The sequence below is a fragment of the Rhodanobacter glycinis genome (assembly GCF_900114325.1).
GTDB classification, from domain to species: domain Bacteria; phylum Pseudomonadota; class Gammaproteobacteria; order Xanthomonadales; family Rhodanobacteraceae; genus Rhodanobacter_A; species Rhodanobacter_A glycinis.
In genome coordinates, this window is the sequence record NZ_FOSR01000016.1 from 1 (window position 1) to 57671 (window position 57671).

The window sequence follows — 57671 nt, forward strand, 5'->3', positions numbered from 1 at the left end:
AAAACACGCTCTTCGCCAAATCCACGCCGATGGTTATAGTGCTCATGGAGACTTCCTCTTCGTAGTGACGGTTGTGTCGCAACACCATCATGGCCCTCGAGGCCGAAAGGGAGGGGAAGTCTCTTTTTACTCGTTCAAGGCGGACGGCTGCGCCGCCGCTCAATTCCAGCGTTAGGCTTGCAAGAGAACATCGCGTATCGTGATGTCGTTTTAACAACAGGAGACATGCCATGGTCAAAGTAGCCTTGTTTGTTCGCCTTGAAGCGAAACCCGGAAAAGAGAAAGAGGTTGAGAGCTTCCTTGTGAGTGGCCTTCCCATCGTCAATGAGGAGCCTGCCACCACTGCGTGGTTTGGCATTCGTCTTGGACCAAGCACTTTCGGAATCTTTGATGCTTTCCCGGATGAAGCGGGTCGGCAGGCCCATCTCTCCGGCAAGGTCGCAGCCGCGTTGATGGCAAAGGCAGGTGAGTTGTTCTCCGAGCCCCCGTCCATCGAAAACGTTGATGTACTTGCGGCAAAGCTACCTGGCTAGCAAGCCTAACAATTCATTCAAGCCGACGCCGCTTCGCGGCGCGGCTTAATTCAGGCGTTAGGCTTTTGATCGGAGGATCGCTCCATGGACAATGAACAGCCAGATGCCGACCGTATGGCCAAATTTGCACAAGTCGGGCAAAAGCAAGCTCGCCAGCTGGCATTTGCGCCTTACTCGGCGAACGCCCGCCATGGCGCTTGGTTCACTATCTGCGGTTTGGCGTTAGGTGCAGCAATTGCTCTACTCGCAGGTCTCGGCATGTTTATTGGCGCTGCATGCGGTGCAATGGTTGGCTCATATACGAGCTGGCTTTTCTTGTGGCTTCGCAAAAAGTCGCACGCCGCCTAACCACTCATTCGAGGCGGACGGCTTCGCCGCCGCTCAATTCCAGCGTTAGGCCTCAATGACCACCGTCATCATTGCCAGTCTCACATTAGCGTTCGCCGTCTACTTCTGCATCGCAGCGTTTATGGCTCACCGATCGTGGAAGGGGTTTTGGCTCAACTTCAGCATTGGCCTGCTTGTGCTATTAGGGCTGGCCGCGTCTCACACCGACCACGACACGCCAGCGGATGGTTTGATAGAGGTGCTCATTGCTGCTCTATTCGCAGCCTTCTTTGTTCTTACTGGCTTGGCTTGCCTTTGTTCTTGGGTGGTTCTCCGGGGGTCTCGCTACTGGCGCAAGGCCTAACATCTCGTTCAAGGCGGACGGCTTCGCCGCCGCTTAACTCCAGCGTTATAAGTCAAAGCCATGAAGAAGGTTGAGACAATTCCATGCCCGGCCTGCGGCGTAAGCATAAGAACAACTAGGCTTGATGGTCACCTACGGCGTGTTCACAACCCAGACGCCGAAACGCGTAGACGTGAACGGGAACAAGAGCAAGAGGAAAAACGGGTTGCGGCTGCGAAAGCCAAGGATGAACTCATTGTGTGCGAAGTGTGCAACGAGCAAGTAAGGCGCAGGGACATGAATTCGCATAAGGCCACGAAGCACAAGATTTTCGCCAAGCTCAAAGTGGGTAGCACCGAATGTTTGCGTGGCCGAGTGACCCGAAGTTGCATGAGTTGCGGCAAACCAACAGCTCGCCCATGGATTTACGGGCTATCAAGCAAACAACCCGTGTATCTTTGTTCAAAGTGCAAGCCGGTTGTCCTAAACCGCAGTTTCAGTCGAAACGCAAGGCTAAACAGCAGAATGATTTCTAGTGGTTTCGAGACAAGCCGGCGAAAACATTGACTTATAACAGTTCGCTGCAACCGACCGCCATCCCGCTACGCGGGCTGTCGGCGGCTGAGCTCAAGCGTTAGGCGTTAAAAGCATGCGTGTTTGGCTAATCGTGCGGTGGGCACTCATTGTTGCGTCAGCGGTTGGCACATTCTTCGTGCCCCTTGGTCCTCAGGCATCGCCACCCATGGGGTGGGGCGCGTTACTGGCCATCTTCGCTTTCTGCCCAATTGGTCTGCTGCTCGTTCTCGGGCTTCAAGTCATCAACCCACGCTCGGCAAAGGCGTGGTTTCGTCCTTCATGGCATCTCAACCCGTTCAACTTTCGGCAGCCTCTTCAATTCTTCCATCTGGGCGCTTACGTCTGCTTGGCACAGGCGCTTGTGGTTTTAGCTCGTCTAGCCGTCTCACCAGTTTCGTTCTATGTTGAGGCTCTGGTACCTCTGGTCATGGCTACCGGCATTCTCCTTGGCCTTCAACTAGTCACGTTGGTGTTCGGCGCAAAAATCGAGCATCGCGCCTAACATCTCGTTCAAGGCGGACGGCTTCGCCGCCGCTTAACTCCAGCGTTAGATTACACAGGGAGTCTTATCGTGCGTGTAGCTCTCTTCAAAGACAGCCAGGGCTCGTTCACTGAGGCGCTCGAAGACGCCGGCATTCCGTACGAGGAGTTGCGGCCGGTTCCCGGGCAGGTCATGGCTGCGGGGACATTAATCACCATTGCACTAACGACAGCTATTACTGGTCCGATCGCCACGGTACTCGTTGCTTGGCTCAGAGCTCGCGCAAGCCGCAAGGTGATGCTGACCCTTCGCGACAAAACAATCGTTCACCTTGAGGGTTACTCCGTAGAGCAGGTTCAGCAGGTACTTGAGCTTGTCGAGTACGCCACTGTCATAGACACGAAGCCGGCGGAGTAATCTAACAGTTCGTTCAAGGCGGACGGCTTTGCCGCCGCTTAACTCCAGCGTTAGGCCTTACAAGCGGGGGCAATATGGCTCTAATTCAATGTCCAGAATGCGGTCGAGAGATTTCCGACAAAGCTGCAGCCTGCCCCGGCTGTGGTGCGCCCACTCCGGCGACGGCCGGTGGGCTGCCGAGGGTCGAGCCGTCTCCCAGCCACATTACTTATGACGCACAGACCGACACCTTTGTTGGCACCATGACTACAGTGGTCAAACTCGCCATGCGGGCGATTCAGCACTTAGACTGGAAGTTGGACAGCGCTAACGAAAACCTGGGTTTGGTTACGTTCCAGACCGGAATAAGTTTCGGCTCGTGGAGCGGTATCTCAGGCTCCCTCAACATCGAGGAGATCGAGGATGGCCATTTCAAAGTCTCGGGCACGGGTAAGCAAAACCTTCGTGGCGGTCAACTAATCGCATTGAATATTGCCGGTGAGGCACAGGGCAAAGCACACAAAGCAATAGAAGTGATGAAACAGCTTATAAGCGTCATTCCGGATAATGAGGCGCGATACGCATCAGAAGAAAGAGCGAAGCATGAGCGTCATTTGCAAGCGCGCGACTTATGTTATGAGCTTAAACAAAAGCCTATAGACCTGCGATCGTACATGTTGTTAGCAGAGCAAGCTGGCGGCTATATTGAAGCGAGAGGCCTTTTTACTGAAAATTACGTTTATATAAAGAATGGCAAGCTTACGAAGCTAGGTAAGCTTGAACAATTAAGGCCTTGGTTCATTGAGAACATCCTTCCCGTGATTGAGAATGGTGTCTAACAGTTCGTTCGAGGTGGACGGCTCCGCCGCCTATCAAATCCAGCGTTAGGCCGCACTATGTCCGAAGGATACCAACTCGATCGGCACCCAATCCCTGACGGCTTTCAGATATTTGAAGAGCGCCTGGATGTTGCTGGACTGCAGTTTCGAAGAGAAGACGCTGAGGCATTTATTCTTCGAGGAGGCCAACGGCTAGAACTGGAGCTCGATCCGGGAAATGAGCATGATCCAAACGCTATCAAAGTGATTGGTTGCAACGGCACTTCATATAGTACTTGCAGGTACTTCATAGGTTTTGTTCCAAAGAACGTCGCACGGGCTGTCGTTAAAAAAGGTTTCTGGGGCTCGGTCCAACCTCGCCTGTTAAAGACTTACGTCAGCCCAAGCGGCTTCGTTGAGATCTTGTTCCAGTTGCTTGGTCCCAAAGGTCGTAAAAAAGAATACACCGGTAGCCGGCGTTCACGGGCCTAACATCTCATCCAAGCGGACGGGACAGTTCCTACGCTTTAGTGGATACCGTGCCGCACTGATGGGGAACGAAGCGATGCCGGGAAAGTTTTGGACTCATATCGCGATTCAGCGTTCCGCGCGTTCGAATGCCGAGACAAGATAGTCGATGAATACCCGCAGCCTCATCGGTATCCGTCGTCCTGATGGATAAACAAGGTGGATGGGAACGCGCTCCGGTTGTAACTCGGGAAGCAGCACCTGGACTACGCCGGAGCGGATTTCGTCTGCCACCAGCCAGTAGGGTGCCTGGGCGATGCCGAGGCCGCAAAGAACTGCCGCACGAATCTGTTCGGCGTCGCCGGTTATCAGTGAGCCGCGCGGAACGTAGGAAACCTTTTCCCGCTTGACCTTGAGCGACCAAGGGTAACGCTCGCGGTCTTTTGCAAAGGCAATGCATGCGTGCCTGTCCAGATCCGCAAGCCGGGTCGGCAGTCCTTTCGCGGCAAGGTAGCCCGGGCTCGCCACCAGTACGAAATCCATCTCGGACAACTTCCTTGCGGTGAGCGTGGAATCCACCAGCCGACCGTGGCGGATAGCCAGGTCGATGCCGTCTCCCACCAGGTCGACGTGCCGCTCCGATACCGACAGTTCGATCGCGACATCGGGATAGCGTCGAAAGAATCCGGGGAGTAACGGCGTGATGCATAGCCGGCCATGGGCCGGCGCGGTATTGATCCTGAGCATGCCTCGCGGCGACTGCTGACGCTCGCCCACGGAAGATTCGAGCGCGTCGAAGCCATCCACGAGCTGCTTGGCCGTCGCGTAGAACGTTTGCCCCGCTTCGGTGATGGTGATTTGGCGCGAGGTGCGCAAGACGAGCTGGGCGCCGAGGTACCGCTCCAGCGCCAGGATTTGCTTGCTTACGGCCGGTTGTCCGATGCCTTCCTCGCGTCCCACGGCGGAAAAGCTGCCGCATTCGACGAGGCGCACGAACAGGCGAATCGCATTCAGGCGATCCATGGCCACCACCTCATTCATTCCGAATTGGCATGGATGGTATGCCCACGAGCGGTGTTCCGGCAATGGATGGCATTGCTTATGGTGCGGGCTGTGCCATCACCGATATCCAGAACGAAGGAACCTGCTGATGAAAGCGATTTGCGTGACACCAGAGCGGGAGTTGGAGGTTTGCGCCATCCCGACCCCGAGCGAGCCGGCAGCAGGCCATGTCCTCGTCGACATGGATGCCTCGGCGATCAACCATGGCGACAAGGCGTTCCTGAAAATGCCGGGGACGGCCGGCAACGCGCTCGCCGCCAGCCAGCACGACGTATGGGGTGCATCGGGATCGGGACGGGTGTTGGCCGTGGGGGCAGGCGTCCCCGCGGACTATGCCGGCAAGCAGGTGGCCATCTATCGTTCACTCGGCAGAAGCCCGGAGACGATCGGGCTGTGGTGCGAAAGGGTGCAGGTGCCCTGGACGAGTTGCCTGATCCTGCCGGATCACGTGCGCGCCGCGGACTACAGCGGGTCATTGGTCAACGTCATGACGGCATACGCCTTTCTCGAAGAAATCGCCGAGGCGGGACACCAGGGGGTCATAGTCACGGCCGGAAATTCGGCCACGGGCCACGCCATGGTTTCACTCGCGCGCCGCAGGAAGCTGCCCGCGATTTTCCTGGTGCGCAGCGAGGCGGCGCGGGAGACGCTCCGTGGCTTGGGTGCGGAGCATGTCATCGTGACCCACGAAGGCTTCACCGATACGCTCGCCGCGTTGTCCGCCGAACTGGGTGCGACGGCGGTCTTCGATGGCGTCGGCGGCGATTTGCCGGGGCGGCTGGCTCCCAGTTTACCGATGAATTCAACGATTTATCTGTACGGTTTCCTGGGTGGTGCCACGCCGTTCGCCATCCCGTCCGTGGTTTTCATGATGAAGAACCTGACGGTACGCCGGTTCAGCAATTTCGAGAGCAGGACCGTGAAGGAGCCGGAAAAACTCGCTTCGGCGCTGAGAGCGTTGGAGGGGGTGATTGATGATCCGGTGTTCACTACCCGGATCGGGAAGACGTTTCGCTACGACCAGATCGAAATGGCCATGGCCTACGAGGCGCTGGCGGGTGCCAAAGCCGTGCTGGTTGCATAGTTGTTCCGATTCCCGGCACGTCAAACAGAGAATTACTCCTCGTCCGCCGGCAACGCTGGCACGGCGCCTTGGTCGACGGCGAGCTGGCTGGCGAGCAGGGCGACCTGGGTGCGGTTGTTCACGCCGAGCTTGCGCATGATTGCGGTCATGTGCGCTTTCACGGTGGCTTCGGAAACGCCGAGGTCCCAGGCGATCTGCTTGTTGAGCAGGCCTTCGGCGATCATGGTGAGCACGCGGAATTGCTGCGGCGTCAGTGCGGCGATGCGCGCGGCGGCGTCGGCTTCGTCCGGTTGCAGCGGGGCGTGGCCGCCAAGCAGTTGCGGCGGCAGCCAGGTGTCGCCGTCGAGCACGCGGCGGATGGCTTCGGCGATGGTGCTGCCGTCGGTGGATTTGGGAATGTAGGCGGCCGCGCCGTGGGCCAGCGCGCGGCGGGCCACGGTGGCTTCCTCGTGGCCGGATACCACGATGATCGGCAGCCCCGGGTACTGGCCGCGGATGTGCGCCAGCGCGGAATAGCCACGGGCACCGGGCATGTGCAGATCCAGCAACAGCAGATCGGCGTCGGGATACTGTTCGATCAGCCCCATCAGGTTGTGCACGTCGTCGGCGCAGTGCACCCGCGCCTGCGGCAGCGCGCCGAGCACGGCGCGTTGCAGGGCATCGCGGAACAGCGGGTGATCGTCGGCAATCAGTACGTCGGACATGGTTTTCGCCAAAACTGCAGGAGCGCACCCTGTGCGCGATGCTCTTTTCTGCATCATTGGGCACAAGCATCGCGCACAGGGTGCGCTCCTACACGGTTACCTTATTTGATGAGTCGCTCGTCCACCAGGTTCTTCACTACGCTGGGGTCGGCCAGGGTGGTGATGTCGCCGAGCTGGTCGGGCTGGTTTTCGCCGATCTTGCGCAGGATGCGGCGCATGATCTTGCCCGAGCGCGTCTTCGGCAGGCCGGGAGCCCACTGGATGTAATCCGGCGTGGCGATCGGGCCGATTTCCTTGCGTACCCAGGCGATCAGTTCCTTGCGCAGTTCCTCGCTGCCGGTTTCGCCGGCGACCAGGGTGACATAGGCGTAGATGCCCTGGCCCTTGATCTCGTGCGGGCAGCCGACCACGGCGGCCTCGGCCACTTTCGGATGCGCCACCAGCGCGCTTTCCACTTCGGCGGTGCCGAGGCGATGGCCGGAGACGTTGATCACGTCGTCGACGCGGCCGGTGATCCAGTAGTAGCCGTCTTCGTCGCGACGCGCGCCGTCGCCCGAGAAGTAGTTGCCGGGGTAGGCGCTGAAGTAGGTATCGATGAAACGCTGGTGGTCACCGTAGATGGTGCGCACCTGGCCGGGCCAGGAATCGGTGATCAAGAGATTGCCCTCGCAGGCGCCCTGCTGCACTTCGCCGTTGGTATCGACGATGGCCGGCTTGATGCCGAAGAACGGCAGCGTGGCCGAGCCGGGTTTGGTAGCGATGGCGCCGGGCAGCGGCGAGATCATGATGCCGCCGGTTTCGGTCTGCCACCAGGTGTCGACGATCGGGCAACGGCCTTCGCCGACCACGCGGTGGTACCACTCCCACGCTTCCGGGTTGATCGGTTCGCCGACCGAGCCGAGCAGGCGCAGGCTGGCGCGCGAGGTCTTCTTCACCGGTTCCTCGCCTTCGCGCATCAGTGCGCGGATCGCGGTGGGCGCGGTGTAGAACAGGGTGACCTTGTGCTTGTCGACCACCTGCCAGAAGCGGCTGAAGTCGGGGTAGTTCGGCACGCCTTCGAACATCACCGTGGTGGCGCCGTTGGCCAGCGGGCCGTAGACCACGTAGCTGTGGCCGGTGACCCAGCCGACGTCGGCGGTGCACCAGTAGACGTCGTCCTCGCGCAGGTCGAATACCTGTTCGTGGGTGTAGCTGGTGAACACCAGGTAGCCGCCGGTGCTGTGCTGCACGCCCTTGGGCTTGCCGGTGGAACCGGAGGTGTACAGCACGAACAGCGGGTGCTCGGCCTCGACCGGGGTGGGCGGGCAATCCGCGCTCTGGCCTTCCATCAGGGTGTGGTACCAGCGGTCGCGCGGCGACTGCATCTCGATGGTGCCGCCGGTATGGCGCACCACCACCACGGTTTCCACGCTGTTGGTGCCCGGGCGCTTCAGCGCCTCGTCCACGTTGACCTTGAGCGCGATGCGCTTGCCGGCGCGCAGGCCTTCGTCGGCGGTGATCACCACCTTGGCCTGCGAATCGACGATGCGACCGGCCAGCGAATCCGGCGAGAAGCCGCCGAACACCACCGAGTGGATCGCGCCCAGCCGCGCGCAGGCCAGCATGGCCACCGCGGCCTCGGGGATCATCGGCATGTAGATGGCGATGCGATCGCCCTTGACCACGCCCAGGTGCTTCAGCGTGTTGGCGAACTTGCACACTTCCTCGTGCAGTTCGCGATAGGTGATGTTGCGCGAGTTCTTCGGGTCGTCGCCCTCGAACACGATGGCCACCTTGTCGCCGCGCTTTTCCAGCTGGCGGTCGAGGCAGTTGGCCGACACGTTCAGTTCGCCGTCTTCGTACCAGCGGATGTGCAGGTCGTTGCGGTCGAACGAGACGTTCTTGATCTTCGTCGGCGGCTTGATCCAGTCCAGTCGCTGGCTCACGCGGGCCCAGAACCCTTCCGGGTCTTTCACGGACTCGGCGTACAGCCGTTCGTAGTCGTCCTTGCGGGTCAGCGCCTTGGCGGCGAACTCGGGGGGAACCGGATGGATCGTGGACATGCTTGCCTCCTGCTGGCGGAATGATGGGCAGAGCGCAGCGGCAGCGCGAGGCGTCGCGCACGGCGCGGAGATACATGGTCGTCGATCGAGTGTAGCGGTTGGCCGATGGGGTGGGCACTGGTGGCTGTTCGACTTTGGTCGAGTCTCGACCAATGGCCAATAGGCGCGTGCAAGCCGGCGCGCCCATGCTCGGACCGCATTTGACCCGGGGAGACAACCAGCTCATGAATTCGCCCAGCCCACGCCGTCGCGTTCGCGCGCTCGCCTTCGGCATCGCCTGTGCCCTGAGCCTGCCGCTTGCCGCACAGGCGCAGACATCCGGTAGCACCAGCGGCAACGTCAGCGCGCGCGAACAACAACTCGAACAGCGCGTCGATCAGCTGGAACAGGAGCTGGCCCAGCTCAAGGGCATGATCCAGGCACAGAAGACGGCGCAACCGGCGCCCGCCGCCGCGCCGGCCGCCCAGGCACAGAACGTGGCGGCAGCGCCCGCTTCGGCCAAGCCGGTGTTCACCAGCGCGCCGGGCGTGTCGGTGGCGCTGCACGGGTTTATCAACGCCAGCGCCTTCAGCCAGAACAAGAGCTTCACCTACGGCAACGGCCAGAACGCCTTGTTCCCGGTGCCGGGTTCGCAAGGCTCGCTCAGCGGCGTGGACGTACGCAACACGCGCTTCTGGCTCGACTTCAGCGGCGCCAAGTTTGCCGGTGACTGGGTCGGCGGTGGCCGCATCGAGATGGACTTCTTCGGCGGCTTCAACGGTACCGGGGCCTACAGCCGGCAGCAGATCACCCCTCGTCTGCGCCAGGCCTACATGGACCTGACCAACCCGCTCACCGGCACCACCATCCGCATCGGCCAGCAGTGGGACCTGATGTTCCCGCTGAACTCGCCGACCTCGCTGGCGCATATCGCGTTCCCGCTGGGCTTTGCCAGCGGCTATGGCGGCTGGCGCTTCCCCGGCATCGTGTGGATGCAGGATCTCAACCATGGTTCCAGCGGACCGGCCTGGCGCCTGGACCTGGGCGCGTTTGACGGTTCGTGGAGCGGTCCGGGCAACAACGTCAATTACCTGTCCGCCGGCAACGCCGGGTTCCGTCCGCAGGTGGAAGCGCGGCTGAGCGTGAAGGACAAGAACTGGCTGGTCTATGGCGCCGGGCATTACAGCCGGATCGATCTGAGAGGCGTGGGTGGTGATGCGCCGACACCGATCAAGTCCGACCTGAAGAGCACCGGCTACGAGATTGGCGGCAGCTGGAAGCCCGGTCCGTGGGACTTCAAGGGCGTGGCCTATACCGGCCGTGCGCTGGGCGAGATCTTCGGCGCCATGTCGCAGTTCGGCGATATCCAGGAAAGCGGCGGCTTCGTGCAGGGTGGTTACCACTTCACGCCGAACTGGAGCCTGTACGCGTTCTACGCCTACGCCAGCCCGGACAACAACGACGTGATCCGCTGGCTCGGCCATGGTTCCACCGGTCTGCTGAAAAACCGCCAGGCCGCGTTGAGCCTGCAATACGCCGCCGGTGCCTACGAACTGGGCGTGGAGCTGCTGCACGACAAGCTCGACTCCACCAGCAACGGCATCGATCGCAAGACCACCACCGGCAACCAGGTCAGCCTGAACGCGCTGTACCACTTCTGAGCCTGACGGCGGCGCTTCGGCGCCGCTGTCCATTCCACTTGAAGCAGCGGGCCTGCCCGCGATGACACGAGCCGAGCGCGGCGCGTGGATGGCTCGCCGCGCGCGCTGGAGACGGCTTCCATACCGCCATCCGACCACCTGGGGACACCACGATGAGCGATGCAACCTCGCAAGTGAAGTTTTCCAATCCGGCGCCCCTGGGGCTGGCCGGGTTCGCACTGACCACCTGGCTGCTCAGCATGATCAATGCCGGCTGGTTCAGCGGTGAATCGATGGGCCTGGTGCTGGCCGTGGCGCTGGCCTACGGCGGCACCGCGCAGGCCATTGCCGGCATCATGGAACTGCCGCGCGGCAACACCTTCGGCGCTACCGCCTTCCTCAGTTACGGCGCCTTCTGGTGGTCGTTCGCGCTGTTCGTGCTGTTCCTGCACGGCAAGGTGCCGGAGGTTTTCGTCGGCTGGTACCTGTTCCTGTGGGGCGTGTTCACCTTCTACATGTGGCTGGCCTCGCTTCGTGCGGCGCGCGCGCTGCAGCTGATCTTCCTGGCGTTGTGGATCACCTTCTTCCTGCTCGCGGCGGGTGAATGGACGGGCATCGCCGGGGTGCACCAGGCCGGTGGTTACATGGGTCTGCTGACGGCGGTGCTGGCGTTCTATCTGTCGGCGGCGGAAGTCATCAACGAGTCGCACCAGCGTACGGTGTTGCCGGTAGGGGCACCGCGCTCGGCGTGACCGCTTCCCGGCCTCCCCCTGCGACCGAAGGAAGTCCCTTGGGGCAAGCAAGGGGAGGCGCAACACGGACGCCCTCCCCTGTTCCGCAGGGGAGGGTTGGGGTGGGGTAAAACACGTTGCTTCAAGGTGTCGCCCATCCTGAGACAAGCCCGTTGCACACTGGCGGAATGAACGGGTTTCCCCACGCACACAAGGGTCGCGGCGCGGCTTCCAATCCGGAGGGGCGCTTCGAGTCGATTCGGCATCATGCCGAGGATGACGGCTGGCAGAGCCTGCTGCTCGACGAGGACGCGCCGCGGCCACGTACCGAAGTGACCGACGAGCGCGCGAAGAGCGTCATCACCCGCAACGACTCGCCCGACATCGCCTTCGACCAGGCGCTGAATCCGTATCGCGGTTGCGAGCACGGCTGCATTTATTGTTTCGCGCGGCCATCGCACAGCTATCTCAATCTTTCGCCCGGGCTGGATTTCGAGACGAAGATCCGCGCCAAGGGCAACCTCGCCGAGGTGCTGCGTGCCGAACTGGCGAAGCCGGGCTACGTGCCGAAACCGATCAACATCGGCAGCAATACCGATCCGTACCAGCCGATCGAAAAACAGTGGCGGCTGACTCGCGCCGCGCTGGAAGTGCTGGCCGAGTGCAAGCACCCGTGCACCATCGTCACCAAGAATGCGCTGGTCGAACGCGATCTCGACATCCTCGCTCCGATGGCGCGCGACAAGCTGGTGCAGGTCTTCGTTTCGGTGAATTCGCTGGACAACCATCTCGCCGCGAAACTGGAACCGCGCGCCAGCGCACCGCACCGGCGCATCAAGGCGATTCGCACGTTGACCGACGCAGGTGTGCCGGTCGGCGTGCTGGTGGCGCCGATCATCCCCGCGCTCAACGACAAGGACATGGAAGCGGTGCTGGAACGCGCCGCCGACGCCGGTGCGCGCAGTGCCGGCTACACCACGCTGCGGCTTCCATGGGAATTGAAAGCACTATTCCGCGAATGGCTGGCGCTGCACGCGCCGCAGCGCGCGGAGCACGTGATGAGCCTGGTGCAGCAGATGAACGGTGGTCGCGACTACGACAGCGACTTCCGCACCCGCATGCACGGCCAGGGCGTCTTCGCCGATCTGCTGCGCAAACGCTTCGAGGTCGCCTGCCGCCGCCACGGTTTCGCCCGCGCCCGCGAGTCGCGGCTGGATACCTCGCACTTCGTACCGCCGCGCAAACCGTCGCCGCAGGGCGAGTTGTTCTGATGTGATGCCTCGTGCCCGGGACACTCAGCCTTGGAAATTGTTCTGACGCAGGTATTGCTCGGCGGCTTGGCCGATTTGCAATCTGATCGTGGTGAAGAATCCGGGCCAAGGACGTTGGAGGTAGCTCTTTGCGAGATTGGCCAAGCCTTGTTGAGCGTTGAACCCTTTGTCGCGCTGCTGCTTCTTGGCTCTCTCGATAGCGCGTACCACCACAAGGCGAGCGCGCATGAGTCGATTGCAGTTGAGGTTGAGCATGTCGATGGTGTGCTTGACCAAATCGAACGTGCTGGCGTGATGATTGTCCGGCGCCGGTGGTGCATTGCCACAGGCAACGTCATCTGGTTCGATCGAGCCGTCCGATGCGTTTACTTTGAAGAGGCACGGGAAGGCAAAAATCTGCTGCGGGTCGAGGATCCATCCGGCGCAGTCGGCGGTGAGCGCACCAGACTGGACTTGCCTGTCTTTGTAGGCATCACAGCTGAGGTTTTCAGGGAGCGGTTTCAGGAAGTATGTCGGATCGCTAAGCGCTGATTGGCTGCCGCCACTGCAGACGGCAAGCATGTTGCCCCAGTCCAACGCCCAGTTGTGTGCGGCATTCACATCCGACTTGGGATGAAAGTGCTCGATGCGACACTTCAACGGATCGTAGCCGCCGATGTCGATTTCGCAGTACGCGCAGAGACCACCTTGATCAGTGAGCACCCTGTCACGGCAATCGGTGTATGCCATCTGGCCGCCCCAGTGTGCGTCATTACGCATGGCTTCCCACGTGCCTGCCGGCACGGCGTTTCGATATGTGGCCAAAGATGCGGGCTCTTGTCCCTTGCGGACCCGCTTCACGCTTGTTGCTCCCACTCCTTGTTTTCGATCAGAAGGTCGGCTTCGAGCAGTGCGGGCTCTTCGCCTTGATAGCGCTGATCGAGCCTCTTTCGCAGACCCAGCGCTTCATCGGTCTTCCACTGGCCGTCATCTACCAGTTTCAAGTACCGGCGCAATTCTTTCGTAGCGAGGTTGTGCTCTGGCCGTGGATCAACGCCGAATACGCTTTCAAGAAGGCGTCCGGCCTCCGCGCCTTCCGTGCCTGCGGGAGCTGCCATCACGCCATCGCTGGTCAGGATGCGCAAGGACTCTGCCGGAACGGTCGTAGCCACTTGGGGGCTGTGTGTGGTGACAATGAACTGGATGCACGGAAACGCCTCGCGCAACGACCCCAACACAGTTTGTTGCCATGACGGATGGAGGTGCATGTCCACTTCGTCGATCAGTACGATGCCATTGGTCCGGCTTGTGGCATATGGGCCGAGATTGGGGTTGAGCTTGACCATGCGGAAGGCAATGTCAGCCACGAGCGTCAGCATGCTGCGGATGCCGTCGCTGAGCATGCCCACGGGAAGCTCGCCATGATCGGGGTGGCTGGCTACCAGTTCCTGCAGATCAAGACTGAAGTCGAGATGGCTCCAGCCCGAGGGTTTCAGGCAGCAGTCGGTTGCCTTGCGCACGGCTTCGATGGCGTCATCGGCACTGGATGGCAAAGCTTCGCGCAGGCCTTGCAACACCTTCTGCTGGTGCTCCAGCGCACTGATGCTCCAGTAGCGAAACCAGTCCGCCATCAAGCGGAAGTCCGAACCGGATTCCAGACAGTGCGTGTAGCCAACCATGCGCGAGGTCCGTGGAAGCTTCTTGTAGGGAAGTCGACGGAGATTCCACAGTCGATCCGTGGGGTAGTAGGCAACCAGTGGCAGGCAGGTGCCAGTGGCTTGTGTCTCGGCCTCCTGTCGCACCTGGTCTTGTAGCGCTTTGCCCCATGCTGTGAGCGCAAGAGCGTCCTTGCGCGTGGTGCGTGCCTTACGGCCGGCAAGTTGGCGACTCCAAGTCGCGGGCTGGAAATCCACCACACCATTGGCTGTCAGCACGACGCCCCCTTTGGCCCATTCCATGGTATTGCCGATCCCGGTGGGTAGCTTGCGGACGTCGTCTTGCGCAAAAGCGTGGTCTACACCTTCGTCAAATGCACTGACAAAAGGCCCCAACGCCGTGGCCACGGCATTCAAGACGGCCGTCTTGCCTTGGCCGTTATTGGCTACGAGTACTGTCAGCTGCGGGTGAAACGGCACGTTGAGTTTGGCAAAGCAGCGATAATTGGTAAGCCTGAGCGTGTCAATACGCAAGCTTGCGTTTGGTGGTGGTGTGGTGGACTGCATGGCGGTCTGCTTGCCTTGGCCGGCGAATGGACTTGTTGAATCCTAAGGCTTTCGGTTATTGATTGTTGAGCCTTTCGACAGGTTGATTTTAGAGGCATTGCACAAATGGTCAGAGTTTGGCATCCAAGATCATCGCTTCGGGCCAGCGTTCGTCGTGGTATTGGGTGCCTGGTAACGAGTGGTGAGGTGATCGAATCGAGTTACAAATCGATCCGCGCGCCGATCTCGATCAACCGGCGCGGCGGGATGCCGTAATACGTGGTCGCCGGGGTGGCGTTGCGGGCCATGTAGGCGAACAGCCGGGCGCGCCAGCGGGCCATGTGGTACGACTTGTCATCGTCGGCTTTCACCTCGTCGTGGCCTATGAACCACACCACCTTGTCCGCTTCCAGCGTGGGGTCGAGCTTGAGCTGGCGCAGGCGCGCAGGTACGTCGATGGATTCGGCGAAGCCGAAGCGCAGCGTCACCCGCCAGAAACCGTGCGCCAGTTCCTCCAGCTCGCTGCGTTCGTCGCCGCGGGTGCGCGGCTGGTCCAGGCCATCGACGGTGAGCACCACGTTGCGTTCGTGCAGCACATGGTTGTGCTCCACGTTGTGGCGCAGCGCCTGCGGCACCCATTGGCCGTCACCGGTAAGGAAGACCGCGGTGCCGGGTGCCTGCAGCGGCGGGTCGTCCTGCTGGTGGTCGATGAAATCTTCCAGCTTCTCGCCCTCGGCATGCAGCTGGCGCTCCATCAGATGACGACCGCGCCGCCATACCGTCATCACCACCATCATCACGATGGCCAGGGTGATCGGGAACCAGCCGCCGTTGGCGAGCTTCAGCGTATTGGCGCCGAAGAAGCTCGCATCGATGAACACGTAGACGATGCCGAAGGCCAGCAGGCGCGCCCAGCCCCATTGCCAGCGCATGCGCGCCACCACCAGCAGCAGCAAGGTGGTCAGCAGCATGGTGCCGCTCACCGCAATGCCGTAGGCACCGGCCAGTTTGTCCGAGCTGCGAAAGCCAAGTACCGCGATCATCACCGCCACGAACAGCAGGAAGTTCACCGTGGGCAGATAGATCTGACCTTCCATGTCGCCGGAGGTGTGTTCCACCCGCGAGCGCGGCAGATAGCCCAGCTGGATGCCCTGGCGCACCATCGAGAAGGTGCCGGAGATCACCGCCTGCGAGGCGATCACGGTGGCCGCGGTGGCCAGCACGATCATCGGATACAGCAACACGTGCGGCACCAGCGAAAAGAACGGGTGTTGCGCGCCGGACGAATCTTGCAGCAGCTCCGCGCCCTGTCCGGCGTAGTTCAGCAGCAGTGCCGGTAGCGCCAGGCCAAACCACGACAGCCGGATCGGGAAACTGCCGAAGTGGCCGATGTCGGCATACAACGCCTCGCCGCCGGTCATCACCAGCACCACCGCGCCGAGCGACGCGAAACCCTTGAAGCCGTTGTGCGCCATGTATTCCACGGCCCAGCGTGGATTGGCCGCGGCCACCACTTCCGGATGACGCAGCAGGCTGTACACGCCCAGCGCCGCCACACTCAGCAGCCATAGCGTCATCACCGGCCCGAACAGCGAGCCGACCAGGCTGCTGCCGCGTTTCTGCAGCGCGAACAACAACACGATGATGGTGGCGCCGATCGGCAGCACCCATTGGCCGAAGGCCGGCGAGGCCAGTTTCAGGCCCTCCACCGCCGAGAGTACCGAGATGGCCGGAGTGATCACGCTGTCGCCGAAGAACAGGGCCGCGCCGGCCAGCCCCAGCATCACCACCCACCAGCAGGCACGCGAATTTTTGCGTACCGCGTTCCGCGCCAGCGCGGTCAACGCCATCATGCCGCCTTCGCCGTGGTTGTCCGCGCGCATCACGAACACCACGTACTTGATGCTCACCACCAGCACCAGCGCCCAGAACACCAGCGACAGCAGGCCGAGGATATTGTCGTGTCGCGGCGCGATGCCGCCCTTGCTGAAAGCCTGCTGCATGGAATACAGCGGGCTGGTGGCAATGTCGCCGAACACCACGCCGATCGCGCCCAGCAGAAGTTTCGGCAGCGCCGGCTTTTCGTCGGAACCGCTGCCGTCGTCTTCTTTGGGCTTTTCCGCTTCCATCGATGGCGGCCTCGTGGCGAGTGGATGCATGCATCCGTGCGACGGCAAGCGCTGCACGCGAATGCAAAACATGTGGCGGCCGGCGTGACCGGCGTGTGATTGCGGCCGTCGATGCGTCCCGGCGGCGGGTTTGCGGCCGGTTCAAAACCCGTCCTTTGTATAGGCGCAACGGTAGGAGCCAGCTCGCGGGCGATGCTGTTGTTTTCCGTTCGGGGAGCGAGAGCCAAAGCATCGCCCGCCAGCGGGCTCCTTTGGAATGGTGGGGTTCTGGCGGGCTCCAGACAAAGCGCTTACGCGATTTCGCGCCAGCGGTAGTACTTGCGCTGCGCCATTGCCAGCATGGCTTCGTCTTCATGCGTATCGCCGTAGGCATAGCATTGCGCGAAAGCATCGAGGCGGTGGCGTTCGCGTATGCGACACGCCTTCTCCTCACCCACGCATTGCGCACCGTGGAAGCGCCCGGTAAGGCGGTTGCCCTCGGTTTCCAGTGTCGAGCAGATCAGTTCCAGACCATGTTGCCGGCACCATGGCGACAGATAAGCATCAAGGCCACCAGAGACGAGCACCACCCGATCACCTTGGCGCTGGTGCCAGGCAATGCGTTGCATGGCCTCGGGCCGTAGCACGCCAGGCAGGCACTCGCTGGCGAAACGCTCCCCTGCCTTGTGGACGTGCTCTGCGGGGATACCGCGAAAACCGAATGCGACCACCGCTGCGCGAATGCTTGAGCCGGAAACCATGCCGAGTTTGTAGCCTGCCAGCATTGGCGCAAACAGCGGTGCACCCAGTGCGCGTCGTCGTGAAGTGACCGCAAAGCGCATGAAGTCACCGAAGGTTTCGCGGGTGGTGATGGTGCCGTCGAAGTCGAACAGGGCCAGATTCACGGGGTGTCGTCATCCATGTCGAAGCGCCGGCGCAGCCGGCTCAGTGTCATCTGGTTGGCTTCGGCGATGCGACGGAAGTCGTCGCTGATCGCCTGATGATGCGCCACGCGTTGCCAGTAGTTTTCCGCCCACGCCGCGGCCTGTCGCCAGCTCGACAAGGTAGCCGGCAGCGGCGGTGGCGGTTCGAAGCTGCGCGGTACCACGGCGCCGTTGCTGGCGGGGCGATACAACATTGGCAGCATGTCGTAACTGGGCGCGAGTTGCAGCGGCAGCGCCTCGTCCAGATAAACGCCGAGGTTGCCGAAATGCATGTCGGTATTGCCGATCAGGCGGCCGAACCACCAGCGCAGTCGTACCTGTTCCAGTGCATCGGCGTGCAGCCAGCCATCCCGCGCCATGCGTGCGGCGGTGGCGGCCCAGTCGTCGCGTTCGCCGTCGTGCGCATCGCTCCATGCCGCCAGTGTCACGAAGCCGCGTCGCCCATGTTCGCCGATGCGGTCGAAGCGGGTGGATTCCAGGCAGGCGCGCCCCTGTGACCAGACCAGCTCGGTGTGCGCACAGGCATGGCCGTGCTCGGTCAACAATTCGGCGGCCAGGTGTTCGCCGATCAGCAGGTCGGCCCAGCGGCGCGCGGTGGGGCTGGTGTCCAGCGGTTCGCTGAACTTCACGATGACGTGGCGCAGGTTGCCGTCGGCATCGGTTACACAGGCGGTGAACTTGGGCTGTTCGCCCGCAGCCGAGGGGGCCATCCGCTCGCCGGCAAGCGCAGCCTGCGCCCATTTGGCGTAGCGCTGTTCGCGTGTCGCGACAGGGATCGCGGTGGGCGTGGCGCGCAGGGCGATGTCCAGCGCGGCTTCGCCCAGCACGAAATTGCCGGGGCCATCGTCGCCATGCAGCAACAGCGCGGCGAGCACGGCGTCCTCGTTCCAGCGCAGGATGTCCGCGGGCAGTCCCAGCTCGCGCGCCCAGTGCTGGGCGAACTGGCGGCCGAGAAAACCTTGCGGGCGCTGGTCGTCGAGGAACCAGGGCAGGCCGGGGAACAGGCCATCGGCGAATTCGCCTTGCAGCCAGTCAGTGGGCGTGGTGGTGGTGACCAGGCAGCGGTCGCCATGCAGGGCGGTCAACTGGCCGAATGCGTGGGGCTGGCCATGGGTGTCGATGCGATACAGCGGCCAGTGCGAGCCCAGTCCGCGCACGTCGCGCACGCTGGCGTAGCGACGGCGCCGCGCCTGGCCGATGGGGGTTACACGTGAGCCGGCCGTTGCCAGTGCCCGCGAAATGCTGGGCTGGCTGAGGCCCAATGTCTCGCTCAGCTCGCGTGCGCTGGCGACCCCGCGCAGGCGCAAGGCGTCGAGCAGGCGCTCGGTCGGGGTGAGTTCGTCAGCCATGAAATGAATAGATACATGAATAGATACTTCGCATCAAATAAAAGTATATTCAGTGAGTTATCGAATTCATCAGGCCGTTCTTGAATAGATTCTGGAATGGCTGACCGGCCTCCCGTCATCGGCGAGGCCGGCCATGCTTCTTACTTCGAGGCCGGCAGGTACTTGGCGAACCAGTCCAGCGAGCGCTGCAGCACGTCACGCACGTGCTTGGGGTTGGCGAAATGGTGACCTTCGTTCGGGTACACCACCAACTGCGTGGGCACGCCCAGGGTTTTCAGTGCGTGCCAGTATTCGAACGACTGCGGCGCGGGGCATTCCTCGTCGCGGTCGCCGACCACGATCAGGGTGGGCGTCTTCGCCTGCTTGACGAAGTTGATCGCCGAGCTCTTGGCATACACGGCCGGGTCGTCGTACAGCGAGGCGCCGAAGAACGGGATCATCCACTGATCGATGCGGTTTTCGCCGTAGTAGCTCTGCCAGTCGGACAGGCCGGCGCCGGCCACGGCCGCGCGGAAGCGCTGCGTCTGGGTGGGCGTGAACATGGTCATGAAGCCGCCGTAGCTCCAGCCGGTGAGGCCGAGGCGGTGGTCGTCGACCGGCACCATCTTCTCCACGGCATCGACGCCAGCGAGGATGTCGCGCAGGTCGCCGTAGCCGAAGTCGCGACGGTTGGCCTGCACGAAGGCTTCGCCCTGGCCGTAGCTGCCGCGCGGGTTGGGCATGAACTCGAAGTAGCCGGTGGCGGCGTACATCGCGCCGGTGCCGGGCCAGCTCGACAGCACGCCCCAGGCCGGGCCGCCGTGCACGCTGACGATCATCGGATAGGTCTTGTGCGGGTCGTAGTTGGCCGGGTACAGCAGCCAGCCCTGCACGTGGCGGCCTTCATTGGTCCACTCCACCGAGACGGCCTTGCCCCAGCTTGGCTTCAGTGCGGCGTTGAACGCGGTGACGGCTGGCGGCGGCGTATGGCCGAGCGGGCCGGCGTGCACTTCCGGCGCATGCTCGAACGAGCTCTGCGAGAAGGCGACCATGCGATGGTCGGCCGACAGCGACACGCCCAGCACGGCGCGACCGTTGCCGATCATCGCCGGCACGGTGAAGTACGGCGTCTGCGCCTTGGCGCGATCACCGGACACCGTATAGGCGGCCAATTGCACCTTGCCTTTGGCGTTCTGGCTGACCAGCAGCGACTGCGGGCCGGTCCAGCTGAACCACGACAGCGTGACGTCCACGCCCGGGGTGAGGTTGCTCAGCGCGCCGCCGTTGGCCGGCACGCTGTAGATGTCGCCGCCGGTGGCGCCCTGGTCGCTCATCAGGCCGCCGATGAAGGCCACGCGCGAGCCGTCCGGTGACCAGCGCGGCAAGGCCATCTGCAGGCCGTGCAGCGAGCCCTTCACCGTGGACGGATCGACCACCACGCGCGGCGTGGCACCGGGCTTGGCGTCCTGCACATAGAGCTTGTTGATCCACCAGTTGTTGTCGCCCGGCGGCGGTGCCGCGGTATAGGCGATGCGCGCGCCATCCGGCGACCAGTTGAATTCATACGCGTACAGCGAGGCCGGAGTCAGCTCGTGCAGCGTGCCGCTAGCCACGTCGAGGCTGGCCACGTGCTGCACTTCGATGCCTTCCTCGCCGATTACGCCCACTTGTTCCTTGCCTGCCGCGGTGGCGCTGGCATGGCGGGTGGCGCCGGGCACGAACAGGAAGCCCAGCGACTTGCCGTTGTTCGTCCACGCCATCGCACGGGCGTAGCCGGTCAGGCTCGCCACTTCGCGTGGTGCGGCCTTGCCGCCGACGTCGGCGAGATAGACGTCGTTATGCATCGGCTGGGTATTGGTCAGGTCGTGGCTGCAATCGGCGATGAAGGCGAGCTGGCGCGAGTCCGGCGACCAGGCGATGTCGCGCTTGCTGCATTCGGCAAGCTTGGCGCCCACATCCAGCACATGCGCGTTGCGACCGTTGGCATCGGCCAGTTCGATCACCGGCTTGTCCTTCACCGACATTGTCCAGGCCAGCTGACGACCGTCGGGCGAGATCGCCACGTCGCCGATGTGCTGCACCTGATCGAGCTGCTTCAGCAGGTGTTCGATGCGCGGATCGGTGGCCGGCGTTGGCGAGGTATCGGCAAACGCCGTGGGAACGAATGCGGCTGCCAACAGCGGCAACAGCAGGTGGACAGGCTTGAGCATGACGACCGTCTCGGTGCGTGGGGAAGCCGCCACCTAAACGCATGGCATGGCTTCCGTGCAAGTGCGGCAAGGCATGCCCGTTGGGGGCGGTGGCGGGAGAAGCACCCCACCCCGACCCTCCCCTGCGTCGCAGGGGAGGGAGAAAAGCCGGCGTCCCGCGGAGGAGATGCCAGCGACGTGGGCGGTTGACGCCTCCCCCTGCATGCAGGGGGAGGCCGGGAGGGGGTCAGCCCTTCGGTGTGGGCCCCTTTACCGCGGTGACAAACGCGTCGGTGCGGATGTGTTTCGCATAGGCCTGCTGCACGTCCTTGGCGGTGAGCTTCAGGTAGTGCTCGCCGGCGACGGTCATCGCGTCCAGCGGCTTGCCTTGCTGCGACAGCGTGAGCAACTGGTGGCCGATGGCACCGAAGCTGGATTCGCGCAGCGGCAGCTGGCGCAGCAGGATGCCCTTGGCGCGCTTCAGGTCGCTGGCGGAGACCGGCGTGGCCTGCATCTGCTTCAGGTCACGCAGCACCATGGCGCGGGCGGCGGCGACCTTGTCCGGATCGCAGCCATAGCTCACGTTGTAGGTACCACGGTGCTTGTCCAGGTCGAAATGGCTGCTGACGGTGTAGACCAGCCCGGCCTTGTCGCGCAGGTCGTGGTAGAAGCGCGAGGCGTAGAAGCCGCCACCCAGCACCTGGTTGCCCAGATTGAGTGCGAAGCGCGCGGGGTCATCGCGGGTGACGTTGACGGTCTGCGCCAGGGTCACGCTGTCCTGCACCGCGCTGCTGTCGGGCACATGCAACTGGCCGACCTTGTTCGGCGGCACCGCGGCGTAGTCCACGTCCGGCTTCGGGCCGCTGGCCTTCCAGCCGCCGAAGGCCTGTTCCACCGCCTGCTTCGCCTGTGCCGGGTCGACCTTGCCGACCACCACGATCGTGGTCATGTCGGGACGGAAGGCCTGTGCGTAGTACTGCTTCACCTTGTCCAGGCTCAGCCCCATCACGCTCTGCGGCGTGGGATGGCGCAGGTCCGGATCGTGGGCCGGGAACAGCGCCTTGGCCAGCCCCAGCTGCAGCAGGGTGCCGGGCGATTGCAGCTCGCCGGCCACGCCGGCGGCGGTCTGGTGCTGGACCACGGCGAAGGCTTGCGCGGGCAACGCCGGATGCAGCTCGCCAGCGGCCAGCAGCTTGATGCCCTCATCGAAGTGCGCCGAAGGCACCGCCAGCGAGAAGCTGGAACCGTTGCTGACATGCGCGCTGATCTGGTCCAGCGCCTGCTGGAACTGCAAGCGGTTCATGTCGGTGGTGCCGAACGGGAACAGGCCGTCGAGCACGTCGGCGACGCCTTCCTCGCCCTTGGGCGCCTGCAGGTCCTGGTTGGTGTTGATGTTGCCGAACACTTCCACCGTGTCGCTGACCGATTCCGGTTGCACGATCAGCTTCAAGCCGTTGGGCAAGGTGTAGCTCACCGGCTTCAGCGCGGAACGCGGCACCTCAAGCTTGGCGAAGGCGTTGGCGGCCCAGCCCGGCAGGGTCACCGGCTTGTCCGGGCTGGACGCGAAGCTTTCCGCGCCGCCGAAACCCTTGCCGGCCACCGGCTTGCCGGAGCTTTGCGGCGTGAGGATGGCGGTGATCGCATGGGCGGGATCGAAGGTGGCCTTGGCCAGCGCGTTCACCTGCGCCGGGGTCACCGCCTCGATCGCCTGCTTGATCTCGTCGGGCGATTCCGCGCCCTGCATCGCCAGCGCGCTCGACCAGGCGTTGGCCAGGCCGTCCACCGAATTCTTCTTGAACTCCAGTGCGGCGATGGCCTTGCGCTTGGCCGCCTCCACCAGTGCCGGGTCGACACCTTTGCTCGCCGCTTCGGCCAGGATCGACTGCATGCGCTTGAGGATAGGCTGCGGGTTGCCGCCGCGAGGGAAGATGCCGATGGCGTAGTCGACGCCGGCATGCGGCAGCGCCTGGCCCATGAAACCGCCGAACAGCGCGGTACCGTCAAAGCGCATGCCGGCCAGCGCGGCGCGCTGCGAACCCAGCGCCTGGCTCAGCACCAGCGAGGTGGCGTAATCCTTCGAGGTCAGGCCCGGTGTGCGATAGGCGATGGCCACCGTGCCGTACGGCGTGTCGGTGGGCAGGCTGACCGTCTTCGCCTGCACCGGCTTGAAGTCGAACGCGGGCTTGGCCGGAACCATGCGGCGCGCGATGCCGCCGAACTCGGCCTTCACCTTGGCCAGCGTGGCGCTCGGGTCGACGTCGCCGGCGATCACCAGGATCGCGTTGTTCGGCGCGTACCAGGTGTCGTGGAATTTTTTCAGCATCGCCGCGGTGGTCTTGTCGAACGACTCGCGCGTGCCCAGCGGGGTATGCGCGTACGGCGTGCCGGCGAACATCTGCGCCATCAGCTGGGAGCGGAACTTGAACGACGGCGAGGACAGGTCGCGCGAGACTTCCTGCTCGATCGCGCCGCGTTCCTTCGCCCATGCCGCCGGCGCCATGTCCACGCCGCGCATGCGCAGGCTTTGCACGTGCAGCGCCACGTCCAGATCCTGCGCGGGCGCCACGAAGTAATACTGCGTCACGCCCTGCGTGGTGTCGGCGTTGAACGCGCCGCCCATGTTCGCGGCCACCGCGGCAAGCTGGTCCTTGGAAAGCCCGGGGCTGCCGCGGAACATCATGTGTTCCACCGCGTGCGCCGTGCCGGGGAAACCGGCCGGCACTTCGTCCGAACCGGCCAGGTAATTCATCTCGGTGGTTACCACCGGCGCCAGCGTGTCGCGCACGATCACCACGCGCATGCCGTTGTCGAGAGTGGCGCGGGTGACGTTGGCGTCATGCGCGGCGGCCATCGCGCCAGTGGCTGCCAGGCCCAGTGAAATGGCCGCGCTCAGGCGTAGTACTCGTTGCTTCATCGTGCTGTCCTTGTGTGAATGGCGAAAACGGACGCGTGTCTCGCGTCCCGAGGTGAAGTCATGCGACGGGTTTGTTCCTGGCGCTGGCACGCCATGCGCGTGCGGCGGCGAGGATGGGCTCGCGGGAATCGTGCTGGATCAGATACAGCTGCAGGAAGACCAGCACCAGGCCCACGAACCAGCATGCCGCGCTGATGGCTTTTGGCCAGTGCAGATCGAAGATGCCGGAGGATGCCGACGCCAGCACACAGATCGTGGCCACCAGCCACAGGGCTCGATGGCGTCGGGATGCCGCGCTGCGGTGTTCGTTGATCAGCATGGACGCCTTGAGAATCGGCAGGCCGAACTCTCGCTGCAAATATCTGACGGTGACGAGTGCCATGCGCATTTCCCTTGTTTGGCATCAATTCGCAAGGAACGGATGCGGCCGTGCCAGCAAGCCGCGCCAACCACGCCGTGCCAGCCACAGCAGCGCCGCCACCAGCACGACCCAGCACGCCAGCAAGCCGTGCTCCAGGGGCGCGAGGCCATCCCATGGATGGTTGTCCGTACCCAGCAATGGAACGAAAGTGCTCAGGCAGAACAACACCGTAAGTACAACGTAAATCGGCGCCAAAACCCCCATGTGCAACTGGCGACCACCCAGCGTGCACAGCACCTGGGCCGCCATCGCACCGATGGCGGCGAACTGGGCCAGCGCTACCAGCAGGATGGCGAGCGGTGGCAAGTGCATGACGATGGCGGCTGCCAGCACACAGGCCAGCAACAACAGCTGGGCCTTGACCGGCGCGCCGAAGGCGGCATGCAGCAGTGCATGCCGGCAAGCGCGGGCATCGCCCAAACCCGGCAGCAGCGCCAGCAGTGGCAGTTCCGCATTCACGCGCTTCCAGCGTTGGTGGATCACCAGTGCAGCCATCGCGGCCAACATAAGGCCGCCGAACACGCCCAGCCAACCCACCACGCCGATACCGATCGACAGCAGTACGGATCGCACGGCATGGCCGTGGCGGGCTTCGCCGGCCTGCATGAATGCCATCACCGGGATGTATAGCAGGATCGGCAACAGCACCGGCGCCGTCGCGCGCAGATGGCCCGCCAGTGTCTTCGGCATGTACCAGCCGCCCAGCGCCACGCGCAATGCGCGTACCGGCGACTGAGGTCCCACCTTGCCGAGATTGGCGCGCGGCTGCATCCAGTCCGGGCGCTGGCGGATCAATTGGCCGCCGTCGAGTTGTTGCAAACCGTTCCATCCGCCAGTCCCGCCCTGGCGGCGGAGTTGCAGCAGCATCGAGCTGGTAAAACCCAGTTCCTTGTCGGCATCGCTGCGCAGCAATTGACGCCAGCGCAGCGCGTCGATCAGCAGCAACACGAGCAGCGCCGCCATGCCCCAAACCAGCCAGCGCGGATCGGACCACGGCGGCAGATGCGCCAGGCGATGCAGCCCGCTACCCAATGCTGGCGCGAAGCCGATCACCATGGCGCACCAGCGCGGCAACAGCACGAAGGCCATGCCACCGGCCATCGCCAGGGCCACCAGTTCGGCCACGTAGCGCATGTCCGCACCGCAGGCGCCCAGCACCAACACCGGCAGCAGCAGGCTCGGCAACGCGTACAGCCACAAGCCGAGCGCCGCCGCCCGCTGCATGCCCGGCAGGCGCAGGCGGCGGGCGTCGATCGCCAACAGCAACATGGTGGGCATCCAGAACGCCCATGCGAACCCCACGCTGAAGCAGTAGACCATCGTGCTGGCCAGCCACCAGTGCGGCTTCGACGAATACACGCCGATGGCCATCGCACCCAGGCTGCAACCCAGCATGAGGAACAGCATCAGCCAGTGCAGCGAACGGCGGCTCGAGCGCCACGGCGCGAGCAGGGCGCTGCCGAGGGCGATGCGCGGTGAGTCAGAAGCGTTCATGTCCATCGATCAGTCCTGCGGCAGGAAGGAATGCGGGCATGCATGCACGGCCATGCCACTCGTTGGAGATTCACTCGGCGATCTCCACGAACAGGTCTTCCAGTCCCAGTGCGTCGATGCGCGCGCCGGGCAATTTCGCGGCTTCCGGCCACTGGCCGTAGGCGTCGCGTTCCACCACCAGGCTCAGGCTGCCGTCTTCGTGGCGGCGTCGGCTGAGTGAGTTGTCGGGCGCGGCGGCGCTCATTTTTGCCGGCAGCCACAGGCGGGCGTAGCGTTCCTTGGTTTCGTCCACGCCACAGCGCAGCAGCAGGCGGCCTTCGTGCAGGAAAGCGATTTCCGAGGCCACGCGCTCCAGGTCGGACACGATATGCGTGGAGAACAGCACGGTGGTGCCGGATTCGCCTGCGCGCAGCGCCACTTCGCGCAACAGCTCGCGACGCGCGACCGGGTCGAGTGCGGCGGCGGGCTCGTCGAGCACCAGCAGTTCCGGCTGCGAGGCCAGCGCGCGAATCAGGTCCACACGCTGGCGCTCGCCCGGCGACAGCTTGGCCAGCAGCTTGTTCGGCGCGATCTTCCAGCGCTCCAGCGTCTTGCGCGCAAACGTGGCATCCCAGCGCGGGTAGAAGCGGCCCACGTAGTCGAGCATCTGCTGCGCGGTGAGCCAGGCCAGCGCTTCGGGTTGCTGCGGCACGTAGGCGAGGCGGGCCTTGCTGTCGTCGGACAGTTTCAGCGCCGGCTCACCGAACACGAAAGCCTCACCGGCCAGTGGTTCGAGCAGGCCGAGCATGGCGCGGATCAGCGTGGACTTGCCCGCCCCGTTGCGTCCGATCAAGCCCAGCACGCTGCCCGGTTCCAGCACCAAGTCCACGCCGGCCAGCACGCTGCTGCCCTCGTAACAATGCGCCAGGCCACGCACGGCAAGCGGTGCGGTGGTGTGTACGGTGTCCTTCAGTACGGCATTCATTGGTCCTTCCCCCAATCTCGGTCAACGGTCGTCGCGATGGTGCGGCGAATGGCATGGTGAGTGATGGCCGATGCCCCTACGCCGGCCTGTGCGAAGCCTTATGGCGGCGGGTGTGCGCCAGCAAATGGGACGTCAGCCGGCACGCGCACCAGCATGGCGCGCAGGTCGATCAGCACGTGCAGCAGCATCGGCAGCAGCAGACTGCCGGTGGCCCAGTACAACCAGGCGAACAGACCACCGAGCGCGGCGGTGGCCAGCACGCCCGTCCAGCCCTGGTAGAGGTGCGCCCAGCCGAACGCCAGCGCAGCCAGCACGATCGGCACGGCGATCGGCGCGTGCGGCAGCAGCGCGAACAGCAGGCCGAGGCCGAAACCGCGCCAGATCACTTCCTCGGTGATGCCGGCCGTCACGGCCAGCGCGGCGAAGCTCCAGCGTTCGGCGCGGGTACGCGGAAGCATGCGCAACAGCTTGTCGCCGCCGGCGACACGGGGCGAATGCGTGGGCGTCGCATCCTTGCGTCGGCGCGCCAGCGCCAGCCCGATCACGATGCCGCCCACCGCGGCCAGCGCCGTACCGACCGCGAACCCGGCGATCAGGCTGCTGCCAGCCGCACCGGATGGCAAACCCGTCGGCCAATGCGGTACGCGCAGGCCGAGTTGCGCCGGAGTCCATCCGGCCACGCCCAGGGTCACGAACAATGTGACCAGCAGCAAGATCCAGCCCTGCCATGTCCATTGACGGTAGAAGCGTCGCCGCGCGCCCGGTGCGTCCGCATCCAGCGCGGCCAGCAACTGGCGATGCGCATGGCGGCCCAACAGCGGTTCGGCGGTCAGCAGGTAAAGCGCGAGTACGGCGATGGCGAGCGAGGCAAGCATCTCAATCCCCCAGCAGCTTGGTCAGGCGACGCAAGACGGGTTCGGCGGGCAGCTCCAGTTCGCGCACGTGCCGCGCCAGTTCCAGCAACTGCGGTTCCAGCAAGGCCAGCCGCTGGTGCTGGGTGTGCGAAGCCTTTTGCGTGGCCGCCACCGCCATGCCCTTGCCGCGCAGGCGTTCCAGCAGGCCCTCGCCTTCGGCGATGCCGTAGGCGCGCGACACCGTCATCGGGTTCACCGCGTGGAAACCCGCCATTTCGCGCACCGACGGAAGCAACTCACCCGGCGCGATCTGCCCACCGGCAATCAATCGGCGCAACTGTTCCACGAGCTGGCGGTAAATCGGCTCGGGCGCGGCGGGTTGAATGGTGAACAGCGATGCATCCATGTGTATCAATACAACAATACACTTGAGTGGGTGTCAAGCGTGACTTGTGGCAGGAAGCGTTCGTCAAGAAGCTGTTGGACAAATAGCGAAGACGTGACTGCGCCGAGTTGGCACAAGGAGAGCGGGCCTGACCAGCGCGTCATGCCGCACATGATCGTGCGTATTCATGGCCCTCCTTGAAAACGCCCATCCGTGCTCTGGTTCAAGGCTTTGCCAAGACTGAGTCTAGGCGTCTGGCACTGCGCCTGCGTTTGCATATCCGCATCAGGCTGGCCGCACGATGAGCGGCGATGCCTGCACCCCAAGCCAGCAAGCCATATGCGACGCCAGCCGATGCACTGTCGTCGTTGACGCCCTTCGCAAACAGCAACGCGGCACCGAGGCAGATCACCGGCAGAGGGATCGTGATCATGTCGAGTATGGAACGCCGCAGACTGAACGAGGCGGCTGCTCTGGTAGAAAAAACAAGTCTTGCAAATTCAGCCTCGCCTCCTGCGTGGCGGACCAAGGGGGCCATCTGCATGTTTGAAAAGGCCATCACGCAGGACATTGTCCCAACCACGATCCCGAGAAAGGGCGAGGCAAACGCGAACAGTGCCAGAAGAACCGACGCCAAGACATATTTCCAGCCGAACCGGTGTGCCAGCCAGTTGCCTTCCAGCCGGAGCGTGGGGGTAACCAGGAATGTCGACGTCACGTCCAGCACCCTCCCTGCCAATGCAAATCCGAACGCGTACCAAATGTCTATAGCGCTTGTTGTCGCCATGCCACACCCCTGACTCGACTGGGAGGAATCTTGCACCGAGCACGACAGACATATCCACTGGAAGGGCCGGCCATCGTCCAGTCGCAACCGATGACGTCGTTACGGGACTTTTATCTGATTAGCTTCTCAATCCCATGTCGAGGCAGGTGTTCGTTTCGACCGTTGCCGTTGCCGGGTACCAAAAAGGGCGCGCATCGGCACCGATTGTGGCGCATCGATGCACGGCGTGAGTCGGCTTGCTGATGTTGTGCGCGGGATGCGCCGGAGGGACATGTCGTCCATGTACCCTTGCGGTGTGGAAGGGTGCGGAGGTCCGCGCCGTTGGTTCACTGGATCGGGGGAACACGGAAGATGAGCACGCTGCAACGTTGCATGATCCTCGCCGCCACCTGCGTGCTGGCGTTCATCCAGACCGGCGCTGCGCGCGCCGCCGATGGCGACTTGCAGGTGCGTCGCATCTCGCCGTCGGGCACGAACGTGCAGCCGGGGCAGGAGGCGGTGATTCAGTTCGATCGGGCGATGGTGCCGCTGGGCCACATGGGCCGCGACAGCGCCACGCTGCCGGTGCATATCAAGCCCGATCCGGGTTGCCAGTGGCGCTGGCTGGATACCAGCGAACTAGCTTGCCGCCTGGCCGGGCAGCAACGTTTCAGTCCGGCCACGCGCTACACCATCACCGTCGGCACCGCGCTCAAGGCGATGGACGGCAGCCACTTGGCCGCGCCGGTCACGCAGGATTTCACTACCTGGCGTCCGCAGGTGTTGTGGAGCGAGTTCCGGCACTGGCTGTCGCCGGTGATGCCGCAATACCTGTTGCGCTTCAACATGCGCGTCACCGCCGCCGAAGTGGCGCGACATATCGGTTTCGATGACGGTCACGGCCACGTGGTGGCAGCGAAGGTGACACCGTTCACCAGGAAACGGCAGGGCCCACTGTGGCTGCCGGTGCCGGGTGCGCCGGGCGCCGTGGTCGAGGTGGATGCGCCCAGCCCGGATACCCCGCTGGATGCTCACGCCGACGCCACGCAGGGTCGGCGGGTGTGGCTGGTCAAGCCGGCGCATGCGCTGGCGCCGGCGCAGCATTACACGTTGCTCGCGCAGCCGGGCATGCGCTCGCCGCTGGGCCCGTTGCCGAGCAAGCAGACCGATCTCGATGGCGATACCGGCATCACCACCTACGGCGCCTTCGCCTTCGCCGGCATCGGGTGTCGCGACAGCGGCGACCGTGCACAGATGCAGGCGCCCGGCGATGCCGTCGGTTCGCGTTGTCGCCCGAACAGCCTCAATCTGCTGTTCAGTTCGCCGGTGCCGCGCGCGACGCTGGCGGCGATTCGCTGGAAGCCGTTGCCGATGCCGCGCGATCGGCTGGCGGCGATCTGGCGTGATTACCCGCAATGGTTCCTGCGCGAGCCGCGCAGCCCGACCGATGCCGAGCAGCCTGACCGCTTCCCGTTGACCTTCAAGCTCGATCCGATGCGCGACTACGCCGTGACCGTGCCGGCCGGGGTGAAGGATCGCTTTGGCCGCACGCTGGCCAAACCGGTGACGCTCACATTCCAGACCGGCCATCGGGTGCCGTTCATCAATCCGCCACCCAGCGAAGCCGTGCTGGAAGCTGGCCAGGCCACCATCGCGCCACTGAGTTTCACCAACCTCGACCGTCTCGATTTCAACTATCGCCGCCTGTTCGCCGGTGATCTGGCTACGGGCACGTCGCCCGCGCCGGCACAGGATGCGGATCTGCTCAAACGGCCCGACCTGGCGGTGGCGCCGGATCGGCTGGTGCGTGGCCGGCTCGGCGTGCGCAAACTGCTCGATGGCCGTTCCGGCGTGCTCTGGGGCACGCTGGATTGGTCGCCGAACCATCCCTGGCAGCCCTATGACTTCATGGGCGAAGTGACGCCGTACCAGGTGCTGGCCAAGGTCGGTCATTTCGACACCCTGGTCTGGGTCAGCCGCCTGGACACGGGGGCGCCGGTAGCCGGCATGCGCGTGGGCATGTACGTCGGGCAGGACAATGCACTGGACCCGCTGGCCCTCGTCGCCGGCAAGCCGGTGTCCACCGACGCCCATGGCGTGGCCGTGTTGCCGGGTGCCGCGACCTTGCCCACGTCCTGGTTCGAGCCGTGGAAGACGCACAAGCATTTCTACATCGGTGCCACCCGCGCCGACACGCTGGCGCTGCTGCCGCTGGACTGGTCGTTCAAGCGCTCCGTCGGCGACGCCAGCCATTACGCCTTCAGCGCCAGCAACGCGCCGGCGCACGGCCACATGCGCGTGTGGGCGGTGACCGAGCAGGGCATCTACAAGCCCGGCAGCGACGTGCGTTTCATCGCCTTCGTGCGTGATGAAGGCCGCGCCACCCTGGTCGCGCCGCCGGCGCTGGATTACACGCTCCAGATCACCGACCCGACCGGCAACACGGTGCTGGAGAAGAAGCACGCCAAGCTGTCGTCATTTGGCGGTATGGACGGCCAATTGCACATACCGGCTACCGCTGCCACTGGAAGCTACAGCATCTCGCTGAGCTGGCCGACCGCCACCGGCACGATCAGCCGGCAGGCCGGGCAGTTCATGGTCACCGACTTCGTGCCCGCAACGTTCCAGGTGCGCACGCTGTTGCAGGGCACGCGTTTTGGCCCCGGCGAAAAAGTGGATGTACGGGCCACCGCCGCGCTGCACGCCGGTGGCCCGTACACCGACGCCAAGGTGCGCTTCACCACGCAACTGATCCCGCGCGCCTTTGCACCGGATACACCGGTGGCTGCAGGTTTCGACTTCAACGACGACGAGGCGACCTACGTCGGCCCGACCACCGTGGCACAGACCGAAGGCATGCTCGGCCACGACGGCGCGGCCGCCACGCAGGTGGTGTTGCCGAAGGACAGCCCGGTGCTCTACGGCGATATCGCGGTGGAAGCCGCGGTGGAATCGGCCCGCGCCACCTGGGTGGCCAACAGCGCGCATGCCGTCTACGCCGCGCGCGACCGTTTCGTCGGCGTGCGCACCAGCGACTGGATGCAGACCGCCGGCAAGCCGTTCGACGTGCAGTATCTGGTGGTCGATGCGGCGGGCCAGCCGCAGGCCGGCAGCCCGGTACGGATCGAACTGCAGCGCCAGGTGATCAGCAGCGTGCGGGTGAAGAACGGCGCCGGCGATTTCACGCCCGACCAGAAAGTCGACTGGAAGACCGAGGCCGAATGCAAGGCCAGCTCCGGCAAGGCTCCGGCGAAGTGCGCGTTGACGGCGAAACAAGCTGGCAGCTATCGCATCGTCGCCCACGTCACCGACACCCGCGGCCGCGTGCAGCGCAGCACCCTGTCGACCTGGGTCACCGGTGCCGGTGGCGTGGTCTGGCCGCAAGGCAAGGGCGTCACCCTGGTGCCGGACAAGTCCAGCTACCACGTCGGCGACATCGCCCACGTGCTGGTGCAGAACCCGTATCCGGGCGCCCGCGCGCTGATTACAGTGGAACGCTACGGCGTGCTGTGGAAGAAACTGGTGACGCTGAAGGGCGGCGCGCCGGTGATCGACGTGCCGATCGGCGCGGACTGCTTCCCCGGCGCCTATCTGTCGGTGGCGATCTTCTCGCCGCGGGTCAGCCCGCCGGCGGATCCCGATCTCGGTCGTCCCGAGCTGGCGCTGGGTTACATGGCGCTGAAGGTGAGTGGCAAGGGCAGCGCGTTGAAGGTCGACGTGAAACCCGCAGCGGCGCAGTACAAGCCGCGCCAGACCGTGCAGGTGGACGTCGACGTGCACGGCCAGGATGGCCACGCGCCCGGTAGCACCCGGCTGGTGGCGATCGTGGTCGACCAGTCGGTGGTCGATTTGTTGCAGCAGGGTGCGAAGTACTACGACCCGCTGGCACGCTTCTATGCACCGCCGGACGGCCCCGATGTCACCAACTTCAGCCTGGCCGAGCAGTTGCTGACGCAGTTGCAGCCGAAGGCCGGCAAGGGCGAAAGCCCGGGTGGCGGCGGTGGCGAAAGCGCCGGTCCGAACGTGCGCAGCAACTTCAGCTACGCGACCTACTGGAACGACAAGCTGACCACCGATACGGCCGGCCATGCGCATTTCAGCTTCACCGTGCCGGACAATCTCACCCGCTGGCGCATCCTGGTGATCGCGATGCGGCCCGGCGCGGAAATGGGCCTTGGCAACACCAGCGTGCAGGTCAACCTGCCGCTGCAGATCCAGCCTGCCTTGCCGAACCAGATGCACGTGGGCGACCAGTTCGGCGCCGCGTTCAATGTCACCAATCGCACCAGCAAAACCTTGCACGTGCATACCCGCATCGAGGCCAGCGGACCGATCGAAGGCGGCAAGGCCGCGGCGACCGATGCGTTGAAGCTGGGCGCCTTCGGCCACGGCCTGCGCTGGTTGCAGCTGGCGGCGACCGCGCCGGGCAGCATCACGCTCACCGCCAGTGCGCAGGCCGGCAAGCTGGGCGACGCGGTGCGCGCGCAGATTCCGGTGACGATCGCCGGCACCGAGGTGGTGGCGGCCGAGTACGGCAGCACGCTCGGCGCCAGCGCGCAGGTGCCGGTGAAGGTGCCGGCGCAGGCGTTGCCGGGCACGTCGAAAGTGGAAGTGAAACTCGCGCCGACCCTGGTCGGCGGCCTCGACGGTGCCTTCGCGGTATTGCGCGACGACTTGCTGCGCACCTGGGAAATCCGCCTCAGCCGCGGCGTGCTGGCGTCCGATTACCTGCGCCTGAAACCGGTGCTGGGCGATACCGTGACATGGCCGCACGCGGCGAAGGACATCGACGCCACGCTGGCGGCTGCCGCCGATTTCCAGGCGCCGGACGGCGGCATGGCGTTCTGGATTCCGCGCGACCATTTCGTCAGTCCCTACCTCAGCGTCTACACCGCGCTGGCCTTCGACTGGTTCGAGGAAGCCGGTCATCCGGTGCCGGCCTCGGTGCGCGAGCATCTGCAGGGTTATCTGCAGCAGAAGATCCTCGCCAAGGGCGCCAACCCGGATGATGTCGCCGCGCCGGTGCTGCGCGCCGGTGCGCTGGCGGCCCTGGCGCCCAGCGGCAAACTGCCCGCAGGCGCGGTGGCCGGCATGCTGCCGGAACTGCCGAAGCTGCGCCTGTTCGGCCAGGCCTTGCTGCTGGATGCCGCGCTGGGCACGCACGACCACGTCAGTGCGCAGGTGATCGTGAAGTCGCTGCTGTCGCACGCCGAGGAATCGGCCGGCGAAATTTCCTTCAACGAGGACGAACCGGGCATTTACCTCGACCTGCTGGGCACGCCGCTGCGTTCCAACTGCGCCGTGCTCGACGCGCTGTCGCGCTACAAGACCGAGATCGGCGAGCAGGGCCTGCTCGGCACCACGCCGCAGAAGCTGATGCGCTGGGTGGCGTCGCGGCGACGCAATGCCGGCGGCTGGCCGAACAGCCAGGAGAATGTGTTCTGCACCAGCGCCATCGTGCATTACGCCGATGCCTACGAGCCGCCGGTGCACGATTTGTCGGCGCAGGTGCAGTGGCCCGGGCAGGCGCCCGCCACGGCGACATTCGCGGCGCGCAGCACGCCGGGCACGTCGATCTCGGCGCCCGCGGCGGCGCCAGGCCAGAACTTCAACGTCGACGTGACGCATGGCGGCCAGGGCCGCCTGTACTACAACGTGCTGGTGAGTTACGCGATGGCGCCCGATGCGCTGCCGCCGGCCGATGCCGGCTTCACCCTCAAGCGCAGCTATGCCGTGCAGCACGGTCGCCACTGGGTGCCGGTGGGGCCGGCCAGCGTGCTCAAGCGTGGCGATATCGTGCGCGTGGCGCTGGATGTGGATGCGCCCACCGAACGCCACCACGTGGTGGTGACCGATCCGTTGCCCGGCGCCTTCGAGGCGGTCAACCGGCAACTGGCCACCGCCGCGCAGACCACGCCGTCGGCGCAGCCCGGCTTGTCGGTGCTGATGTTCGACAGTGGCCCGTGGCCGAACATGTCAATCGTCGACGGCGGCTTCTACCACCGCGAGACCGCCTTCGATGCCGTGCGTTTCTATGCCGACGACCTGCCGGCCGGGCACTACCGGCTGGTGTATTCGGCGCAGGTGATCGCGCCGGGTCGGTTCATCGCGCCGGCGCCGCAGGTGAAGGAGATCTACCAGCCCGACGTGTTCGGTCGCGGTGCGCCGCAGCACCTGCGCGTGATCTTGCCGGAGGATTGAGGCGATGCGGCGGTGGCTGACAGGGGTGGCCGCATTGGCCGTGGTCGCCGCCGTCGTCCTGGCGGTGGCGACCTGGCGTGCGCTGCCGCCCCTGCCGGCGGCGCTGGTCTCGGCGTCGTCGTCATCCGTGCCGCTGCATGTCGTGGCGGCCGACGGCACGCCGCTCAACCGCAGTTATCGCGGCCGCTTCAACCATGTGGATGCGCTGCCGGCGTGGCGCATTCCGGCGCTGCTGCGTACCGCCTTCGTGGCCTCCGAAGACCAGCGCTACTGGCAGCACGGCGGCGTCGACTGGCGTGCGCGTTTCGCGGCGCTGTGGGGCAATTTGCGCGCGGGGCAGGTGCAGCGCGGCGCCAGCACCATCGGCGAGCAGGTGGCGCGCATCCTGCAACCGCGTCCGCATACGTATTGGAGCCACTGGGTCGCCGGTATCGAGGCGGGCCGCCTGTTGCGCCGCTTCGGCCATGCGCAGGTGCTGGATTTCTACCTCAACCAGGTGCCGTACGGCGCGCGCCGGCGCGGCGTGGCGCAGGCGGCGCATTACTATTTCGGGCGTGATCCGGATGCGCTTGATCCGGCCGAGCAACTGTCGTTGGCGGTGCTGGTGCGCTCGCCCAGCCGCTACGATCCGCGGCGGCATCCGCAGGCTTTGCGCCAGGCCGTGGATCAACTGGCCGGGCGCATGCGCGCAAGCGGAGCGATTGATGCAACGCAGGCCGAGGCGATTCGACGCGCGCCGATCCAGCCCGGCCAACAGGCGCTGGCGGTCGAAGCCGGCCCGTTCGTCTTGCATGCCGCCGAACGCGCCCGTGCGCTGGGCCTCACTGGCCCGGTGCTGAAGACCACGCTCGACCCCGACCTGCAGCGTTTCGTCCAGCAGGTACTGGGTCAGCGCGTGCGCACCCTGGCCACGCGCGGCGTGCGCAACGCCGCGGCGCTGGTGGTCGACAACGCCACCGGCGCGGTGCTGGCCTGGGTGGTGGCACCGCAGGATGGCCCGTTCGCGATCGACGCCGTGCTGGCGCCGCGCCAACCGGGCTCCACCTTGAAGCCGTTTGTCTATGGCCTGGCGATGGCACGCCTGGGCTGGCAACCGGACACGGTGATTGAGGACACCCCGCTGGCCGAGAACGTGCGCGAAGGCCTGCATCGTTATCGTAACTACAGCGGCCGCTACTACGGCAAGGTCAGCCTGCGTTACGCGCTGGCCAACTCGCTCAACATCCCCGCGGTGAAGACGGCGCAGGCGGTGGGCGTGCCGGCGATCCTGGATCTGCTGCACCGGCTCGGCTTCGGCACCTTCGAGCAGACGGCCGATTTCTACGGCCCGGCGATCGTGCTGGGCGATGGCGGCGTGCGTCTGTTCGACCTGGTGCAGGGCTACGCCAGCCTGGCCCGGCACGGCCGCTACCTGCCGTTGCACGTGCTGGCGGATACCCCGCAGCCCGACCCGGTGCCGGTGTTGCCGGCGCCGGTCACCTCGCTGCTGGCCAGCATTTTGTCCGACCCGAACGCGCGCAGTGCGGAATTCGGTGCCGACAGCGTGCTCGACCTGCCGATGCCCACGGCGGTGAAAACCGGCACCTCCAGCGACTACCGCGACATCTGGACCATGGGCTTCGATGATCGTTACACCGTCGGCGTGTGGATGGGCCGGCTGGATGGCGGTTCCACCGATGGCCTGACCGGCTCCAGCGGCCCGGCGCCGGTGTTGCGGCAGATCTTCGCGCGCCTGCGCACCGCCGCGCCGTATGCCGGCCTGTGGCACAGCCCGGCGTTGCAGCCGGTGCACACCTGCGAGTGGATCGGGCCACCGCCGTGCGTGCAGCGCGACGACTGGCATCTGGGCGACGTGCACGCGCCCGTGTCCGCGCCATCGACCACGACGCGTCGCGTGGCCATCGCCCGTCCGCTGCCCGGCGAAATGCTGGCCATCGATCCGCGCCTGCCGGCGGCCACCCAGCGCTACCGTTTCTCCCTCGACACGGCCGGACAGGCGATCAAGCGCGTCGTCTGGCAACTGGACGGCAAGCCGCTCGCCACCACCACGGAGGCCGCCACTTCATGGCAGATCGTGCCCGGCCCGCACACGCTCAGCGTCCGGGTCTGGCTCGATGGCGGGAATCCCGGCCACGCGCTGGAACTCGGCCCGGTCGCGTTCAGCGTGCTGGGGCAGGCGCCGCCGCATGAGGGGAGTCCCGAATAACGCGTTTTTGTAGGAGCGCACCCTGTGCGCGATGCCTTTCGTCACGTTATGAGAAAGCATCGCGCACAGGGTGCGCTCCTACCGGCGGCTTCGACAGGGTTTTTGAGGTTGCCATTCGAGGCGCCCCACCGCCGCTCGTCCGCCCTGTGCTGCGGACCTGTCACGCCGCATCCCCTACAATGACGCGATGAAAATCGCTTCCTGGAACGTGAATTCGCTGAACGTGCGCCTGCCGCACCTGCTGCAATGGCTGGCCGATGCCCAGCCGGACGTGGTGGCGCTGCAGGAAACCAAGCTGGAGGACGCGAAGTTTCCCGCGGACGCACTGGCCGCGGCTGGCTATCGCAGCGTGTACTCGGGGCAGAAGACCTACAACGGCGTGGCGATCCTGGCGCGCGACGAACTGCGCGACGTGGTCACCGACATTCCCGGGCTGGACGATCCGCAGCGGCGCATCCTCGCCGCCACCGTCGGCGATGTGCGCGTGGTCGATCTCTACGTGGTCAACGGCAAGGCCGTGGGCGACGAGAAATACGCCTACAAGCTGCACTGGCTGGAACGCGTGCACGCGTTCCTCGAAGGCGAGCTGGCGCGCCATCCGAAACTGGTGGTGCTGGGCGATTTCAACATCGCGCCGGACGACCGCGACGTGCACGATCCGGTGGCCTGGGGCGAGGACATCCTGTGCTCGCCGCCCGAACGCGCGGCGTTGAAGGCGATCACCGACCTCGGCCTTGCCGACAGCTTCCGCCTGTTCGAATCCGCCGGCGAGCACTACAGCTGGTGGGACTATCGACAAGCCGCGTTCCGGCGCAACATGGGCCTGCGCATCGACCTGATCCTGATCAGCGAGGCACTGAAAGCCGCGGCCGCGGCGGCCGCCATCGACCGTACGCCGCGTGGCTGGGAACGGCCCTCCGACCACACGCCGGTAACGCTGGACCTGGACCTGTGATGAGTACGAAAACCGATTGGCCCAGCTCGCTGGACGACAACGAACTGGACGAACTGGACCGCTACCTGCGCGCGCATGCGCAGGAAGGCGACGGTCGCCTGCTGCTCGACGGCGTGCACGGCATGCTCAGCGCGCTGGCTGTCGGCCCGCTGCAGGTATTGCCCGAGGAGTGGCTGCCCGAAGTGCTGCACGAGCCGTTCACCAGCGAGGCCGAAGGCAACCGCGTGCTGGCGCTGCTGGCCAAGCTCAACGACTCGATCAGCGCCGAAATAGACGTGGATGCCTACGAGCCGATCCTCGGCGAGGTGGAAGCCGAACCGATGCCGGTGCTGTCCGCCGCGGGCTGGTGCGAAGGCTTCAGCCGCGGCATCGATCTGCGTGCCGGCCTGTGGGAAAAACGCCTGGCCGACGACCCGTCACTGATGGAATTGCTCGGCCCGGTGATGGCGCTGGCCGTGGACGAAGGCGTGCTCAGCGCCGACGCCACCTTCGACAAGCTCGGCGACGAGGAATACGACGAGTGCCTGTCGCGACTCCCGGCCGTGCTGGTCGCGGTAAGCCACTACTGGTACGAACACCCCGCCACCGAAGAAGAACTCGAAGCGCTGGTGACGGAGCCCGCCAGCGAGGACGATGCGCAACATCCGCCGCGGCAGCGCAGTGGGCATTGGGTGCATTGAGGCAGCGCGCGCAGTGACGCTTTGGTAGGAGCCCGTTCACGGGCGATGCTTTTCCGAGCTCCGCGTTCCGCAGAAAGGCATCGCCCGCGAGCGGGCGCCGGCCGGTCGTTTCGACGCCGGCGCTGATCTCAGGTCCCATCGCCGCGCAAGGTCAGCACCTCGACGCCATCGCGGGTCACTGCCACGGTGTGCTCGAATTGCGCGGACAACTTCCGGTCCCGGGTGACGACCGTCCATCCATCCGGCTCCGTCGAAACCATGCGGGTACCCTGATTGAGCATCGGCTCGATGGTGAACACCATTCCTTCTCGCAATTTCAGGCCGGCGCCCGGCCGGCCGTAATGGAGCACCTGGGGGTCCTCGTGCATCTCCCGGCCGATGCCATGTCCGCAATATTCCCGCACGACGGAATAGCCATTCTTCTTGGCGTGCCGCTCGATCGCGAAACCGATGTCGCCCAGGTGCGCACCGGGGCGAACCTGCTTTATCCCCTGCCACATCGCCTCTTGCGTCACCCGCACCAACCGTCGCGCAGCCGGTGGCACGTGGCCCACGAGATAAGTCTTGCTCGAATCCGCAATGAAGCCGTGCTTTTCCAGCGTGATGTCGAGATTGATGATGTCGCCATCACGGATGATCTCGTCCGGATCGGGCACGCCATGGCACACGACATGGTTGATCGAGCAGTTCAGGACATACTTGAAACCGTACTGCCCCTTGCTCGCCGGCCGCGCGGCAAGATCCACCGTGATGAATCGCTCGACCAGGTCGTTGACCTGCATTGTCGACAGCCCGGCAAGCGCCTGCGTGTCCAGCATCTCGAAAACCGATGCGAGCAGCTTGCCCGATGTCCGCATGAGCGCAAGCTCATCGGGGCTCTTGACCACGTCAGGCAACCGCTCTGCCAGCCATCTTCATTTGCGCACTCTCGAGTTGCATCTTCACGATGTCGTTGAAGGACAGGGTGGGATTCGCCTCGGCAAGCATCCCGACCTTCATCCAGAACTCGGCCTGGGCATTGATCGAGCGGCACATGACCGTACTGGCCCGGCGAGCGTCTTCGTGAAGCTCGTCTTCGATTTTTACGATGCCCATCGAGTGCTCGGCAGAAAGTTGGAATATACGAATCATATATGTTTCGTATATTCATGTTCAATGGGGATGATCCAAGAATTTCCGGCTTGATGGTCATGGGATTTGGACTCGGACGCCTCTCTGCTTGCACCCCACTAACACTCCCCACGCAACAATCCGTTCGCATAACGGGGCTTGGACAATCCCTCGCGCGGGATCATCTTGGCGGCATCCATTTCCCACGGGAGACTGTCATGAGTGAGCGTCGCATTCTTCGCCGCATCCGCGGCACCGATACTGCCGATGGGGCGGGGGTCAAGCTCAAGCGCATCATCGGGCAGCCGGGGTTGGACATGCTCGATCCGTTCCTGTTGCTGGACGAGTTTCGTTCGGACAGTGCGGACGATTACATCGCCGGCTTCCCGGAGCATCCGCATCGCGGCTTCGAGACGGTGACGTACATGCTGGCCGGGCACATGCAGCATGGCGACAACAAGGGCAACCGCGGGGATCTGGTGCCAGGCAGCGTGCAGTGGATGACGGCCGGTCGCGGCATCCTGCATTCGGAGATGCCGCAGCAGGAAAACGGCCTGATGTGGGGTTTCCAGTTGTGGGTGAACCTGCCGGCGGCGGACAAGCTGACCGATCCACGCTACCAGGACATCGGCCCCGAACGCATCCCGAGCGTGCAGCCGGCTGAAGGCGTCACGGTGAAGGTGATCGCCGGCGAGCTGGCCGGCGTCACCGGTCCGGTGGCTGGCATCACGACGGCGCCGGTGTATCTGGATATCGCGCTGGAACCCGGTGCGCAGGTGACGATTCCGTTGCCGGAAGGTCATCATGGTTTTGCCTATGTGTTCGATGGTGCGGATGCGCAGGTGGCCGGTCAGATCCTGCGACGCAGCGAGCTGGCGGTGCTGTCCGAGGGCGACAGCCTGGTCGTGGGCGGCAACGAGGCGCCGGCGCGGGTATTGCTGGTTGCCGGCCGGCCGCTGGCCGAACCGGTGGCGCGTTACGGCCCGTTCGTGATGAACACGACCGAGCAGATCCACGAGGCGATTGCCGACTTCCGCGCCGGCCGTTTCTGATATATCGCAGGTGCTGGCTATTCCGATCACCGTCACGGCGTGACCGGGTTCGGCATGGGGCGCCGATGCCGAACTCGCCGGTGGACCGGTTGAAGCCCGGCACCATCCGCGGACGCCGGAAACGCGACACGCCGAAGCGACGCATCGGCCTCGGTCAGGCGACCCGAATCGTGCCGCGGATGCAGTTGCGGCCCGAGCGCTTGGCTTCGTACTGGGCCTCGTCGGCGTCGTGCAACAGCGTTTCGCGATCTTCTTCCGTGGACAGGTGCCGGCTGGCAATGCCGGCACTGATGGTGATCTGGCGGGTGGCTTTTCCCGCCGACGTCACCGCCAGCCGGGCCACTTCCGCGCGCATCCGCTCGGCGATCACGCGGGCTTCCGGCAGGTCGCAGTGGCGCAGCAGGCAGGCGAATTCCTCGCCGCCGTAACGGGCGACCAGGGCATCGGCGGGCACGTGCTTGCGGATGGCCTCGGCGACTTCGCGCAAGGCATGGTCGCCGGCCAGGTGGCCGAAGTCGTCATTGAATGCCTTGAAGTGATCCACGTCGATGAAGATCAGCGAGGCGAGCGTGCCGCGATCTTCGCGTTGCAGCGATTCCATCAGCCAGCGGCGGTTGGATACGCCGGTGAGGGCATCGTGGTGGGACAGTTCAAGCAGCCGGCGGTTGGCGTTGTTCAACTCGGCAGTGTGCTCGGCGATGCGCTGTTCCAGTGCGCGTTGCTGTCGGCGCAAGGCATGCGTGCGCCAACGCAGCAGGACGGCGACGAGCAGGCCCGCGACCGCGACGAACAGCAACCACGCCCACCAGCGCTGCCACCAGTGCGGCGACACCACGATGGGCAGCAGGATCGGCCTGCTGAGATTGCCTGCATAGTCGCGTGCCTCGATGTGCAGCACGTAGTCGCCGGGTGGCAAGGCGCCGATCTCGCGAAAGTTGTCCTGCGTCCACGCGCCGGGCGTGCTGCTGAAGCCCTGCAGCCAGGTGCGGAAGCGCGATGCGTCCTCGTGTCGCCAGGACAGCAGCGCGAAATCGACGCGCAATTCGTGGTGGCCGGACGGAACGCGCACGCGATCGTCGTTCACGGGCTTGCCGTCCATGCGCACCTGGATCAGCTTCAGCGGTTTGGCCTCGTGGTCCGGCTTGAGCGCCCCCGGGTCGTGGACCATCAGGCCGCCCAGCGTGCCGGTCCAGTAGCGGCCATGCGTATCGACGAACTGCGCGTTGGCGTTGCATTCGTTGTTGACCATGCCGTCGCGCACCGTGAACACCTGCGAGCGATAGCCACCGGCGTGCGGCGTGAGCATCTGCACGCCGGAGTCGGTGCAGATGTAGATGCGGCCGTCGGCATCGGCCAGCGCATCGTCGGCGGTTGCATCGGGTGGTGCGGGCAGGTTGGCCGGCAAGGTGTGCGGCTGCAGCGGATCGCTGGCATCGACGCGGATGATGCCGTGCGCGCGGCTGCCGAGCCAGAGAATCGGTTTCCCCTGCGCATCGGGAATCAGCCGCATGCCGAGCAGGTCGGTGCCCGGCAGGCCAATGTCGCGTCCCAGCAGCATCCATTGCGTGCCGTCGAAACGGGCCAGTCCCTGGTTGCTGGTGGCCCATAGCCAGGCATGTCCGTCGGGCGTGGTTTGCGCCAGCAGCTTCACCACCTCCCAGCGGCCGTGGGCGGACTTCGGACGGAAAGCCGTCCATACGCCCTCGCGCAGGCGGTAGATGCCGGATGCATCGGTGGCGAACCATTGCTCGGTCTGCCCGCCGATGCGCCGGCTGAGCATGGCGTTCACGCTCTGCCCCGGCGGGTGTGGCCACGGCGTGGCGACCGGCTTGAAGTGCAGCGTATCATCCACGCGCCACAGGTGGCCGGCGCCGGTTCCCAGCCACACGGTCGGCTGGCCTTGCCAGTCGTCGGCGTGCGCGATCATGTTGACGACGGAGTCGCCGCCCACCTTGCGGAAATAACGCCAGCGGCCGCGTGTGTACAAACCCAGGCCGTCGCCATCCGAACCCGCCCACAGGCGCTCGTTGCCATCGTGGTCATGGTCGACCAGCACGCCGAGCACGCCTGTCTGGTTCGCACCCAGCAGGGACACGGCTTTCCACGCATGCGTGCCCACGATGACCCGCGCCACGCCATCCTCGGTGGCCAGCCACAGCACGCAGGTGCCGTTGGGACTGCGCCACAGGCTGAGGCCGCGAATGGCGTTCGAGAGCAAGCCGTAGCGTCGGTCGAACACGCGCACGCGGTCGTGGTAGATGCGCACCAGCCCGTTGCGCGAAGAGGCCCAGATCGCCTGGCCGCCGTCCGGCGTGGGCGTGGCGACCATGTTGTACAGCACGTCGGTCGGCAGATCGCCGGTGGCCACGCTCCAGTGATGCAGGCCGTGGTCGTCCAGCCGCCACAATCCGGAATTGAACACGGAAATCCACAGCGCTTCGTGGCCCTCGTTGCGCGTGGCCAGCAGGTATTCCAGGCCGTTGCCGGCGTCGAAGCCGGGAGCCCGGAAGCGCTGCCAGTGGCCGCCTGGTACGCGATACCACAGGCCGCCGCTACCGGCGACCCAGAGGCGTTCCTGTCCGAACAGCGTGTGGGTCTGCGCCAGTGCCAGCGTGTAGCCGTGCGGCAACTGGGCGTTGCCCGGGTCCGCCTGCCAGCGACCGTGGTCGCGATAGAACAGGCCCTTGTCCGTGGTCACCGCCCACAAACGCTTGCCGGCCGGGGTGTCGGTCTCCACCAGCCGGCGCACGTTGTGGTCCGTCAGGCCGTCGGCGGTGCCCTCGACATGCCAGTGCTTGCCGTCGTAGCGCGCCAACCCGAACGTGCTGGCACAGGCCCACAGCGTGCCTTCGTGGTCGACGAACAATTGCTGGATGTAGCCGCGCAGGGCCGGGTTGTCGAGCGCGTGCCAGCGCAGGCCGTCGTACCACGCCAGTCCATGCGGGGTGCCGACCCAGACGAAACCTTGTCGGTCGGTACGCACCGTGACGGTGACCGGCCCGGGCAGACCGTCGCGCGTGGTGAAGGTGGTGAACGAAGGCGCGCCGAGGTCGAACAGGTCGAGCGGCTGCGTGTCGTGCGTGGTGGTCGCGGGGTGTGCCGATAGCGGGCCGAGCACGCCGAATGCCATCAGCGCGACCCAGGCCAATCGAATCAGTCCCCCTGATCCATGTCCCATCGATTTTTTACCCAGGTACGCGCGGCTATGGTGAAGGTGTCCGTCGGGCGCTTTGTCGCAGAATATCAGAGGGGATTCATCACACAGGTGAAGCGCGCACGTGGTTGCGGCGGATCGGCGTGTCTGGCCGCCGGGCCGCCGCGCGTCATCGTCGCAGGCATACTGGGCTTTTCCCCGGGTCGTGCCGTCTTGCATGTGAACGAGGAAGCCATTCCATGAAAGTGCGTGAAAGCGGCATGCCCGAGGAAGCCCGCTGGGCCGGCTTCTTCGATGGCGAGGCCGCCATCGGCCGCTTGCTGGGAGCGACGGTGCACGGCGATGTGCTCGAGTTCGGTTGTGGCTACGGTTCCTTCACGGTGCCGGCGGCGCGACGCACGAGCGGCGTGGTCACCGCGCTGGATATCGAACCGGCGATGATCGAGCGCGTGCGCGGGAAGGCGGCCAGCCTGGGCTTGCGCAACATCCGCGCCGAGCTGCGCGATTTCATCGCCGATGGCAGCGGCGTGGCGGCCACGTCGCAGGCGCACGCGATGATTTTCAACCTGCTGCATCTGGCGCAACCGTTGCCCTTGTTGCGGGAGGCGCACCGGGCATTGCGCGATGGCGGCGTGCTTTCGGTGATGCACTGGCGCAGCGACATCCCGACCCCGCGCGGGCCGCCGCTGGCAATCCGTCCGACGCCGCAGCAGTGCCGGCAATGGCTGGAGGAAGCGGGGTTCCACGGCATCGAATCCGTCGATCTGCAGGATGGCTGCCCGTTTCATTTCGGCCTGATCGGACGACGCTGATTCACCCGCGAGTGTTGCGCATGCCAGCGTGAACGCGGGCGGCAGCGAAGGCGCCGCGTGATGACACGCGAATCAATTCGCGGCGGATTCGCCCGTCGCCAGCCATTGCCGCGTTTGTGCCAGCAGCTCGCCGGGCGGGGCGGGCGGCAGGATCAGCGCGGCTTCGTCCACCGTCGGCGGTTCCAGCGTGGCGAGCTGGCTGTCCAGCAGCGACGGCGGCATGAAGTGTTCGCGTGCGCGCATGCGCCGGTCCAGTTCGTCGCGCGGCACCTGCAGGTAGACGAAGCGCACCGCCCCGGCCCGACGCAACCCGTCGCGGTAGCTGCGCCGCAGCGCCGAGCAGGCCACCACCACGCTGTATCCGCCGCGCAGACGATCGCTCATCCACGTTTCGATGGCGGCCAGCCAGGGCGCGCGATCGGCATCCGTTAGCGGTTGGCCGGCCTGCATGCGGGCGATGTTGGTGGGCGAGTGCAGGGAGTCGCCTTCCAGGAAAGGCCAGCCCTGCGCCTTGGCCAGTGCCGCGCCGAGGCCACTCTTGCCGCAGCCGGACACGCCCATCACCACCACCGCCACGGCCTTGCCCATCTGTTTGCCCTTGCACCGGTTTGCGATGGGCCACCGTAAGTGCGGCGGCCTGCTGGCGCAAATGATGCTTTGTCTTCGGGCGAGGCGGCGGGCTTGTTTGGCCCCTTCAGGCCCCTGCGGGAGGCTGATGTTCAAATTCCGTGATGAAACCGCTTGAAAGACGTTTAAAATCGGCGTTAAATTAGGATTAAGCCAAGAGCATTCAATTGCCTGTAAGCTGTTGTTGCAAGCCAAACAAAAGAAACATCATATAACTGGTTGTTTTCAAGATGATTATCTGGACCACCTTGCTGCTGTGCCTGTCGACCATCGCGTTCTGCGCGGTGAAGCGGGTGCCTGCGGGGCAGGTCTACAGCCTGTACCGGCACGGCAAGCCGACGCGTCTGCTGCAGCCGGGCACGCACGTGGTGCTGCCGCTGCTGGACCGGGTGGCACATCGCATCGACCTCGGTGGTCGCGTGCTGCGCTTCCAGGAAGCGCTGGCCGATGCGCGCGACGTGCACGGCACGGTGTATTGGCAGGTGCTGGAACCGGATCGTGCGGACGCCATGATCGACCAGGCCGACCAGCTGATCCGCCGTGGTGCGCTGGAAGCATTGCAGAGCGAGCCGGCCAACATCGCGGCCGACCGTCGCGAGTTGGGCATGCAGCTCAAGCAGCGCCTCAACGGCGTGCTGCGCGAGCGCGGCGTGATGGTGACCCGCGTGGAACTGGATATCGCCTGAGCCGACGATATGAAATGGGGATGCAGGGCTGCCCGAGAGCGCCCGCACTGGGGAAATTGCAAGTCTTGACCCGCCACCCGGCGGGTTTTCCTTTTGGCGGCCACGCCGGATACTGGCCGACCCATTTGACACCACGGAACTCCGCATGACCGCTCGCACCGCCTTGCACAACCGACTGGAACAGGGCGTGGCCACGCTCGGCCTGTCGCTGCCCGACGGCGCGCTGGAACGGCTGCTGGATTACCAGGCCTTGCTGGAACGCTGGAACGCCGCCTACAACCTCACCGCGGTGCGCGATCCGGTCGAGATGGTCACCCGCCACTTGCTCGATTCGCTGGCGATCCTGCCGTACGTGCAGGGCGAAACCCTGGCCGACCTCGGCACCGGTCCGGGCCTGCCCGGCATCGTGCTGGCGATCGCGGCGCCGGGGCGACAGATCCTGCTGGTGGATTCCAATGGCAAGAAAGTCCGCTTCCTGCGCGAGGCGATCCGCGCGCTGAAGCTCGACGGCGTGCGCGCGCTGCAGTCGCGGGTGGAACAGGTGGAAGGCCAGTTCGATTGCATCACCGCGCGCGCCTTCGCCAGCCTCGCCGACATGCTGGGCTGGGGCGGCCACTTGTTGGCGCCCGACGGCGTGTGGCTGGCGATGAAGGGCCGCGATCCGGCCGACGAGCTGCCCGGCGTGCCGGCCGGTTTCGCCGTGCGTGGCATCCACGCACTGGCGGTGCCCGGGCTGGAGGCGGAACGCCGCCTGGTCGTGCTGGGCCGCAGCGGCGCTTGAGCTTCGCCCGTGGCCCGACCAACCCACCAAAGCCCGACAGGCTCCCGGCCGGCCTGCTAATCTAGCCCTCCTTTCGCTCGCTTACGGTATCGACGACCCATGGCCCGCATCATCGCCGTCGCCAACCAGAAGGGTGGCGTCGGCAAGACCACCACCGCTGTCAACCTTGCTGCCGCGCTGGCCGCGGCCAAGCGCAAGGTGCTGCTGGTCGACCTCGATCCGCAGGGCAACGCGACGATGGCCTCGGGCGTGGACAAGCGCGAAGCTCGCCCGAACGGTTGCGAAGTGCTGCTCGACGAAGCACCGATCGAGCAGGCCATCGTGGCCACCGAGGCGCATTTCGACCTGCTGCCCGGCAACGGCGACCTCACCGCCGCCGAACTCAAGCTGATGGATGCGCTGGCCCGCGAGAGCCGGCTGAAAGAACAGCTCGCCAAGATCGCGGACAAGTACCAGACCATCCTGATCGACTGTCCGCCGTCGCTGCACCTGCTCACCCTCAACGCGCTGACCGCGGCCGACGGGCTGCTGATTCCGGTGCAGTGCGAGTACTTCGCGCTGGAAGGCCTCTCGAGCCTGCTGGAGACGGTGAAGGCGGTGCGCCAGCGGCTGAATCCCGCGCTTGAGATCGAAGGCCTGCTGCGGACCATGTACGACGTGCGCAACAACCTCGGCAACGAGGTCTCCACCCAGCTCACCGAGCACTTCGGCGACAAGGTGCTGCGCTCGATCATCCCGCGCAACGTGCGCCTGGCCGAAGCGCCCAGCCACGGCCAGCCGATCCACCTGTACGACCGCAGCTCGCGCGGCGCCATCGCCTATATCGGCCTGGCCGGCGAAATCATCCGCCGCGAACGCGGCGCGCAGGCGGCGGTGAACGCCTTGCACGACATGCACGACGACGGTGTCCACGAAGAAGTGGTCGACACCGCCGCGTATCTACACCAGGAGCACTAAGCAGATGGCCGCCGCGAAGAAACGGGGATTGGGACGCGGGCTCGACGCCCTCTTGGGCGGCGAAGGCAGCGCCTCGCCGGCGGTAACCGAACAGGAAGGCGAGCTGCGCAACCTGCCGATCCAGCAGATCCAGCCCGGCAAGTACCAGCCGCGCCGGCACTGGAACGAAGACGCGCTGGACGAACTGGCCGCGTCGATCAAGGCGCAGGGCCTGATCCAGCCGGTGGTGGTGCGTGCCATCGGCAAGGACAAATTCGAGCTGATCGCCGGCGAACGTCGCTGGCGCGCCGCGCAACGCGCGCAGATGAGCGAGATCCCCGCGCTGGTCAAGGAAGTGGCCGAAGCCGCCGTGCCGGCGATGGCACTGATCGAGAACATCCAGCGCCAGGATCTCACCCCGCTGGAAGAGGCCGACGCGCTCAAGCGCCTGGTCGAGGATTTCGACCTTACCCACCAGCAGGCGGCCGACGCCGTGGGCCGCTCGCGGGCTTCGGTGTCCAACATGCTGCGCCTCACCGAATTGCCGGCGCCGATCCGCAAGCTGCTCGACGAAGGCAAGCTGGAGATGGGCCACGCCCGTTGCCTGCTGACTCTGGACGAAGCCATCGCGCTGCCGCTGGCGCGCCAGGCCACCACCATGGGCTGGTCGGTGCGCGAGCTGGAAGACGCCGCGCGTCGTGCGCAGACCGCGCCCAAGGGCAAGGCGAAAAGCGTTTCGCGCGATCCCAACATTGATGCGCTGGAGCGCGAGCTGGCCGAACGCTTCGCCACCCGGGTGGAGCTGGCGCAGGGCCGCGGCGGTCGCGGCAAGCTGGTGATCCACTACCACAGCAATGACGAGCTGGACGGCATCCTCGGCAAGATCCGCTGAAACAGCAGCAGCGAGTGAACAGAAGTGAGGAGTGAGAGCCGAACTTCAGGCCTTCTCTCACTTCTCGCTCCTCTCCACTCACTTCTCACCAGGTTATTTCCTCATGCCACAACTCTCCGTCGTCGTTCCCGTGTTCAACGAACGGGACAACATCCCGCCGCTGCTCGCCGAGATCGCTGCCGCGCTGCGTGGCAAGGTCGACTACGAGGTGATCTACGTCGACGATGATTCCGTGGACGACAGCCGCAAGGTGCTGACCGTGCAGAAGGCCAGTCATCCGGAATTGCGGGTGTTGCACCACGTCACCCGCAGCGGCCAGAGCACGGCGGTGTGGAATGGCGTGCGCGCGGCGAAGTCGCCGTGGATCGCCACGCTGGACGGCGACGGTCAGAACGATCCGGCCGACATTCCGAAGCTGCTTGCCGCGCGCGCTGCCGCTTCACCGGAAGTGAAACTGTTCGCCGGCTGGCGCACCACCCGCCGCGACAGTTTCAACAAGCGCATCTCCTCGAAGATCGCCAACGCGGTGCGTTCGCGCATGCTGAAGGACGCCACGCCGGACACCGGTTGCGGCCTGAAGTTGTTCGAGCGCGAGGTGTTCCTGCGCCTGCCGTATTTCGACCACATGCACCGCTACCTGCCGGCGCTGGTCAAGCGCGCCGGTTTCCAGAGCCAGAGCGTGCCGGTCGGGCATCGCCCGCGTACCGCCGGCACCTCCAAGTACGGCATGCTCGACCGCCTGTGGGTGGGCCTGGCCGACCTGCGCGGCGTGGCGTGGCTGATGCGTCGCGGCAAGGTGACCCGGGTCGAGGAATCCTGAAAGCCCGTCCAGAATCTTCCCCCGTCGAGCGCACAACTTGACGGGGTAGGTGCCCGCTCGCGGGCGATGCTTTTGCTCTGGCGCCCTTCGACACGTTCAATACAAAAGCCTCGCCCCCTGGTGGGTTCCTGCAAGCTGTTCCTGGTGACAGAAGCGGCGTTGCCTGGGCAAGGCTCTGGATCGGCGCTACTGATCTGCGTCACGCCGCGTCGATGACGGCGGCGTATGCTTGAAGCTTCCCGCCAAGGGAGGTTTGTCGTGAGCATCAGTGTCAAGCGTGTGTACGAGCCCGCTGCGAAATCCGATGGCCAGCGCGTGTTGGTCGATCGCCTGTGGCCGCGGGGAATGAAGAAGGAAGACGCCGCCATCGATCTGTGGATCAAGGATCTGGCGCCATCCACCGAATTGCGCCAGTGGTTCGGCCATGACCCGGCGCGCTGGGAAGGTTTCCGCCACCGCTACGCCAGCGAACTGGACGAGTTGACCGAGCATTGGCGAGCGCTGGCCGAGCAGGCCGAGCGACATCACATCACCCTGCTGTTCGGCGCGCGCGACGAGGAGCACAACAACGCGGTGGTGCTGAAGTCGTACTTGGAAACCTGGCTGAAGAAGCACGGCCCGGGTTGAGATGCCGGAGCTCCCTTTCCCGCTTGCAGGACAGGGTTGGGGAAGTGACCAGTGGTGCTACGCGCGCCCCGGATGATGCTCGCGCCAGCCTTCCAGCACCTCGCGGGTGCGCTCGCGGCCCAGCTCGATCAGTTCCCGGGCGCGGTAGAACTCGTAGACGGTGGAGACATTGCGCGGCAGCTGGATCAGCAGGTCCGGCTCGTAGGCGGCCAGGCGCAGGCGTGCCAGGTTGGCCTGCATCAGGTCCATCGAGCGCCCCATCAGTTCCAGCACGCCCGGTTCGTGGGTCTTCACCTCCGGTTTGTCGCCGCCATGCGGCAACAGGCGGCGCAGCAGGCCGCGATGCCGGGTCTTGTCGTCCAGCGTGTCCGGCGTGGCGGGTTCGGCCGCGCCATCCAGGCTGACCGCGACCAGGTAGTCGGCCGGATCGCGGATCAGCGGTGTCACCGGCACCGGGTTGAGCAGGCCGCCATCGAGCAGCCGGCGGCCGTTGATGGTGTGCGGGCGGAAGATGGTGGGAATGGCGATGGAGGCGCGGATCGCCTCGAACAGCGAACCGCGGCTCAGCCATATTTCGCGTTCGCGGTCGATGTCGGTGGCCACCGCGGTGAAGGACAGCGGCAGGTCCTCGATCTGCTCGTCGCCGATCATTTCCAGCAGGGTGCCGATGATCTTCTCGCCCTTGATCAGGCCGCCACCTCTCAGCGTCCAGTCGACCAGCTTGAGCACGTCGAGCTTGGCCAGCGTGGTGACCCAGTCGCGATATACGTCGAGTTTGCCGGTGGCGTAGATGCCGCCGATCAGCGCGCCCATCGAGCAACCGGCGATGGCGGTGATCTGGAAACCCTGGGCGGTCAGTTCCTCGATCACGCCGATGTGTGCCAGCCCTTTCGCGCCGCCCGCACCCAGCGCCAGCGCCACGGTGGGCTTGCGTGGGGCATCGCTGTCGGTGAGGGCGGGAAGCGTGGTGTCGTTCGAAGGCATGTTCGGCGGCTTGCGTGGGATCGGGGTGGAGGTTTCTTGCGGGCGGCAGGGCGCGAAGCGCGGCGCCGCTGGTGGGCTGTCGTTGCGCCAGGCACGTGCCCGTGTAGCATGCGTCCATGCCCTGTCGGCAGCAACCCAGCATGCGCCATTCCGTGAGATTCGTGAAAACGCCAGTGTGCCGCGCCGTTTCCTTCGTCCGCATCGACGGGGAGCGCGCATGAGCTGGCAGGCCTGGGCGACGGTGGCCATCATCGTGCTGGCCATGGCGCTGTTCGCCAGCGAAAAGGTGCGCATCGACCTGGTGGCGCTGATGATGCTGGCGGCGTTGGTGATCCTGGGCATCGTCAGTCCGCTCGATGCGTTGAGCGGTTTCAGCAACGAGGCCACCGTCACCGTGGCGGCAATGTTCGCGCTGAGCATGGGCATCGAGCGCTCCGGCGCGCTGGAACCGCTGATCCGGCTGCTTTCGCGGATCCGGCAACCCTGGTTGCTGACTCTGGCGATGATGCTGGCGATCGCGCCGATCGGCGCCTTCGTGAAGAACATCGCGCTGGTGGCCACGTTCCTGCCGTTGGCGTTGCGCGTGTGCCAGCGCACGCACACCTCGCCAGCGCGGGTGCTGATGCCGATGGCCTACGCGGCGCAGATGGGCGGCGTATGTACCTTGATCGGCACCTCGTCCAACCTGCTGGCCGACAGCTTGGCGCGCAAGCATCACCTGCAGGGCTTCGGCGTGTTCGAGTTCGCGCCGCTGGGCGTGGTGCTGGCGGTGGTCGGCATCACCTACCTGATGCTGGTCGGTCGCTGGCTGCTGCCACGTCATGTCGATGCCGAGCAGCCGGTGCAGGCCGATGTCGGCAAGTACGTGACCGAGCTGGAAGTGACGGCCGATTCCGCGCTGATCGGGCAAAGCATCGCCGCGGCGAAGCTGGGCGAGAAATACGGCGTGTACCCGCTCGAATTGCTGCGCGGCGAAAAGCGCATGTGGTCGCCGCACTCGCAGGAGATCGCCGAGGGCGACGTGCTGCTGGTGCGCGGCGACTGGGACAAGATCGAGGATTTCCAGCACCGTGCCGGCCTGCGCAACGCACCGGAAAGCCGCTACGTGAAGGATCGCGAACGCAGCCGCGTGATGATCGAACTGATGGTCGCCCCGGCCAGCCCGGTCGAGGGCCGGCGCTTCGCCGAAACCGGCATCGGCTGGCGCTACGACGCGGTGGTGTTGGCGATCCACCGACGCGGCCAGGTGCTGCGCGACAAACTCAGCGACGTCGGGCTGGCGGTGGGCGACGTGTTGCTGGCGCTGGTCGACGAAGACGCCCTGGCCAACCTGCGCAACGACGAGGCGTTCATCGTGCTGAGCGAGCGCGACGAAGCCCATCGCACCCCGCGCAAGGCCTTCTACGCGGTGGGCATCATGCTGGCCGTGGTGGTGGTTTCGGGCATGCGCTGGTTGCCGATCCCGATTGCCGCGATCTGCGGCGCCGTCGCGATGGCGCTGACCGGCTGCTTCGGGCGCAAGGACGTCTACGAAGGCATGGACTGGAAGATCATCATCCTGCTCGGCGCGATCCTGCCGTTGGGCATGGCGATCGACAAGACCGGGTTGTCACACACCTTGGTGCAGCTGGGCCTGGGCGTGGTCGGTTCGCACGGGCCGCTGGCCGCCCTGCTGATGGTGTACCTGCTCACCGCGCTGCTTACCGAACTGATGGGCCACAACCCGTCGGTGGTGCTGATGGTGGGCATCGCCGCGTCGGTGGCCGGCGCGATGCACGTCGACCCGCGGCCCTTCGTGGTGGCGGTGGCATTCGCCGCGGCCACCTCGTTCGCCACGCCGGTGGGTTATCCGACCAACACGATGGTGTACTACGCCGGGGGCTACCGCTTCACCGATTTCATGAAGGTCGGCATTCCGCTGATCCTGGTGTTCTGTGCGCTGTCGATGTGGCTGATCCCGCACTTCTGGCCGTTCCATCCCGCCGCCGCACACTGATGCCTGACTCCCTCTCCCCGCCGGGGAGAGGGTTGGGGTGAGGGGCCAACCTCGCTGAAGGTGGCATCGGAACGAGCTTCGTGCCGTACATGATGGTGCTGCGCGTTTTCATTCCCTCGCGCTCAGGCAACGTAGCCGCCGGCGTCCTTCATCGCGCTCAGGCGTAACCGCTCAGCGACAGGTGCAGCAGCGATTTCATCTCTTCGCGCAGCGGCACCGGCGCCACGATTTCCGCGTCCGGGCCGTACTTCAGCACGTCCATCAGCAACTCCCTGGAATTGGAATACGGCAGTTGCAGTTCGTAGCGTCCGTCGGGCAGCCACGTGCCTTTCTGCTGCGAATGCCAGTGTTCGTCGGCGACCCAGCGGGAGGCATGTTCGGAGAAACGGATGGTGGCCCACGCCTTGGGCGTGCCGGCGAAGATGCCGTAGCTGGAGGCCAGGGTCTGGTCGAGCTGGGCTTCGGCCACGTCGATGGCGGCGGTGTCTTGCGCGCGTGGTTCGACGATGCGGTCCACCGCGAAGCTGCGCAGCGCCTCGCGGTCGTGGTCCCACACGTCGAGGTACCAGTTGTCGCGATAGTGGGTAAGACGCTGCGGCGATACCGTGCGCCGGCTGTCGCTGTTGGTGGTGCGCGCGCGATAACGGAAGCGCAACTGCTTCCGTTCGAGCACGGCACCGGCCACGGTGCGGAATACCTGCTGGTCGAGCTTGCGTTCGCCCCACGGGATCACCCGGATGCGTTCGATCGGCAGCACCTTGCCGCTGCCCTGGTCGCTCAGCAGGTGTTCGATGCGCGCCTTGAACGGGGCCAGTGCGCCGGCCAGCACGCCGGGTCCGCTGCGCCCGATCAACTCGTTCAGCGCCAGCAAGGCGGCGAGCTCGTCGGAAGTCAGCCACAGGCCGGGCAGTTCGAAGCGTTCGGCTTCGCCCTGCTCGTAGCGGAATGCCGCGTGTTCGCCGCCGGCGCTTTCGATCGGTGCGCCCAGCGCATCGCGCAGGAAGCCGATATCGCGGTACAGCGTGGCGCGCGAGCAGTCGAGCTCGTCCATCAGGCTGGGCAACGGCACGGGATAGCGTGCCGATTTCAGCACGCGGTGCAGGGTATTGATGCGCTCGTAGCGATCCATGGCAGTCATCGGAAGCAGGCTTTGTGTAGCATGGGGACGCCGCGCCGTGGCTGCAAGCCCGTGCCGGTTGCGCAGATTCCCCCGTTCCCGCTGCCAGAGAGGATGCATGCCCGACGAAATCAGCCCGCCCACCGGATGGGCCGCGACCGTGTTGCGAGTGCTTGCGGTATGCGGCTATGGCATGTGGATGCTGCTCGGGCTGGGGTTGGCGCTGGGCGTTTACAGCAATGGCCGTGGCGAATCGCTGGTGCCGCTACTGGTGGGCGCCGTGTTCGCCAGCCTCGGCCCGCTGCTGGCCAGTGTGGGCGTGCCGGGGTTGCGTGACTGGCGCGGCTGGCGGCTGGATTCGAGCCTGCGTCCGAGCCGCGAGGCGCTGCTGGCGATGCTCACCTACCTGCCGATGCTGGGCGTGGCCGCACTCGCACGTGGCGACAACGATTTCTGGGCTACCCGGCTGGTCAGTGCCGTACTGGCCGCCTGCAGTTTCGCCTGCCTGGTGTATGCGGCGCGGGGCCAGCGCCCGCGTCGACGCGGCGGCCTGACCGGGCAGTTGCCGGTCGATCGGGTGATCACCGCCTGTTACGGCGGCGGCCTGTGGCTCTTGCTGTGCGTGGTCTCGCAGGATCCGCTGGTGCGTACCGGCACCACCCGCATGTGGATCATCGGCCTGCTGTTGCTGGCCCTGCTGCTGGGCTTGGCGGAAGGCATGCGCTGGCAGTCGGTGGCCGGTCCGGTACGCAGTGCGCCGCGGCGCTGGCAGCGTCGCTTCATGGCCGCCGTGCTGACTTACGCGGTGCCTTGCCTGGGCTTGTTGCTGACGCATTACTGGGCCGATGCGCGCTGGCTGGTGTTGCTGGCGGCGCTGTGTTGTGTCGTGGGACGCAGCATCGAGCTGCGCTTGTTCGAAGCCGTATCGGGACGCTAGGCGCGTGGCTGCCTGGTCCGGCCGGCTTCGGCAGACACGGGCGGCAGGTCCGGCTCGCTGGCCGCCAGATAAACGCCTTGCCGGGATTGTTCACGGCGGATTCAAGCCATCCAGCTATGGTGCTCATCCAACATTGTTTTAACAATAAGGGACCTTACCCCATGAAAAAGATCCTGCTTGCCAGTCTCGTCCTCGCCTCGCTCGGCTGCTTTGCCGTCCAGGCCCAGGATGCACCGGGCACCAATGTTCCTGCCAACGGCGACTGGACGGGCTCGGGCGAGCTCGGTTTTGCCTCCACCACCGGCAACACGCGCTCGCAGAACCTGGACGCCAAGCTGGGTCTGAACCAGGAAAACGCGCAGTGGAAGAACAGCTTCTTCCTCGACGCGCTGCGTTCGAAGAGCCAGGTGAAGGTGGTGAATCCCGACGGCACCACCTACAAGAAGTACAACACCACCGCCAACCGCTACGACGGCGGCGCGTCGGTGGGCTACAAGCTCGATCCGCGCAGCTACATCGTGGGCGCGGGCCGTTACGAGCATGACGACTTCGGCGCCAACCGCTGGCAGGCGATCGTCTCGATCGGCTACGGCTATATCGCCCTGAAGACGCAGCGCACCGAGCTGTCGTTCGAAATCGGTCCCGGTTTCAAGGAATACCAGCCGGCCGACACCACCGTGACGGTGAACGGCGTCAGCCACCCGTACACGCAGGATCGGCAGAAGGAAGTGGTTGCACGTGGCCTGGTCAACTACAAGTACCGGCTCACCGCCAACACCTCGTTCGAGAACACGTTCCTGATGGAAGCGGGCTCGAAGGACAAGTACTTCCAGGATGATGCCGGCCTCAACGTCAGCATGACCAAGAAGCTGTCGCTGAAGGTGGGTTACGAAGTGCGCCATCACAGCACCGTGCTGCCGGGCGTGAAGAAGACCGACACGCTGGCCACCACCAATATCGTCTACAACATCTGACCGGGCGGCAGCGCCTCGTAGATGCCGCCTTGCCGCCGTCAGGCCAGGGCGATGCTTTTGGAGCCCGCTCGCGGGCGATGCTTTCCCGTGCCCCCGCACCAAGAGCATCGCCCGCGAGCGGGCTCCTACACTCGTTGCTGCAGCCCCAAGGGGTGCGCCCGGAATGGATTGAACCGGCGCTTGTCCGCGTAGAGCGCGAAAAACCTGTCGCGCATGTATGGCTTCAGCCTTCCAGCAAGGCGCGTGCGCCTTGCGCAAACAGCATCTCGGCGACTTGTAGACCCAGGGCCTCGGGCTGGTCGTGCGTACCGGTGGCTTCGGCCAGCAGCAGGCGACCGGTGGCGGCCTCGCCGACCATGCCGCGCAGGTGCAGGCCGTGTTCGGCCACCGTGCACCATGCGCCGACCGGCACCGTGCAGCTGCCGCCCAGGGCGTGGTTCATCGCCCGCTCGGCACTCACCGCCAGGCGCGTTTCGGCATCGTCCAGCACGGCCAGCCGCTCGTGCACCGCGGCGCGCTGCACGCGTGCCTCGACGACAATCGCTGCCTGCCCCGGGGCCGGCAGCCATGCCGGTGCCACCAGCCGGCTGCGAATGCGCTGGTGCAGGCCCAGCCGTTCCAGCCCGGCGCAGGCCAGCACGATCGCGTCGTAGTCGCCGTTGTCGAGCTTGGCCAGTCGCGTGCCCACGTTGCCACGCAGGTCGAGCAATTGCAGGTCGGGCCGCGCGGCGCGCAACTGCGCCTGCCGGCGCAGCGACGAGGTACCTACGCGCGCGCCCTGTGGCAGCGCGGCCAGGTCCGCGGAGGTGTTGCTGACGAAGGCGTCGGCGGGGTCGGCGCGCGGCAGGATCGCCGGCAGCGCGAAGCCCGCTTCCAGTTCCGCCGGCATATCCTTCAAGCTGTGTACGGCCAGGTCGGCGCGGCCGTCCAGCATCGCCACTTCCAGCTCCTTGAGGAACAGCCCCTTGCCGCCGATCGCCGCCAGCGGCTTGTCGAGGATTTCATCGCCGCGTGTTGTCATCGGCACCAGTTCCACGCGCAGGTCCGGATGCGCCGCACGCAGCAGCGACGCCACGTGTTCGGCCTGCCACAGCGCAAGCGCGCTCTGGCGGGTGGCGATGC

49 protein-coding genes (1 of these 49 running past the window's edge) are annotated in these 57671 nt (G+C 65.3%); 25 read left to right on the top strand and 24 right to left on the bottom strand.

What is annotated here, in order from left to right; genetic code table 11:
* Positions 1 to 232, bottom strand: a 232-nt coding sequence (locus BMY90_RS17340) for a hypothetical protein (protein WP_217638582.1), incomplete at its 3' end; no start/stop codon positions are given.
* Between BMY90_RS17340 and BMY90_RS14365 the strand changes: the two genes are divergently transcribed.
* The 6 genes from BMY90_RS14365 (at position 231) to BMY90_RS17585 (ending at position 3966) form a co-directional block, all read left to right on the top strand.
* Complete coding sequence (locus tag BMY90_RS14365) at positions 231 to 533, top strand: putative quinol monooxygenase (RefSeq protein ID WP_092704911.1); 303 nt, start codon at positions 231 to 233, stop codon at positions 531 to 533. The two genes, BMY90_RS17340 and BMY90_RS14365, sit on opposite strands and share 2 nt — an antisense overlap.
* Before the next feature lie 84 nt (positions 534 to 617).
* Positions 618 to 881, top strand: a complete 264-nt coding sequence (locus BMY90_RS17075) for a hypothetical protein (protein ID WP_139201761.1) — start codon at positions 618 to 620, stop codon at positions 879 to 881.
* A 1064-nt stretch (positions 882 to 1945) separates the two neighbouring features.
* On the top strand, positions 1946 to 2281 hold the full coding sequence (locus BMY90_RS14375) for a hypothetical protein (protein WP_092704915.1): 336 nt from the start codon (positions 1946 to 1948) through the stop codon (positions 2279 to 2281).
* A 69-nt stretch (positions 2282 to 2350) separates the two neighbouring features.
* Positions 2351 to 2677 carry an effector-associated constant component EACC1 gene (locus BMY90_RS14380; RefSeq protein WP_092704916.1) on the top strand — a complete coding sequence of 109 codons (327 nt, stop codon included), beginning with the start codon at positions 2351 to 2353 and terminating at the stop codon, positions 2675 to 2677.
* Positions 2678 to 2751: 74 nt separating this feature from the next.
* Entirely contained in the window at positions 2752 to 3495 is a 744-nt protein-coding gene (locus BMY90_RS17345) for a zinc ribbon domain-containing protein (protein WP_217638583.1), read from the top strand.
* Between the two features lie 57 nt (positions 3496 to 3552).
* The gene (locus BMY90_RS17585; protein WP_139201762.1) at positions 3553 to 3966 is read left to right on the top strand and encodes an HIRAN domain-containing protein; all 414 of its coding nucleotides are present in this window, start codon (positions 3553 to 3555) and stop codon (positions 3964 to 3966) included.
* A gap of 105 nt (positions 3967 to 4071) precedes the next feature.
* Here the strand turns inward: BMY90_RS17585 and BMY90_RS14390 are convergent, their stop codons facing one another.
* A complete protein-coding gene (locus tag BMY90_RS14390) occupies positions 4072 to 4965 on the bottom strand; it encodes a LysR family transcriptional regulator (RefSeq protein ID WP_175481585.1) in 894 nt (297 codons plus the stop codon).
* A 127-nt stretch (positions 4966 to 5092) separates the two neighbouring features.
* Between BMY90_RS14390 and BMY90_RS14395 the strand changes: the two genes are divergently transcribed.
* Complete coding sequence (locus BMY90_RS14395) at positions 5093 to 6088, top strand: zinc-binding dehydrogenase (RefSeq protein ID WP_008215271.1); 996 nt, start codon at positions 5093 to 5095, stop codon at positions 6086 to 6088.
* Positions 6089 to 6120: 32 nt separating this feature from the next.
* Here BMY90_RS14395 and BMY90_RS14400 read toward each other — a convergent pair whose 3' ends face one another.
* Together BMY90_RS14400 and acs are read right to left on the bottom strand one after the other, a co-directional pair.
* Entirely contained in the window at positions 6121 to 6792 is a 672-nt protein-coding gene (locus BMY90_RS14400; protein WP_092704922.1) for a response regulator transcription factor, read from the bottom strand.
* 101 nt (positions 6793 to 6893) lie between these two features.
* The gene (gene acs / locus BMY90_RS14405) at positions 6894 to 8834 is read right to left on the bottom strand and encodes an acetate--CoA ligase (protein WP_008215277.1); all 1941 of its coding nucleotides are present in this window, start codon (positions 8832 to 8834) and stop codon (positions 6894 to 6896) included.
* A gap of 224 nt (positions 8835 to 9058) precedes the next feature.
* Here acs and BMY90_RS14410 point away from each other — a divergent pair, with 224 nt between their 5' ends.
* From BMY90_RS14410 to BMY90_RS14420, 3 genes are all read left to right on the top strand, one after another.
* Positions 9059 to 10474 carry a carbohydrate porin gene (locus BMY90_RS14410; RefSeq protein ID WP_008215279.1) on the top strand — a complete coding sequence of 472 codons (1416 nt, stop codon included), beginning with the start codon at positions 9059 to 9061 and terminating at the stop codon, positions 10472 to 10474.
* Between the two features lie 152 nt (positions 10475 to 10626).
* Entirely contained in the window at positions 10627 to 11205 is a 579-nt protein-coding gene (locus tag BMY90_RS14415) for an acetate uptake transporter (protein WP_092704924.1), read from the top strand.
* Positions 11206 to 11372: 167 nt separating this feature from the next.
* On the top strand, positions 11373 to 12455 hold the full coding sequence (locus BMY90_RS14420) for a PA0069 family radical SAM protein (protein WP_092704926.1): 1083 nt from the start codon (positions 11373 to 11375) through the stop codon (positions 12453 to 12455).
* Positions 12456 to 12479: 24 nt separating this feature from the next.
* Here the strand turns inward: BMY90_RS14420 and BMY90_RS14425 are convergent, their stop codons facing one another.
* The 13 genes from BMY90_RS14425 to BMY90_RS14485 all read right to left on the bottom strand — a co-directional run bounded on the left by BMY90_RS14425 (position 12480) and on the right by BMY90_RS14485 (position 29023).
* Positions 12480 to 13184, bottom strand: a complete 705-nt coding sequence (locus tag BMY90_RS14425; RefSeq protein WP_037100224.1) for a retron system putative HNH endonuclease — start codon at positions 13182 to 13184, stop codon at positions 12480 to 12482.
* 107 nt (positions 13185 to 13291) lie between these two features.
* Positions 13292 to 14656: an AAA family ATPase gene (locus tag BMY90_RS14430; RefSeq protein ID WP_092704928.1), complete on the bottom strand. Its 1365-nt coding sequence runs from the start codon at positions 14654 to 14656 to the stop codon at positions 13292 to 13294.
* 200 nt (positions 14657 to 14856) lie between these two features.
* Complete coding sequence (locus tag BMY90_RS14435) at positions 14857 to 16794, bottom strand: potassium transporter Kup (RefSeq protein ID WP_245735052.1); 1938 nt, start codon at positions 16792 to 16794, stop codon at positions 14857 to 14859.
* 260 nt (positions 16795 to 17054) lie between these two features.
* Positions 17055 to 17648, bottom strand: coding sequence for an HAD family hydrolase (locus tag BMY90_RS14440; protein WP_092704932.1), 594 nt, complete (start codon positions 17646 to 17648; stop codon positions 17055 to 17057).
* Positions 17645 to 19036: a type II toxin-antitoxin system HipA family toxin YjjJ gene (gene yjjJ / locus BMY90_RS14445; protein WP_092704934.1), complete on the bottom strand. Its 1392-nt coding sequence runs from the start codon at positions 19034 to 19036 to the stop codon at positions 17645 to 17647. The genes BMY90_RS14440 and yjjJ overlap by 4 nt, the downstream gene beginning before the upstream one ends.
* Before the next feature lie 140 nt (positions 19037 to 19176).
* Complete coding sequence (locus BMY90_RS14450; protein WP_092704936.1) at positions 19177 to 21225, bottom strand: S9 family peptidase; 2049 nt, start codon at positions 21223 to 21225, stop codon at positions 19177 to 19179.
* 226 nt (positions 21226 to 21451) lie between these two features.
* Positions 21452 to 24118 (bottom strand): M16 family metallopeptidase, encoded by a 2667-nt coding sequence (locus BMY90_RS14455; RefSeq protein WP_092704938.1) that lies wholly within the window; start codon positions 24116 to 24118, stop codon positions 21452 to 21454.
* Between the two features lie 58 nt (positions 24119 to 24176).
* Positions 24177 to 24500 (bottom strand): hypothetical protein, encoded by a 324-nt coding sequence (locus BMY90_RS14460; RefSeq protein ID WP_139201764.1) that lies wholly within the window; start codon positions 24498 to 24500, stop codon positions 24177 to 24179.
* 21 nt (positions 24501 to 24521) lie between these two features.
* On the bottom strand, positions 24522 to 26033 hold the full coding sequence (locus tag BMY90_RS14465; RefSeq protein ID WP_139201765.1) for a hypothetical protein: 1512 nt from the start codon (positions 26031 to 26033) through the stop codon (positions 24522 to 24524).
* A gap of 70 nt (positions 26034 to 26103) precedes the next feature.
* Positions 26104 to 26997, bottom strand: coding sequence for an ABC transporter ATP-binding protein (locus BMY90_RS14470; protein ID WP_092704944.1), 894 nt, complete (start codon positions 26995 to 26997; stop codon positions 26104 to 26106).
* A gap of 98 nt (positions 26998 to 27095) precedes the next feature.
* Positions 27096 to 27872 carry a CPBP family intramembrane glutamic endopeptidase gene (locus BMY90_RS14475; protein ID WP_092704946.1) on the bottom strand — a complete coding sequence of 259 codons (777 nt, stop codon included), beginning with the start codon at positions 27870 to 27872 and terminating at the stop codon, positions 27096 to 27098.
* 1 nt (position 27873) lies between these two features.
* Entirely contained in the window at positions 27874 to 28257 is a 384-nt protein-coding gene (locus BMY90_RS14480; RefSeq protein WP_008212409.1) for a GntR family transcriptional regulator, read from the bottom strand.
* Positions 28258 to 28459: 202 nt separating this feature from the next.
* Positions 28460 to 29023, bottom strand: coding sequence for a hypothetical protein (locus BMY90_RS14485; RefSeq protein WP_008212410.1), 564 nt, complete (start codon positions 29021 to 29023; stop codon positions 28460 to 28462).
* Between the two features lie 351 nt (positions 29024 to 29374).
* Between BMY90_RS14485 and BMY90_RS14490 the strand changes: the two genes are divergently transcribed.
* The 4 genes from BMY90_RS14490 to BMY90_RS14505 all read left to right on the top strand — a co-directional run bounded on the left by BMY90_RS14490 (position 29375) and on the right by BMY90_RS14505 (position 39044).
* Positions 29375 to 35203, top strand: coding sequence for an Ig-like domain-containing alpha-2-macroglobulin family protein (locus BMY90_RS14490; protein WP_092704948.1), 5829 nt, complete (start codon positions 29375 to 29377; stop codon positions 35201 to 35203).
* Positions 35204 to 35207: 4 nt separating this feature from the next.
* Complete coding sequence (locus tag BMY90_RS14495; protein WP_092704950.1) at positions 35208 to 37409, top strand: transglycosylase domain-containing protein; 2202 nt, start codon at positions 35208 to 35210, stop codon at positions 37407 to 37409.
* A gap of 187 nt (positions 37410 to 37596) precedes the next feature.
* Entirely contained in the window at positions 37597 to 38364 is a 768-nt protein-coding gene (xth, locus tag BMY90_RS14500) for an exodeoxyribonuclease III (RefSeq protein ID WP_092704952.1), read from the top strand.
* Positions 38364 to 39044, top strand: a complete 681-nt coding sequence (locus BMY90_RS14505; protein ID WP_008215331.1) for a YecA/YgfB family protein — start codon at positions 38364 to 38366, stop codon at positions 39042 to 39044. The genes xth and BMY90_RS14505 overlap by 1 nt, the downstream gene beginning before the upstream one ends.
* Positions 39045 to 39172: 128 nt before the next feature.
* Here BMY90_RS14505 and map read toward each other — a convergent pair whose 3' ends face one another.
* Positions 39173 to 39931, bottom strand: a complete 759-nt coding sequence (gene map / locus BMY90_RS14510; protein ID WP_037101908.1) for a type I methionyl aminopeptidase — start codon at positions 39929 to 39931, stop codon at positions 39173 to 39175.
* 1 nt (position 39932) lies between these two features.
* A complete protein-coding gene (locus BMY90_RS14515; protein WP_008215336.1) occupies positions 39933 to 40175 on the bottom strand; it encodes a ParD-like family protein in 243 nt (80 codons plus the stop codon).
* Positions 40176 to 40372: 197 nt separating this feature from the next.
* Between BMY90_RS14515 and BMY90_RS14520 the strand changes: the two genes are divergently transcribed.
* On the top strand, positions 40373 to 41206 hold the full coding sequence (locus BMY90_RS14520) for a pirin family protein (RefSeq protein ID WP_008215338.1): 834 nt from the start codon (positions 40373 to 40375) through the stop codon (positions 41204 to 41206).
* A gap of 154 nt (positions 41207 to 41360) precedes the next feature.
* Here the strand turns inward: BMY90_RS14520 and BMY90_RS14525 are convergent, their stop codons facing one another.
* The gene (locus tag BMY90_RS14525; protein WP_245735053.1) at positions 41361 to 44384 is read right to left on the bottom strand and encodes a ligand-binding sensor domain-containing diguanylate cyclase; all 3024 of its coding nucleotides are present in this window, start codon (positions 44382 to 44384) and stop codon (positions 41361 to 41363) included.
* A 215-nt stretch (positions 44385 to 44599) separates the two neighbouring features.
* Between BMY90_RS14525 and BMY90_RS14530 the strand changes: the two genes are divergently transcribed.
* A complete protein-coding gene (locus BMY90_RS14530) occupies positions 44600 to 45172 on the top strand; it encodes a class I SAM-dependent methyltransferase (protein WP_008215341.1) in 573 nt (190 codons plus the stop codon).
* A gap of 72 nt (positions 45173 to 45244) precedes the next feature.
* On the opposite strand, the gene BMY90_RS14535 is transcribed toward BMY90_RS14530, so the two are convergent.
* Positions 45245 to 45760 (bottom strand): gluconokinase, encoded by a 516-nt coding sequence (locus BMY90_RS14535; RefSeq protein ID WP_092704956.1) that lies wholly within the window; start codon positions 45758 to 45760, stop codon positions 45245 to 45247.
* Between the two features lie 269 nt (positions 45761 to 46029).
* Between BMY90_RS14535 and BMY90_RS14540 the strand changes: the two genes are divergently transcribed.
* From BMY90_RS14540 to BMY90_RS14565, 6 genes are all read left to right on the top strand, one after another.
* The gene (locus tag BMY90_RS14540) at positions 46030 to 46485 is read left to right on the top strand and encodes an SPFH domain-containing protein (RefSeq protein ID WP_008215345.1); all 456 of its coding nucleotides are present in this window, start codon (positions 46030 to 46032) and stop codon (positions 46483 to 46485) included.
* A gap of 145 nt (positions 46486 to 46630) precedes the next feature.
* A complete protein-coding gene (gene rsmG / locus BMY90_RS14545; RefSeq protein WP_092704958.1) occupies positions 46631 to 47266 on the top strand; it encodes a 16S rRNA (guanine(527)-N(7))-methyltransferase RsmG in 636 nt (211 codons plus the stop codon).
* Positions 47267 to 47365: 99 nt separating this feature from the next.
* Complete coding sequence (locus tag BMY90_RS14550) at positions 47366 to 48223, top strand: ParA family protein (protein ID WP_008215348.1); 858 nt, start codon at positions 47366 to 47368, stop codon at positions 48221 to 48223.
* A 4-nt stretch (positions 48224 to 48227) separates the two neighbouring features.
* Positions 48228 to 49094: a ParB/RepB/Spo0J family partition protein gene (locus tag BMY90_RS14555; protein WP_008215352.1), complete on the top strand. Its 867-nt coding sequence runs from the start codon at positions 48228 to 48230 to the stop codon at positions 49092 to 49094.
* Between the two features lie 103 nt (positions 49095 to 49197).
* Entirely contained in the window at positions 49198 to 49914 is a 717-nt protein-coding gene (locus BMY90_RS14560; RefSeq protein ID WP_008215354.1) for a glycosyltransferase, read from the top strand.
* A gap of 258 nt (positions 49915 to 50172) precedes the next feature.
* Positions 50173 to 50541, top strand: a complete 369-nt coding sequence (locus BMY90_RS14565; protein WP_008215357.1) for a DUF488 domain-containing protein — start codon at positions 50173 to 50175, stop codon at positions 50539 to 50541.
* A 57-nt stretch (positions 50542 to 50598) separates the two neighbouring features.
* Here BMY90_RS14565 and BMY90_RS14570 read toward each other — a convergent pair whose 3' ends face one another.
* Positions 50599 to 51525 (bottom strand): patatin-like phospholipase family protein, encoded by a 927-nt coding sequence (locus tag BMY90_RS14570; protein ID WP_008215358.1) that lies wholly within the window; start codon positions 51523 to 51525, stop codon positions 50599 to 50601.
* A gap of 217 nt (positions 51526 to 51742) precedes the next feature.
* Between BMY90_RS14570 and BMY90_RS14575 the strand changes: the two genes are divergently transcribed.
* On the top strand, positions 51743 to 53521 hold the full coding sequence (locus tag BMY90_RS14575; protein ID WP_092704960.1) for an SLC13 family permease: 1779 nt from the start codon (positions 51743 to 51745) through the stop codon (positions 53519 to 53521).
* Positions 53522 to 53678: 157 nt separating this feature from the next.
* On the opposite strand, the gene BMY90_RS14580 is transcribed toward BMY90_RS14575, so the two are convergent.
* The gene (locus BMY90_RS14580; RefSeq protein WP_008215362.1) at positions 53679 to 54650 is read right to left on the bottom strand and encodes a helix-turn-helix transcriptional regulator; all 972 of its coding nucleotides are present in this window, start codon (positions 54648 to 54650) and stop codon (positions 53679 to 53681) included.
* 106 nt (positions 54651 to 54756) lie between these two features.
* On the opposite strand from BMY90_RS14580, the gene BMY90_RS14585 reads away from it, so the two are divergent.
* Together BMY90_RS14585 and BMY90_RS14590 are read left to right on the top strand one after the other, a co-directional pair.
* Positions 54757 to 55575, top strand: a complete 819-nt coding sequence (locus BMY90_RS14585; protein ID WP_008215363.1) for a hypothetical protein — start codon at positions 54757 to 54759, stop codon at positions 55573 to 55575.
* 161 nt (positions 55576 to 55736) lie between these two features.
* The gene (locus BMY90_RS14590; RefSeq protein WP_008215366.1) at positions 55737 to 56549 is read left to right on the top strand and encodes a DUF481 domain-containing protein; all 813 of its coding nucleotides are present in this window, start codon (positions 55737 to 55739) and stop codon (positions 56547 to 56549) included.
* Positions 56550 to 56772: 223 nt separating this feature from the next.
* Here the strand turns inward: BMY90_RS14590 and hemC are convergent, their stop codons facing one another.
* A protein-coding gene (hemC, locus tag BMY90_RS14595) for a hydroxymethylbilane synthase (RefSeq protein ID WP_092704962.1) crosses the window boundary here: on the bottom strand, positions 56773 to 57671 show its 3' portion. It continues 19 nt past the right edge of the window; the window shows 899 of its 918 coding nt (coding positions 20-918); its start codon lies off the right edge, out of view — the gene reads right to left on this strand; the stop codon is at positions 56773 to 56775.

Coding starts and splice junctions, on each gene's coding strand:
- BMY90_RS14365 (WP_092704911.1), top strand. CDS start 231: ATGGTCAAAGTAGCCTTGTTTGTTCGCCTTGAAGCGAAACCCGGAAAA.
- BMY90_RS17075 (WP_139201761.1), top strand. CDS start 618: ATGGACAATGAACAGCCAGATGCCGACCGTATGGCCAAATTTGCACAA.
- BMY90_RS14375 (WP_092704915.1), top strand. CDS start 1,946: ATGGGGTGGGGCGCGTTACTGGCCATCTTCGCTTTCTGCCCAATTGGT.
- BMY90_RS17345 (WP_217638583.1), top strand. CDS start 2,752: ATGGCTCTAATTCAATGTCCAGAATGCGGTCGAGAGATTTCCGACAAA.
- BMY90_RS17585 (WP_139201762.1), top strand. CDS start 3,553: ATGTCCGAAGGATACCAACTCGATCGGCACCCAATCCCTGACGGCTTT.
- BMY90_RS14390 (WP_175481585.1), bottom strand. CDS start 4,965: ATGGATCGCCTGAATGCGATTCGCCTGTTCGTGCGCCTCGTCGAATGC.
- BMY90_RS14395 (WP_008215271.1), top strand. CDS start 5,093: ATGAAAGCGATTTGCGTGACACCAGAGCGGGAGTTGGAGGTTTGCGCC.
- BMY90_RS14400 (WP_092704922.1), bottom strand. CDS start 6,792: ATGTCCGACGTACTGATTGCCGACGATCACCCGCTGTTCCGCGATGCC.
- acs (WP_008215277.1), bottom strand. CDS start 8,834: ATGTCCACGATCCATCCGGTTCCCCCCGAGTTCGCCGCCAAGGCGCTG.
- BMY90_RS14410 (WP_008215279.1), top strand. CDS start 9,059: ATGAATTCGCCCAGCCCACGCCGTCGCGTTCGCGCGCTCGCCTTCGGC.
- BMY90_RS14415 (WP_092704924.1), top strand. CDS start 10,627: ATGAGCGATGCAACCTCGCAAGTGAAGTTTTCCAATCCGGCGCCCCTG.
- BMY90_RS14420 (WP_092704926.1), top strand. CDS start 11,373: ATGAACGGGTTTCCCCACGCACACAAGGGTCGCGGCGCGGCTTCCAAT.
- BMY90_RS14425 (WP_037100224.1), bottom strand. CDS start 13,184: ATGGCATACACCGATTGCCGTGACAGGGTGCTCACTGATCAAGGTGGT.
- BMY90_RS14430 (WP_092704928.1), bottom strand. CDS start 14,656: ATGCAGTCCACCACACCACCACCAAACGCAAGCTTGCGTATTGACACG.
- BMY90_RS14435 (WP_245735052.1), bottom strand. CDS start 16,794: ATGCATCCACTCGCCACGAGGCCGCCATCGATGGAAGCGGAAAAGCCC.
- yjjJ (WP_092704934.1), bottom strand. CDS start 19,036: ATGGCTGACGAACTCACCCCGACCGAGCGCCTGCTCGACGCCTTGCGC.
- BMY90_RS14450 (WP_092704936.1), bottom strand. CDS start 21,225: ATGCTCAAGCCTGTCCACCTGCTGTTGCCGCTGTTGGCAGCCGCATTC.
- BMY90_RS14455 (WP_092704938.1), bottom strand. CDS start 24,118: ATGAAGCAACGAGTACTACGCCTGAGCGCGGCCATTTCACTGGGCCTG.
- BMY90_RS14460 (WP_139201764.1), bottom strand. CDS start 24,500: ATGGCACTCGTCACCGTCAGATATTTGCAGCGAGAGTTCGGCCTGCCG.
- BMY90_RS14465 (WP_139201765.1), bottom strand. CDS start 26,033: ATGAACGCTTCTGACTCACCGCGCATCGCCCTCGGCAGCGCCCTGCTC.
- BMY90_RS14470 (WP_092704944.1), bottom strand. CDS start 26,997: ATGAATGCCGTACTGAAGGACACCGTACACACCACCGCACCGCTTGCC.
- BMY90_RS14475 (WP_092704946.1), bottom strand. CDS start 27,872: ATGCTTGCCTCGCTCGCCATCGCCGTACTCGCGCTTTACCTGCTGACC.
- BMY90_RS14480 (WP_008212409.1), bottom strand. CDS start 28,257: ATGGATGCATCGCTGTTCACCATTCAACCCGCCGCGCCCGAGCCGATT.
- BMY90_RS14485 (WP_008212410.1), bottom strand. CDS start 29,023: ATGGCGACAACAAGCGCTATAGACATTTGGTACGCGTTCGGATTTGCA.
- BMY90_RS14490 (WP_092704948.1), top strand. CDS start 29,375: ATGAGCACGCTGCAACGTTGCATGATCCTCGCCGCCACCTGCGTGCTG.
- BMY90_RS14495 (WP_092704950.1), top strand. CDS start 35,208: ATGCGGCGGTGGCTGACAGGGGTGGCCGCATTGGCCGTGGTCGCCGCC.
- xth (WP_092704952.1), top strand. CDS start 37,597: ATGAAAATCGCTTCCTGGAACGTGAATTCGCTGAACGTGCGCCTGCCG.
- BMY90_RS14505 (WP_008215331.1), top strand. CDS start 38,364: ATGAGTACGAAAACCGATTGGCCCAGCTCGCTGGACGACAACGAACTG.
- BMY90_RS14515 (WP_008215336.1), bottom strand. CDS start 40,175: ATGATTCGTATATTCCAACTTTCTGCCGAGCACTCGATGGGCATCGTA.
- BMY90_RS14520 (WP_008215338.1), top strand. CDS start 40,373: ATGAGTGAGCGTCGCATTCTTCGCCGCATCCGCGGCACCGATACTGCC.
- BMY90_RS14525 (WP_245735053.1), bottom strand. CDS start 44,384: ATGGGACATGGATCAGGGGGACTGATTCGATTGGCCTGGGTCGCGCTG.
- BMY90_RS14530 (WP_008215341.1), top strand. CDS start 44,600: ATGAAAGTGCGTGAAAGCGGCATGCCCGAGGAAGCCCGCTGGGCCGGC.
- BMY90_RS14535 (WP_092704956.1), bottom strand. CDS start 45,760: ATGGGCAAGGCCGTGGCGGTGGTGGTGATGGGCGTGTCCGGCTGCGGC.
- BMY90_RS14540 (WP_008215345.1), top strand. CDS start 46,030: ATGATTATCTGGACCACCTTGCTGCTGTGCCTGTCGACCATCGCGTTC.
- rsmG (WP_092704958.1), top strand. CDS start 46,631: ATGACCGCTCGCACCGCCTTGCACAACCGACTGGAACAGGGCGTGGCC.
- BMY90_RS14550 (WP_008215348.1), top strand. CDS start 47,366: ATGGCCCGCATCATCGCCGTCGCCAACCAGAAGGGTGGCGTCGGCAAG.
- BMY90_RS14555 (WP_008215352.1), top strand. CDS start 48,228: ATGGCCGCCGCGAAGAAACGGGGATTGGGACGCGGGCTCGACGCCCTC.
- BMY90_RS14560 (WP_008215354.1), top strand. CDS start 49,198: ATGCCACAACTCTCCGTCGTCGTTCCCGTGTTCAACGAACGGGACAAC.
- BMY90_RS14570 (WP_008215358.1), bottom strand. CDS start 51,525: ATGCCTTCGAACGACACCACGCTTCCCGCCCTCACCGACAGCGATGCC.
- BMY90_RS14575 (WP_092704960.1), top strand. CDS start 51,743: ATGAGCTGGCAGGCCTGGGCGACGGTGGCCATCATCGTGCTGGCCATG.
- BMY90_RS14580 (WP_008215362.1), bottom strand. CDS start 54,650: ATGGATCGCTACGAGCGCATCAATACCCTGCACCGCGTGCTGAAATCG.
- BMY90_RS14585 (WP_008215363.1), top strand. CDS start 54,757: ATGCCCGACGAAATCAGCCCGCCCACCGGATGGGCCGCGACCGTGTTG.
- BMY90_RS14590 (WP_008215366.1), top strand. CDS start 55,737: ATGAAAAAGATCCTGCTTGCCAGTCTCGTCCTCGCCTCGCTCGGCTGC.